At 63.7% G+C, this 57,671-nt stretch carries 54 protein-coding genes and 2 tRNA genes (1 of these 56 running past the window's edge); 39 read left to right on the plus strand and 17 right to left on the minus strand.

The genetic code is table 11. The features are described 5' to 3' along the window. The first annotated feature begins 300 nt into the window (after nt 1-300). Nucleotides 301-1,380, plus strand: a complete 1,080-nt coding sequence (locus VMF11_01870) for a methyltransferase domain-containing protein (protein HTU69041.1) — start codon at nt 301-303, stop codon at nt 1,378-1,380. 14 nt (nt 1,381-1,394) lie between these two features. Here the strand turns inward: VMF11_01870 and VMF11_01875 are convergent, their stop codons facing one another. After that, nucleotides 1,395-2,252, minus strand: a complete 858-nt coding sequence (locus tag VMF11_01875; GenBank protein ID HTU69042.1) for a DUF4915 domain-containing protein — start codon at nt 2,250-2,252, stop codon at nt 1,395-1,397. A 53-nt stretch (nt 2,253-2,305) separates the two neighbouring features. Here VMF11_01875 and VMF11_01880 point away from each other — a divergent pair, with 53 nt between their 5' ends. Then, nucleotides 2,306-2,989 (plus strand): sulfotransferase family 2 domain-containing protein, encoded by a 684-nt coding sequence (locus VMF11_01880; GenBank protein ID HTU69043.1) that lies wholly within the window; start codon nt 2,306-2,308, stop codon nt 2,987-2,989. Here the strand turns inward: VMF11_01880 and VMF11_01885 are convergent. The 6 genes from VMF11_01885 to VMF11_01910 are packed head-to-tail and all read right to left on the minus strand — an operon-like array spanning nt 2,977 to nt 8,105. After that, nucleotides 2,977-3,612 carry a sulfotransferase family 2 domain-containing protein gene (locus tag VMF11_01885; protein HTU69044.1) on the minus strand — a complete coding sequence of 212 codons (636 nt, stop codon included), beginning with the start codon at nt 3,610-3,612 and terminating at the stop codon, nt 2,977-2,979. The two genes, VMF11_01880 and VMF11_01885, sit on opposite strands and share 13 nt — an antisense overlap. Then, nucleotides 3,609-4,211, minus strand: a complete 603-nt coding sequence (locus tag VMF11_01890) for a phytanoyl-CoA dioxygenase family protein (GenBank protein HTU69045.1) — start codon at nt 4,209-4,211, stop codon at nt 3,609-3,611. Before VMF11_01890 ends, VMF11_01885 begins: the two co-directional genes overlap by 4 nt. A gap of 21 nt (nt 4,212-4,232) precedes the next feature. Then, entirely contained in the window at nt 4,233-5,813 is a 1,581-nt protein-coding gene (locus tag VMF11_01895) for a glycosyltransferase family 2 protein (GenBank protein HTU69046.1), read from the minus strand. After that, nucleotides 5,810-6,619, minus strand: a complete 810-nt coding sequence (locus VMF11_01900) for a hypothetical protein (protein HTU69047.1) — start codon at nt 6,617-6,619, stop codon at nt 5,810-5,812. The genes VMF11_01895 and VMF11_01900 overlap by 4 nt, the downstream gene beginning before the upstream one ends. Continuing rightward, nucleotides 6,616-6,852 (minus strand): acyl carrier protein, encoded by a 237-nt coding sequence (locus VMF11_01905; protein HTU69048.1) that lies wholly within the window; start codon nt 6,850-6,852, stop codon nt 6,616-6,618. Before VMF11_01905 ends, VMF11_01900 begins: the two co-directional genes overlap by 4 nt. Continuing rightward, nucleotides 6,849-8,105 (minus strand): 2OG-Fe(II) oxygenase, encoded by a 1,257-nt coding sequence (locus tag VMF11_01910; GenBank protein ID HTU69049.1) that lies wholly within the window; start codon nt 8,103-8,105, stop codon nt 6,849-6,851. Before VMF11_01910 ends, VMF11_01905 begins: the two co-directional genes overlap by 4 nt. A 98-nt stretch (nt 8,106-8,203) precedes the next feature. On the opposite strand from VMF11_01910, the gene VMF11_01915 reads away from it, so the two are divergent. The 4 genes from VMF11_01915 to VMF11_01930 all read left to right on the plus strand — a co-directional run bounded on the left by VMF11_01915 (nt 8,204) and on the right by VMF11_01930 (nt 10,503). After that, entirely contained in the window at nt 8,204-8,782 is a 579-nt protein-coding gene (locus VMF11_01915) for an aspartyl/asparaginyl beta-hydroxylase domain-containing protein (GenBank protein HTU69050.1), read from the plus strand. Continuing rightward, nucleotides 8,775-8,975 (plus strand): hypothetical protein, encoded by a 201-nt coding sequence (locus VMF11_01920; protein ID HTU69051.1) that lies wholly within the window; start codon nt 8,775-8,777, stop codon nt 8,973-8,975. The genes VMF11_01915 and VMF11_01920 overlap by 8 nt, the downstream gene beginning before the upstream one ends. Beyond that, a complete protein-coding gene (locus VMF11_01925; GenBank protein ID HTU69052.1) occupies nt 8,954-9,922 on the plus strand; it encodes a hypothetical protein in 969 nt (322 codons plus the stop codon). The genes VMF11_01920 and VMF11_01925 overlap by 22 nt, the downstream gene beginning before the upstream one ends. Before the next feature lie 65 nt (nt 9,923-9,987). Next, nucleotides 9,988-10,503 (plus strand): tail fiber protein, encoded by a 516-nt coding sequence (locus VMF11_01930; GenBank protein HTU69053.1) that lies wholly within the window; start codon nt 9,988-9,990, stop codon nt 10,501-10,503. Between the two features lie 63 nt (nt 10,504-10,566). Here VMF11_01930 and VMF11_01935 read toward each other — a convergent pair whose 3' ends face one another. The 4 genes from VMF11_01935 to VMF11_01950 all read right to left on the minus strand — a co-directional run bounded on the left by VMF11_01935 (nt 10,567) and on the right by VMF11_01950 (nt 12,474). Then, complete coding sequence (locus tag VMF11_01935) at nt 10,567-10,878, minus strand: hypothetical protein (protein ID HTU69054.1); 312 nt, start codon at nt 10,876-10,878, stop codon at nt 10,567-10,569. Between the two features lie 119 nt (nt 10,879-10,997). Next, the gene (locus tag VMF11_01940) at nt 10,998-11,213 is read right to left on the minus strand and encodes a hypothetical protein (protein HTU69055.1); all 216 of its coding nucleotides are present in this window, start codon (nt 11,211-11,213) and stop codon (nt 10,998-11,000) included. 237 nt (nt 11,214-11,450) lie between these two features. Continuing rightward, nucleotides 11,451-11,548, minus strand: a tRNA-Leu gene (locus VMF11_01945). 194 nt (nt 11,549-11,742) lie between these two features. After that, nucleotides 11,743-12,474, minus strand: a complete 732-nt coding sequence (locus VMF11_01950) for an IS1 family transposase (protein ID HTU69056.1) — start codon at nt 12,472-12,474, stop codon at nt 11,743-11,745. Between the two features lie 446 nt (nt 12,475-12,920). On the opposite strand from VMF11_01950, the gene VMF11_01955 reads away from it, so the two are divergent. After that, a complete protein-coding gene (locus VMF11_01955; GenBank protein ID HTU69057.1) occupies nt 12,921-13,520 on the plus strand; it encodes an NYN domain-containing protein in 600 nt (199 codons plus the stop codon). Nucleotides 13,521-13,782: 262 nt separating this feature from the next. On the opposite strand, the gene VMF11_01960 is transcribed toward VMF11_01955, so the two are convergent. Next, nucleotides 13,783-13,992 (minus strand): hypothetical protein, encoded by a 210-nt coding sequence (locus tag VMF11_01960; protein ID HTU69058.1) that lies wholly within the window; start codon nt 13,990-13,992, stop codon nt 13,783-13,785. A 399-nt stretch (nt 13,993-14,391) separates the two neighbouring features. Here VMF11_01960 and dnaA point away from each other — a divergent pair, with 399 nt between their 5' ends. The 26 genes from dnaA to VMF11_02090 all read left to right on the plus strand — a co-directional run bounded on the left by dnaA (nt 14,392) and on the right by VMF11_02090 (nt 45,357). Continuing rightward, nucleotides 14,392-15,762 (plus strand): chromosomal replication initiator protein DnaA, encoded by a 1,371-nt coding sequence (gene dnaA / locus VMF11_01965; GenBank protein ID HTU69059.1) that lies wholly within the window; start codon nt 14,392-14,394, stop codon nt 15,760-15,762. Between the two features lie 277 nt (nt 15,763-16,039). Further along, nucleotides 16,040-17,155 carry a DNA polymerase III subunit beta gene (gene dnaN / locus VMF11_01970; GenBank protein HTU69060.1) on the plus strand — a complete coding sequence of 372 codons (1,116 nt, stop codon included), beginning with the start codon at nt 16,040-16,042 and terminating at the stop codon, nt 17,153-17,155. Between the two features lie 77 nt (nt 17,156-17,232). Continuing rightward, the gene (recF, locus tag VMF11_01975; protein ID HTU69061.1) at nt 17,233-18,357 is read left to right on the plus strand and encodes a DNA replication/repair protein RecF; all 1,125 of its coding nucleotides are present in this window, start codon (nt 17,233-17,235) and stop codon (nt 18,355-18,357) included. Then, a complete protein-coding gene (locus VMF11_01980) occupies nt 18,351-19,184 on the plus strand; it encodes a DUF721 domain-containing protein (protein ID HTU69062.1) in 834 nt (277 codons plus the stop codon). Before recF ends, VMF11_01980 begins: the two co-directional genes overlap by 7 nt. Before the next feature lie 6 nt (nt 19,185-19,190). Then, nucleotides 19,191-21,092 (plus strand): DNA topoisomerase (ATP-hydrolyzing) subunit B, encoded by a 1,902-nt coding sequence (gene gyrB / locus VMF11_01985; protein HTU69063.1) that lies wholly within the window; start codon nt 19,191-19,193, stop codon nt 21,090-21,092. Between the two features lie 34 nt (nt 21,093-21,126). After that, a complete protein-coding gene (locus tag VMF11_01990; GenBank protein HTU69064.1) occupies nt 21,127-26,307 on the plus strand; it encodes a translocation/assembly module TamB domain-containing protein in 5,181 nt (1,726 codons plus the stop codon). Nucleotides 26,308-26,417: 110 nt separating this feature from the next. Beyond that, nucleotides 26,418-28,697, plus strand: coding sequence for a POTRA domain-containing protein (locus VMF11_01995; GenBank protein ID HTU69065.1), 2,280 nt, complete (start codon nt 26,418-26,420; stop codon nt 28,695-28,697). Between the two features lie 21 nt (nt 28,698-28,718). Beyond that, nucleotides 28,719-29,522 carry an OmpH family outer membrane protein gene (locus VMF11_02000; GenBank protein ID HTU69066.1) on the plus strand — a complete coding sequence of 268 codons (804 nt, stop codon included), beginning with the start codon at nt 28,719-28,721 and terminating at the stop codon, nt 29,520-29,522. Between the two features lie 100 nt (nt 29,523-29,622). Further along, complete coding sequence (locus VMF11_02005) at nt 29,623-30,837, plus strand: hypothetical protein (GenBank protein ID HTU69067.1); 1,215 nt, start codon at nt 29,623-29,625, stop codon at nt 30,835-30,837. Further along, nucleotides 30,834-31,235, plus strand: coding sequence for an OmpH family outer membrane protein (locus VMF11_02010; GenBank protein HTU69068.1), 402 nt, complete (start codon nt 30,834-30,836; stop codon nt 31,233-31,235). Before VMF11_02005 ends, VMF11_02010 begins: the two co-directional genes overlap by 4 nt. 13 nt (nt 31,236-31,248) lie before the next feature. Next, nucleotides 31,249-32,268, plus strand: coding sequence for a UDP-3-O-(3-hydroxymyristoyl)glucosamine N-acyltransferase (gene lpxD, locus VMF11_02015; protein HTU69069.1), 1,020 nt, complete (start codon nt 31,249-31,251; stop codon nt 32,266-32,268). After that, a complete protein-coding gene (gene lpxC, locus VMF11_02020; protein ID HTU69070.1) occupies nt 32,261-33,070 on the plus strand; it encodes a UDP-3-O-acyl-N-acetylglucosamine deacetylase in 810 nt (269 codons plus the stop codon). Before lpxD ends, lpxC begins: the two co-directional genes overlap by 8 nt. Further along, entirely contained in the window at nt 33,063-33,536 is a 474-nt protein-coding gene (gene fabZ, locus VMF11_02025; GenBank protein HTU69071.1) for a 3-hydroxyacyl-ACP dehydratase FabZ, read from the plus strand. The genes lpxC and fabZ overlap by 8 nt, the downstream gene beginning before the upstream one ends. Further along, the gene (gene lpxA / locus VMF11_02030; protein ID HTU69072.1) at nt 33,533-34,300 is read left to right on the plus strand and encodes an acyl-ACP--UDP-N-acetylglucosamine O-acyltransferase; all 768 of its coding nucleotides are present in this window, start codon (nt 33,533-33,535) and stop codon (nt 34,298-34,300) included. The genes fabZ and lpxA overlap by 4 nt, the downstream gene beginning before the upstream one ends. Before the next feature lie 131 nt (nt 34,301-34,431). Then, nucleotides 34,432-35,550 (plus strand): hypothetical protein, encoded by a 1,119-nt coding sequence (locus VMF11_02035; protein HTU69073.1) that lies wholly within the window; start codon nt 34,432-34,434, stop codon nt 35,548-35,550. Then, a complete protein-coding gene (locus VMF11_02040; GenBank protein ID HTU69074.1) occupies nt 35,547-36,275 on the plus strand; it encodes a metallophosphoesterase in 729 nt (242 codons plus the stop codon). Before VMF11_02035 ends, VMF11_02040 begins: the two co-directional genes overlap by 4 nt. Then, nucleotides 36,275-37,429, plus strand: a complete 1,155-nt coding sequence (locus VMF11_02045; GenBank protein ID HTU69075.1) for a hypothetical protein — start codon at nt 36,275-36,277, stop codon at nt 37,427-37,429. Before VMF11_02040 ends, VMF11_02045 begins: the two co-directional genes overlap by 1 nt. Then, nucleotides 37,426-38,637: an O-antigen ligase family protein gene (locus VMF11_02050; GenBank protein ID HTU69076.1), complete on the plus strand. Its 1,212-nt coding sequence runs from the start codon at nt 37,426-37,428 to the stop codon at nt 38,635-38,637. The genes VMF11_02045 and VMF11_02050 overlap by 4 nt, the downstream gene beginning before the upstream one ends. Next, the gene (lptC, locus tag VMF11_02055; GenBank protein ID HTU69077.1) at nt 38,634-39,176 is read left to right on the plus strand and encodes an LPS export ABC transporter periplasmic protein LptC; all 543 of its coding nucleotides are present in this window, start codon (nt 38,634-38,636) and stop codon (nt 39,174-39,176) included. Before VMF11_02050 ends, lptC begins: the two co-directional genes overlap by 4 nt. Continuing rightward, entirely contained in the window at nt 39,173-39,919 is a 747-nt protein-coding gene (gene lptB / locus VMF11_02060; GenBank protein HTU69078.1) for an LPS export ABC transporter ATP-binding protein, read from the plus strand. Before lptC ends, lptB begins: the two co-directional genes overlap by 4 nt. Beyond that, nucleotides 39,919-41,028, plus strand: coding sequence for an LptF/LptG family permease (locus VMF11_02065; GenBank protein HTU69079.1), 1,110 nt, complete (start codon nt 39,919-39,921; stop codon nt 41,026-41,028). The genes lptB and VMF11_02065 overlap by 1 nt, the downstream gene beginning before the upstream one ends. Beyond that, complete coding sequence (locus tag VMF11_02070; GenBank protein ID HTU69080.1) at nt 41,025-41,972, plus strand: DUF3084 domain-containing protein; 948 nt, start codon at nt 41,025-41,027, stop codon at nt 41,970-41,972. The genes VMF11_02065 and VMF11_02070 overlap by 4 nt, the downstream gene beginning before the upstream one ends. Then, a complete protein-coding gene (locus tag VMF11_02075; protein HTU69081.1) occupies nt 41,969-42,379 on the plus strand; it encodes a hypothetical protein in 411 nt (136 codons plus the stop codon). The genes VMF11_02070 and VMF11_02075 overlap by 4 nt, the downstream gene beginning before the upstream one ends. 79 nt (nt 42,380-42,458) lie before the next feature. Beyond that, the gene (locus VMF11_02080) at nt 42,459-43,511 is read left to right on the plus strand and encodes a hypothetical protein (GenBank protein ID HTU69082.1); all 1,053 of its coding nucleotides are present in this window, start codon (nt 42,459-42,461) and stop codon (nt 43,509-43,511) included. Beyond that, nucleotides 43,511-44,332, plus strand: a complete 822-nt coding sequence (locus tag VMF11_02085) for a hypothetical protein (GenBank protein HTU69083.1) — start codon at nt 43,511-43,513, stop codon at nt 44,330-44,332. Before VMF11_02080 ends, VMF11_02085 begins: the two co-directional genes overlap by 1 nt. Continuing rightward, nucleotides 44,329-45,357 carry a glycosyltransferase family 1 protein gene (locus tag VMF11_02090; protein HTU69084.1) on the plus strand — a complete coding sequence of 343 codons (1,029 nt, stop codon included), beginning with the start codon at nt 44,329-44,331 and terminating at the stop codon, nt 45,355-45,357. Before VMF11_02085 ends, VMF11_02090 begins: the two co-directional genes overlap by 4 nt. Here VMF11_02090 and VMF11_02095 read toward each other — a convergent pair. Further along, a complete protein-coding gene (locus tag VMF11_02095; GenBank protein ID HTU69085.1) occupies nt 45,354-46,097 on the minus strand; it encodes a LuxR C-terminal-related transcriptional regulator in 744 nt (247 codons plus the stop codon). The genes VMF11_02090 and VMF11_02095 overlap by 4 nt on opposite strands. A 1,075-nt stretch (nt 46,098-47,172) precedes the next feature. Between VMF11_02095 and VMF11_02100 the strand changes: the two genes are divergently transcribed. From VMF11_02100 to VMF11_02110, 3 genes are read left to right on the plus strand one after another with little or no spacing between them, the layout of a single operon-like run. Then, nucleotides 47,173-47,730, plus strand: a complete 558-nt coding sequence (locus tag VMF11_02100) for a hypothetical protein (GenBank protein ID HTU69086.1) — start codon at nt 47,173-47,175, stop codon at nt 47,728-47,730. Then, nucleotides 47,714-48,148 carry a hypothetical protein gene (locus tag VMF11_02105; protein HTU69087.1) on the plus strand — a complete coding sequence of 145 codons (435 nt, stop codon included), beginning with the start codon at nt 47,714-47,716 and terminating at the stop codon, nt 48,146-48,148. The genes VMF11_02100 and VMF11_02105 overlap by 17 nt, the downstream gene beginning before the upstream one ends. Before the next feature lie 54 nt (nt 48,149-48,202). Continuing rightward, a complete protein-coding gene (locus VMF11_02110; GenBank protein ID HTU69088.1) occupies nt 48,203-50,320 on the plus strand; it encodes a type II secretion system protein in 2,118 nt (705 codons plus the stop codon). On the opposite strand, the gene VMF11_02115 is transcribed toward VMF11_02110, so the two are convergent. The 3 genes from VMF11_02115 to VMF11_02125 form a co-directional block, all read right to left on the minus strand. Further along, nucleotides 50,321-51,295, minus strand: coding sequence for a hypothetical protein (locus VMF11_02115; GenBank protein HTU69089.1), 975 nt, complete (start codon nt 51,293-51,295; stop codon nt 50,321-50,323). Between the two features lie 69 nt (nt 51,296-51,364). Beyond that, complete coding sequence (locus VMF11_02120) at nt 51,365-53,014, minus strand: hypothetical protein (protein HTU69090.1); 1,650 nt, start codon at nt 53,012-53,014, stop codon at nt 51,365-51,367. Between the two features lie 2 nt (nt 53,015-53,016). Continuing rightward, nucleotides 53,017-54,666, minus strand: a complete 1,650-nt coding sequence (locus VMF11_02125) for an ATP-dependent DNA helicase RecQ (GenBank protein HTU69091.1) — start codon at nt 54,664-54,666, stop codon at nt 53,017-53,019. Between the two features lie 84 nt (nt 54,667-54,750). Here VMF11_02125 and dnaX point away from each other — a divergent pair, with 84 nt between their 5' ends. Then, on the plus strand, nt 54,751-56,340 hold the full coding sequence (dnaX, locus tag VMF11_02130) for a DNA polymerase III subunit gamma/tau (GenBank protein HTU69092.1): 1,590 nt from the start codon (nt 54,751-54,753) through the stop codon (nt 56,338-56,340). A gap of 127 nt (nt 56,341-56,467) precedes the next feature. Here the strand turns inward: dnaX and VMF11_02135 are convergent. Beyond that, nucleotides 56,468-56,539 (minus strand) — tRNA-OTHER (locus VMF11_02135). 129 nt (nt 56,540-56,668) lie between these two features. Between VMF11_02135 and VMF11_02140 the strand changes: the two genes are divergently transcribed. Together VMF11_02140 and recR are read left to right on the plus strand one after the other, a co-directional pair. Then, on the plus strand, nt 56,669-56,977 hold the full coding sequence (locus tag VMF11_02140) for a YbaB/EbfC family nucleoid-associated protein (GenBank protein ID HTU69093.1): 309 nt from the start codon (nt 56,669-56,671) through the stop codon (nt 56,975-56,977). A gap of 121 nt (nt 56,978-57,098) precedes the next feature. Then, nucleotides 57,099-57,671, plus strand: the 5' portion of a protein-coding gene (recR, locus tag VMF11_02145) for a recombination mediator RecR (protein HTU69094.1). Its footprint extends 6 nt past the window's final position; only the first 573 of its 579 coding nucleotides appear in the window; the start codon lies at nt 57,099-57,101; the stop codon falls past the right edge of the window.

The following is a 57,671-nucleotide window of genomic DNA, read 5'->3' on the forward strand; positions in this document are numbered from 1 at the left end:
CCCCCGCATCCGGGCCGCTCTCCAGCAGCCCTTCACACCGGGAGGGGCTCGCAGACATGCAGCCCAAGCCGCCGCCACGGTAAGAAGTAATGGGGCGCGATAATCAGCTCCCAGGTAAGAAGGCTTTATGGCGCGACTCGCAGCGCGGGGTGGAAGCAGAATATACGGAACCGGCGAATTAGAGATTCAAGGTGGGAAAAGCGAATGTTCGCCGACAGTTCGGCTAAACAGTACCCGGCGCACCACGAGATTTTGGGGGAGGCGCCCCCGCCGAACAATGCCCTGAGTATGATGCTCGAGATGGTCGGCGCCGGGAAGCGGGTCCTCGACGTCGGTTGCGCTAGCGGATATCTCGGCGAGGCCCTCGGCGGGCGGGGTTGCTCGGTCACCGGCATCGACGTCAACGCACATGCTCTCGAACGTGCGCGAGAGCGTTGCGACGAAGCGTTCGCCGCCGATCTGGACGTCACGCCGCTTTCGCGCATTCTCGGCGAGCGCCAATTCGACGTCATCGTATTCGGGGACGTCCTCGAGCATGTGCGCAACCCGCTCGAGATCCTCGAAAGCGCACGAGCCCATCTTGGCGCTCATGGTTACGTCGTCGCATCGTTCCCCAACATCGGTCACGGCGCCGTTCGCCTGGCTCTTCTTGCAGGCCGTTTCGAATATCGGGAGCTGGGGTTGCTCGACGAGACGCACCTCCGCTTCTTCACGCGCAAAACGATCGATGAGTTGCTGTTGCACGCCGGCTTCTCGATCGACGAAATGCGTCAAACAACGCTCCCGCTCTTCGAGGAATCTGACCTGGTCCCGAAGGTCCGCCGCGAGGAGTTTCCGGCCGAAACGATCCAGGCGATCCTCGGCGATCCCGATCATGAGATTTTGCAGTTCGTCGTTCGAGCATCGCCGATCTCGGACGCCGCTCGTGTGCGTGCGCTCGGGCGCCGTTTTGCCATCGCAAACGACGCATTAGCCGACGCAGTAGGTCGCGTAGCGCGGCTTGAGCGCACTCTCGAACGACTCGATCGCAAACGCAAGACCTTGGAGCAAGAGTTTGAGCAATGCGAGCGCGAGCGAAGACTGCATCTGGCGGCGTCTGATCGTGCCGATGCTCTCGTCTCCGAGCACGCGAAGAGGATTGCAGACTTGCAGCAGCGCTTCGACCTCCTTTCGGAGCGATTCAATGTGCTTCAGGTCGAAAGGGATCGGGAGCGTGACGCACGCGAAGCGCTCGAGCAGCAGGCGTGCGCCTTTGCCCTTGAAGTCGAGGAGCGTGCAAGAGCGGACGCGGACGCCCTCTCCAAGGAGATCGTCGGCATCCATTCCGGGATGGGCTGGCGCCTCAGAAACGTTGTTCGGCGGGTACTCGGGCGTCGCTGACATCGAGCGATACGCTACCCGATAGCGAGGATGTCGTAGATCTCGGCTCCTAGATGCTCCAGACTTTCGCGCGAGAACGCATAATCGCTCAGCGATCCGAAGTACACCGCACACGTTCCCGCACGCGCGCCGGGATCGGCGGGATTACTGTAGCCGGCGGCATGAACGCCGTCCCCGCGCCGAGCAACGCTGCACCCCGCGGCGTAGGAGTCGCCGCCGGTGAACACCAAACCGCGCGCATATCCGGCAACGAACTGCACGGCGCCGTACAACGAGCGGATGAATCCGCGCGGCGACTCACAGAAGTAGAGACTTCCTTCATGCGAAGCCGGCGAATGCGGCTGATAGATGCCGCGGGCGAGGTACACACCGCTCGAGAGATCGTAAATGTAGCCATCGACCGCGTCGGCCCACGATCGACCGAGGCGCGGACCGAATGCCGTGCTGAGGAGGCGGCCCTCGTGCATCAGCAACCCGCTGAGATGGTGCGTGTCCTTCGGCGCGGACCCGGCCCGCCACAGAATGTCACAGTCTCCGTCAGCGAGATTGACGCGAACGACCTCGTCACTGCCCGTCGACGCAACAATGACGTGCTCACCGTCGAGCACGAGCGCATGCACGTCGATTACCGTCGGCAACGGAATTGACTCGACGAAGCGCGGCGCGAACACGTCCCACACGGCAATATGTGACGCGTCGTCTTGCGTATAGGCGCAGTACACGTTCGTCCCGTCGGTCGCGAGCCCGCACGCGGAAGCTGGACTCGATCCCGGGGCGCGGATCGGCTGCCACTCGCCGGAGGGCGTGCGCACCGCGAGCATCGCATCGTCAGCGCCACGACCGTTGCAGAACGAAGCGACAAGAACGTTCACGAGGCTTCTCTACAAGCGCAGGACTCACGCTCCCTTGGCCTAAGCTCGGCGGCGTGCCGGCTTTTTTCGAACGCAACGCGGCATTCGTGCATCTGCCGAGGACCGGCGGGACGAGCGTCATGCGCGCGCTCGCGCCCTGCGGCTGCGCATCGTTCGCTGCCCCTGGACTGTGGGACGCTTTGGAGCAGTATACCGATCCCGGCACCGTTGTCCGCGCCGTACGGGAAAATTTCTACATCACGACGCTGAGCGACTTCCCACAGCAGCATCTGCCGGCAGCAGCGCTCCGGTTGCTCGTAGGGCCCGAGCGCTGGAACGATCTCTTTACCTTCGCGTTCGTCCGTAATCCGTGGGACCTCGTCGTATCCACCTACGAGTTTGCTCGCCGCGACGTCGAGATCGATCGGCTGCGCGGTGCTGATCCCGACCGCGTCGAACTGCTCGACCGAAGCCCCACGTTCGAGCGCTTCGTCGAGTTCTATCCCGCACTGCGCTCGGATATGAGTGCGATGCTTTGTGATCGCACGGGTGCATTGCTCGTCACGTTCGTCGGACGGTACGAGGCACTCGAGGAAGGGTTCGCAACCATCTGTGAGCACGTGGGCATCAGCGCCGCGCTCGAGGTGACGAACGCGTCGCAACGTCGCCACTACCGCAGCTACTACGACGACCGCACCCGAGCGCTGGTCGAGCACCATTTCGCGCGCGATATCGACCGTTTCGGCTACGCGTTCTGAACCTGCGGAAATGTATATCCGAAACGGTGCACATCCTGCGCGTACCATTCGGCAACGAGTTCCCGCGCTTCGTCGTCGTAATATGCCTGGAGTGACTCACGCTCGCCGGCGTTACGATGCGGCAGCGGACCCAAAACTCCGAGCCGATCGAATACCTGCGCGATAGAAGCGTCGAGTTGCTCGAATCGCAGCACGTCGTCGACCAGGATCCGGTCGTTTGTGTCATAGAGGAAGCGGTATTGTGGCTCCCACTGAACGTGCGCGCGCGCCCGGATCGCGCGCAGATACGCTTTGAACGTTGCATCCCCGTCGATGCCGAGGAACGCTTGCAAGTCGGGTCGGCGGCGCAAGAAGACGAACTGCGAGACCGCGCGGTCCCACGGGTTACGGACGACGGCGAAGCGGTAGTACCGCTCAAAGGTCTCCTCTCCGATCACCTTGCGAACGAGCGCCGCGGTGAGGTGCTGCAGTCCACCGGTCTGATATGGGTTGCAGTACGCGTCGACGAAACCGCCCCACAACTCGTTGGTCGTGCGCGGTCCCGGCCACAGTACGTCTTCGATGCTGGTCCCGCCGCATTTTGGAATGTGAATGAAGACGCAGCGTAGCGAATGCGAGATCACGGAGTCACCTCGATCGCCTCGTACGACGGAAAGAGCCGGGCGCGATCGATGCGCACTCCGGGAAGCGTAAAGCGAATCGCCAGTGCCATGCGGCCGTGCGCCGTCACGTTCGTACCGGAGCGGTGCACCGTGTCCTGATCGAAGAGAAAATACTCCCCCGGGGCAAGCTCCATCGCGATGTCCCGCGACTCCGGAGCCGGCAGCGTGCGGATCTCCACGCAACCGTTCTCACGCGTGGCCGGCTCGAGCGCCAACCATGCGGAGACGTTGATCATGGGATCGAGCATCGTCGTCCAGTGGTCACGATCGCGGTGCCAGTCGAAGATGCCCGCGCCTGCGGCTTTGGGAAAGAAGTTCGAACGCCAGAGCACGATCGAGGGTCCGAGGATGCCCCTGACGCGCTCGATGATCGCCGGCGTCAGGCACATCGTTCGTACCAGCTCTGAGTCTAGGTGTCGCGACTGCGCCGGCGAGCGAGGATCCGGGCCGGTCGTGCCCAAAAGACGGTATGCCTCGTCACAGAACGTGCGCGCCTGTGAGTGAGAGAACGCGGTGAACGGCCCGGCGAATCCGTTGAGCGCAAAATCGATTGCGGTCACGTCGTGAGGTTCCACATGCGATTAGCGAAAGACATTTCGAACCGATTCGGCGACACGCTCGACGTCGAGCGCCTCGTGGGCCGTCGGGACGAGATGAACGTTGGCGATCCCAAGGCCGCATAAGGCGTCGCGTTCCGGAAGCGTTGCGGTAATCACAACATCGGCGCGCCGTGCCGCAGCAAGGCCGGACGCCACCTCATCGCATTCGCGCGCGAAGTGCGAATCGGTCGCATCATAAATGAATTTCATGGCCTGGTTACGCCCGAGAATCGGGTAATACGCTTCGAAAAGCTCCGCTCGGGTGATCCACGCGTAGTCGAGGATCGGCAAGATTTCGTCGATGGCCGCTTCCTTTAGGGGGCCACCCTCGACATGACGGAGCACCTCGATGCCGAGCGCTTCCAGCTTGGACGCGTATGGGACGATCGCGGTGAAATTGTCAACTAAGAAGATCACGTGGAAGCCCTGATCGCGCATGATTTTGAGAAGCGTGAAGAGGCGCTCGGCTCCCACCTCTCGACCCTGCACAGGCACGTACGAATCGACGACGAGCACGACCTGTCCGCGGCGAATCCGGCGCGCCGCTTCGGCCGATCTCCCGGATTGGTGATGGCTGACGAGCGACTCACGCCAGCGTTCGGCGAATTTCGCCTGATTGGCCGCCTGGTACCGTTTCACGTCGCGGATCACGGCGGCGCCGCCGGCCACGTCCTCGTCATGAACGACCTGCGAGCGCGGTTGATACACGACGCGAAACCCAGCCGCGCGGGCGCCAAAGCAGAGATCGGCATCTTCGTAGTATGCCGGCGCGTATCGTGTATCGAAGCCGCCCAGCGACCGAAACACGTCGGCACGAACCAGTAGTGAAGCACCCGAGCAATAGTCGACGTCACGCACGTAGTTGTAGCGGGGATCGTTCGGATCGTCGCCGCGACCGTAGCTCGCGCCCGATCCGTCGCGATAGATGATGCTGCCGGCTTCTTGCAGCCTGCCGTTGGGATGGATCAGCTTGGATCCGACGATCGCGATCGAGCCGTCGCTTTCGGCCGTCGTAACGAGCTCGTCGAGCCATCCGTCGTGTACCGATGTGTCGTCCTTGAGAAAGCATAGGTACTTTCCCCTTGCGATCGATGCGCCGCGGTTGCATGCGCCGATGGGACCCTCTTCGTGCTCGTTGCGAGCGACGATGAGGCCGGGTAACGCGTCCGCGAGCAGCGTGATTTCGCCTCTGGATCCGTCGTCGACGACGATGATCTCCAATTCGAGTGTCTCGAACCATGAGCTCGCGATCGAAGCGAGGCAGCGCACGGTAAACTCGACGCGATTGGATGCCGGTATAATGATCGACGCAATCGGTTCGAACGAAAGTGGGCGCTCGGCCGTTCGGCGCAGCCATAGCTCGCGCAATCGCTCGAGCGCGGGGGGGTGGAAACGCTCCAGCGCAATCGCACCGTTGGCGGGCCGCGCGAGCGCCGTGTGCAAGCGATAGAAGCGGCTGGCCTTCAGCCGTTCGAGATCGGCCCGCAGTTCCTCGACTCGCTCGCGTGCCGATCGCGCGCGCCGTACCGCGGCTTCGAATCGCTGATGATTCGTTTCATTCATGACGTGCGCAATAGGCCTTCGACGATCAATGGAACGATCTTCGTGGAATGGTGGTCGCCGCTGCCGTAGAGCGACTGTTCCCGTACCCCGTTCGACCACGTCAGCGCCCATACGTCGATATATCCGATCCCTTCGGTGCGGGAAAATTCACGCAGAGCGCGGTCGGCGATCACGTACGTACGGAATCGGAGGTCAAGCGGTTTCCCACCCGGGCGCACCTCGCGTTGGGGCGGTCCGATGCCGAGAAGGTGTAATGCGGAAAAACCGCAGTCACGCAGGCGACACAATCCGGTAAAGAGCGGAGCAAGCCGTGCCTGATAATCGCGATAGACGTCCTCGTAGTCCAATTGCGTCGCCGGTTCGTACGGCTCCGCGTCCGGCGGAGTGCCTTCGAAAGGTGGATCGAGCTCGAACCAGGCTTGGCGGCGGTACAGCGACTCTTGGAGGTCCCACGCGTCAGCGCCACCGCAGGAAACGACGAGCGTTCGGTTTACGCGCGCCGGTGCAAGCACGATCTTGCTCTGTTCACCTTCGAACGCCTCGACATCATAGCTGAAGGCGGGATCACCGTCTTCGGCATGCACGAGAAAGCCGAGCTCCCAAAGCCAGCGGGACACCATACCGCCGAAGCGACCCTGCGCGAATAAGCGCGAAGACCGAAAATACGGCGCCGTTCTCGATCGCGTAACGACGAGCCGGTCGCCGATCGCCTCACCTGCCAGCGCGTGGCCGTCGAAGATTGCCGCGCGGCTGTCGCCGATGAACGAAATGAGCCGCTCGACCGGCGCCAGGCTCAGCGTGCTCACACGATGACTCCACGTTCGGCGAGAACCGCGCGAATCTCGCGCACCGAGGTCAGTCGCTCGGCGTCGGCCGCCGAAAGCTCGATGCCGTACTGGCGGTCGAGATTGGCGGCGATCGCCACCTCCGCGAACGAGTCCCATGTTCCGATCGTTTGCCACGTCGAATCGTCATCGATTTCGCTCTCGGGAGCATTCACGGCGCGAGCGATCAGGGTCCGAAGGGCCGGGTCCATCATCCTTGTCGGTGCTCGAAGATCGCGCACTCGAGAAAGAAACCGAGATCGCGCTCATCGGGTCCCAGCCCCAGTCGCTTCGGATTTGCGGTTTCGCTCGACGTGATGCGCACGTGCACGCTCGCCCCGGCCTCGATCGTTCCCGATCCCGTAACTTCGGCGTATCCGGGTGACACCAAGGGGGCGGCCCATTCCCGGCCGTCGACTTCGATTCGAATCCGTGTCCCTTGCACGCCGTCGGGGATGCGCAAGCGCAGCGTCAGAGCGCGCACCTCGCGTTCGGCATATACCCTGAAGCGCAGTTCGCCGCCCGCCCAACCGTCCGAATATTTCCCGCCGGCATCGCTCGCCCGCACATAACCCATAACCGGCACGCCCTGAGCCGATTCGAGCTGGGCGCACCTGATACGCAGTCGCGCTGCGAGCGCCGTGTCGCTCTCCCGTTTCGCGAGTTCGGATTGATAGAGCTGGATCAAATTGTCGCGGGCCTGCATCGACTCGCGCAGCTCGCGCTCGTCGTCCGCGGTCAGACGATAGCCCGCAGCGTAGCGATCGGCGAGCGCGCGGGGGACGAAGAAGGTCGTGTGCTCGGTCGCGATTTCCGCCTCAGGGCGCTCGAGCGTGTAGAGGTAGATCGAGAGCGATTTGCGCGTGCGGTGTCGCTCCTGCGGTGGAAGATCGATGCGGTCGAACCCGTGCCACGAACGTTCGCTGGTCTCGAAGATGATGCACCGATTGAACGCTGGGTCGTATTCAGCGGCCGGCCCCGCATCTTCGCGCGGGTCGGCGTAGAGGGAGATCGCGCCGCCCCACTCGCGACGCCAGCTTTCGTTGAGGTACACGATTAGGTTGACGCGTCGATGCAGTTTGGTTACGGGATGATAATTGAAGTCGACGTGCGGCTTTAAGTCGCGGCCGTAAAAATTTTCGTGTGTCCCACCGCCGTAATTGGTTGGATCATACAGCAAGCCGTCGATCCCGGTCACCAGCCCGGTCCAATCTAGAAACGCGGAAGAACGGAAGAACGCGTCTGCCGCCGCGTAGGCTTCCCCAAGCGCCGGGAGGTCGGGGCGAAAAACTTTTCGTCCGATGCCCGGTTGCTCGTTTTCGACGCGCGGGGGCGGGAACTGCTCGAGCAACCGCCGCGCAAACGAGGGTATGAAGAACCCGTCGATCACGACATGCCGGAACGGAGCCGCCCTCTCGAAGCGCTCGTGCAACGCTCGCGCAGTCGCCAGCACGGCGGGGTCGATCATCGTGTCCGTTTGCATCACGTTCGTGCGGCAAGCGCCTTCTCTGACGCACGCGCTTTCCCTTGCGGGAACCGACCGCCGGCGCGGCGCAGAACGAAGCGATGATCATTGGGAGGACGGGACGGGCACGTCTACCCATCACGTTCGACGCGCGCGCATTGCTACGCGACGCGCTTGCGCTGCCGCCTGACGCGTGGGAGCCGCACTTCAACCGCGCCCTGTACCGCAACGACTGGAGCGGTGTCGCCTTGCGCAGTAATGGCGGTGTGGGCCTGTATCCGAATCCGCATTCGTCGCAAGCATTCACCGATACGCCGTGGCTTGCTCGCTGTCCGGCCGTGCGCGAAGCGCTCGCGCGGTTCGCGTGCCCGACGAGCGCGGTGCGGTTCTTGCGCGTCGGCGCGGATTCGGAAATCTTCGAGCATCGTGATTACGACCTGACCGCCGAGGGCGGCGAAGCGCGCGTGCACGTTTGCGTACAGACCAGCAACGACGTAACCTTTCTGCTCGATAGCACGCCGGTCGTGATGCTCCCGGGCTCGTGCTGGTATCTCGACGTGAGCCGCCCGCATCGCGTGATCAATGCCGGCGCGACGGCGCGCGTGCACCTCGTCGTCGACTGCATGATCGACGGCTGGTTGCGCGAGCTGATCGCCGCGGGTGATCCAGGCGATGGATGATTTCGAGCGCTTGCGAGCGATCGTCGACGGCGACGAATCACTGCAAGCCGAGTTGTTCGCGCAGACCGATCCGACGGCGTTCATCGCAGCGCTGACGCGCATCGCCGATCGCCACGACCTGCTCGTGCCCGAAGCGCGCATTTGGCAGGCGCTCGAAGAAGGGCGCACCGTATGGTACGCGACATGGGCGTAAGTTCGTTTGCGACGTGGTTTCCAATTCGTGTCTACGGGCGTGGGCGTGAAGTGCGCGTGCAATGGTTTCGGCGCGATGCAGGGTTGTGTTTCGACGATCGCTTTTTTCACGACACGGTCTCGCGCGCCGCAAAACGCCCGTTCAACCTGGCCTTTTACCGCGACACCGGTGTCGACGTGCTTCACGAGGCCGCCGCAGAGATGCCCGGCCTGCGGCCGAACGGCTTGCTTTTTCACCTCTCGCGCTGTGGATCGACACTGGTTTCAAACGCGTTTGCCGCACGATTCGATGTGCTCGTGCTGGCCGAACCCGGTCCGCTCAACGACGTGCTGGTGATGCCCGGATTGGACGATGAGGAGCGCCTCGCGCTGCTGCGCAGCGTCGTTTCGGTCCTCGCGCGTCCGCAGCGCGCCGATCAGCGCGCCTGCGTGATCAAACTGGACGCCTGGCACGTGCGTTCGTTTGCGCCGTTGGAAGCCGCATTTCCGCGCGTGCCATGGTTTGTTTTACACCGCGATCCACGAGAGATATTGGTTTCGCACCTGTGCACGCCAAGCTTGATGATGTCCACGGTCAATGCTCCCGCGACGCTTGGGCTCTCGCTGGTGGAGGCGGCGCAAGTCCCGCGTGACGTCCATTGCGTGCGCGTGCTGAGCGAACTTATGCGCGCCGTGCACGAACGCGCGCCCGAACCGGATCGACTGGTGGATTACGCGGAATTGCCGCAGGCGATCTGGGAGCGGATCGGTCCGGGATTCGATCTGCCGTTTACGCCGAACGCCGTCGCTCGCTTGCATGCCGGTGCGAGCGCACATGCAAAAGATCCGCGCCGGCCGTTCACCCCGGACAGCGATGAGAAGCGCGCCGCAGCGGCGGCACTCCCTTCCGAGATCGTCTCACCGCTACTCACCGCCTACGCCTGGTTCAAACGGCCCATTACGCAGTAATCACCATCCCCAGCGCGGAAGCCGGTCGTCCTCACTGCACATGATGGGAGACGGGAGGCCATAACGTGGAAGTCTATATCGGAATGATCTTTCTTTTCGCCGGTGATTTTGCACCGAGAGGTTTTCAGCTCTGCAATGGGCAGCTGTTGTCGATTCAAAGTTATTCGGCACTCTTTTCGATTCTCGGAACCCACTTCGGCGGCGACGGAGTCAGAACGTTCGGATTGCCTAATTTGCAAGGGCAATTTCCAATCGGAACCGGGACCAGCGCAACGGGAACGTACATCATCGGCGAGACCGGCGGCGCCGCCGACGTGACGCTTCTGATCAACAACATGCCGCAGCATACGCACACGCTCAACGGCGACCAAGCCGCGGGCGGCAAAGTCTTCCCTGGACCGAATCACGTCTTGGGCGGCAACAGCGCTGCGCCGATTTATTCGGCGAACGCGCCGAACACGACGCTCAGCCCGAAATCCATCGGCCCAGCCGGGTCCAACCTACCCTTCTCGATTCTGCCGCCGTATCAGGCGTTTAGCTACATCATCGCAATCACGGGACTCTATCCGTCACGGAACTAGCTCCGGCGTTACAACGATGAATGGGAACGCCGCTGCCGGCGTTCCCCTGGTTTTCAGCCGGCTTTACGGCGGGCCCCAGCGGCCGCCGATCCAGATATAGATGCCGCCTCGGCGCGAGTAGTAGCCCGGATGCCAGATCCAGCCGTAGTGCGGCGGGCGTCTCCAGCCGCCAGCGACCCAGATGTAGCGATGGCCGCTCCAGCGTTGGTAGCCGCCGACCCAGACGTACCCGCGGCCGGGCGGGCGCCCGTGTCGCTCGTAGCGGGGAGGCGGCGGGGCATACCGCGGACCGCCGTACGGCTGTGCCGGGGCGGCCACGGTGCTGAGTCCGATGCACGCTGCCAGGCCGAGTAAGACGAGCAAACGACGAAACATGGGTTCTCTCCTCCGGAGCAAACGGTGCTCACGAATCGGTTACCCTGAGAAGCGCGGGTTGACTCGCCCCCTCACGCAATTTCAATCTGGGGCAAAATCGGTAGGATTTCGGTAGTGGGTCAGTTTGAATCGGCAGGCTCCTGCGGAGCTTGATCGGCCAAGCGCAACCGTCGCTTGCGGCGACGTTCCTCATGCTCTCGCGCGTATTCCGCAAGTGCATCTGCCGAGTGGTTTAGGCCGTAGAAAAAGAGCTTCTTCGCCAGTGGTCCCTTGGCGTCGTCACCTGCCAAGTCGAAGAAGTCGCAAACGTCGTCCCCGGTGATGGTGAACTGCACGGGATATTCCTCGGGCGGGTCCTTCTTAGCCATGGGCTGGCATTGTGACACAGAACCGGGCAGACTGCCAATAGTACGTATTGTCTGGCATTGAGAAATATTATCTGCCAATAGGAGTCAATAGCCGGGCGTAGAAATCGACTGCGAACAAGTGCTCGCGAGGACGCGATCAGCGCATCGTCCAAGCGATCAGGTCCGTCAAACCGAACGCCCCGGGTCGGAACCCAGGGCGTGTTATGGCGGAGAAGACAGGATTCGAACCTGCGGGGGCGCTTCTGAGGGCCATCCCCGCCCGAACCTAAGTCGGGTGCCTTAAGCCACTCGGCCACCTCTCCCGGAGAGAGAAGCCCCGCCAGCCTTGGCGGAAGACGGGGCTAGGAGCACCAGGAGCCTGCGGGGGCAACCGACCGCGGGCCTTCCGCTTTTCCCGGGGTGCCATTTTTGCGCTCGCTTGGGGATTCCTTGCGAACAACCCCAAGATGTTGTGGAAAGATAAGAACCAGACACTATAGGTTTGAGAGGAACCCTCTTAGGCTGCTAGTCCCGCGATGAAGTCCGGTAAGTTCGCCAGGTCATCAAGCCTCCAAAGGCGATCGGTCACGCCGTGCGCGATCGCGGGTGTCGTTTTCAGGGTGTGATGAATACGGCAGAAATTGTAGTACATGAAATGCAACGCGAGCGCTCGTTGTAGATTCTGCGCTTTCTTCGAGAACGCATTAGTTAGCCGTGTGAAACGACGCATCGACATACGCATCGTAAGATTATTGCGCTCGACAAACGCCGTTGAAATATGCTCGGGATCGGGAGCGCCAAATACGCGCGTGCGGACAACTTCCTTGACGATGAGCGGACTGTATTTCCGCTCGGGGTTGTCGTCGTCGAAGCCAAATACTTTCACTTCCGTGCCATGGTCGCCGCGTATACGAAAATAACGCTGAATTGGCTCTTTGTAGCGATTGAAGCCGTCCGTCGAAATTTGAACATGCGACGTGATTCGACGCGAGAGATCGCGCACGAAGTAATGAGCGTCGGCTAACGTGCGCTTTCCAAGATGCCACGAAACGATGAGCTTCGTATCAGCATCAATCACGGTCCAAGTCCAGAGGTCGCCATAACGATCATCACCGCGATACTCACGCGGCAAGTTCCGCTCTTTCGCATGGCAGAACGACCAAATCTCGTCGAGCTGGACGCGCACGCATGAGAGGTTCTGCATCGTTTCATCGTGATAGCGGTCGCACGCGTCGCCAACCTCGGCCAACAGTTTAAGGTCGTGCCCTTGGCGGCGCCCGTCAGCCGCGAGGTGCCCCGGATCGAATTGCCTTCGACCAGGGCAGCCAGGACACGGACGCGATCCTCAAGCGGGAGCCTATTCATGACCGCTCAAGCATAACACAATATGCGTAAGCGGTCAAGCATGGGCGCTCAGTTTGTTTTGAACGTTATATATTGCACCCGTGCCCCTCTGTGGTACATTATGTGCCCAGCCCCTTTACAGATACTGAGACTTTAGGGCCTTGACTCACCATGCCAGGCGCTCTATCATGTGCTCATGATGTTCCCGTCACGCGCTTTAGCGTGACGTATCCCGTTCCCGGTTGCACAGCGCCCATACCCGCGGCAACCGAATGATGTTCCCGGGGAGCCGAGAGGCTCCCCGTATTGATTTTTATTAGTCAACTTTAGAACACGCCGCGGGAGGGCAACTTGTCTACATCAGTCCGTCTTTTTATCGACTTTTGGAACTTCCAAATCCAATGGCGTGATCGCACAAACGACGCGCACCTGGATTGGGCAAAATTACCCGCGGCGCTGTCCAGCGCAGCGCAAGCGGCGGCGCCACAATTGGGTGCGCTTCGCATCGACGACACCCGTATCTACGCTTCGGTGAATCCCCACAAAGACGCAAAGCTGCGCGGATGGCTTGACACGTTCCTGGACAGGCAACCCGGGTTTCGAGTGTTCGTCCACGAACGACGCTCTCGCAGAAAACCCGTGCATTGCGGGGCCTGCAACACCGATTTACCGGACTGCCCAAATTGCCATACGCCCTACGAGCGCGCTGTTGAGAAGGGCGTCGATTCCGCAATTCTCACGGATATGTTTTCCCTCGCATGGGAAGACGCGTACGAAGTGGCTATACTCGTCAGCGGCGACGCTGATCTAATTCCGGCGGTCGAAAAAATCCAGGACCGTGGCCTGAAAGTCGTCAATGCGACTTGGCAGAGTTACGGAAACAATCTTGCCAAGGCATGTTGGGCATCATTTTTCGTTGATCCACTCGTCCAGCAACTGACGCGCCCCTAGGGCTTTTTCCCCCAGCGCGCCTCGGCTGCTTTCTTCGCGACCTCTTTGCGTTGCTCGGGCGTCATGGACGCGGCCCGCGCCTTCCCACCCTTAAGGCCACCTAGGCGCCCTAGCGCTTGCGCGGCGGGGTTCTTCTCGGGCTCGGGTGTGGCTTCACCAGCGATCCGGTCAAGGATCGACTTCGCGGCGAGGTTGGGGTCAAAGGGCGGCTTACTTGAGCGCTTAGGCATACCCCAAGCGTAGCACGAACCGCGCGACGCTTCTAGCGATTCTGAAAATAGCTCCATGCGGCGTACGCAAGCACGATGATCCCGAGCGACCAGGGAATAGTGTGCCACAGAAACTCCTGCAGATAGCCAGCACCGAAGCCGTCCGCCCACAGGCTGAGCGAAGTCGCGTCATGAGCGCACACAAAAATGATCAGCGCGACTGCCATCGCGGGGATCACGCGTTTCGCGGTTTCTTTGGTCATCCCGCATTTAATAATCGGGGACCAACCCTAGTCGCCTGCTTGGTGCCGCTTGGTCAGATTTCAAACTGACCCACTACCAGGATTTCCACACGTGTGAGTAACGCTGTGTACAACTCGTTTTGCGGTGCTTGCTTTGGGGGCCGCATTTGGGCGCTAGACCGGGCTATTTTCAAGCTGTCAAGGGGTCGTTTTATGACGTGCTCGATACGGCGAAAAGCCCCAAAAATGGGCCTTCGGCGGCCTGTGGATAAGTGGATAAAGTCGTGGAGGAAATCCGCAGGAGCCCCGCCCCATTAAGCCAACCGAAAGCGTCCTCACCGGGCCGCACGCAACTGCGACTACCAGTCGTTTAACGGGCGGAGCGGAGTTCGTCGCTCGTCAAGAGGGAGCTCGCATAGGATGGCGCTTGCGGTTGGCAGTTCCGACATCTCGAACCAACTCTGGCTCTCGGCACTGGAGGCGCTCGAGCGGAAATTCTCCAAGCCGATCTTCGAGATGTGGATCAAGCCGATCCGGCTGGTCTCCCTGGCCGGCGACGAGCTGACCCTTTCCGTGCAAAGCAATTTCGCCCGCGACTGGGTCGAACACCGGCTCAAGTCCCAGATCGCGGAAGTGCTCTCCGAGGTCTTCGCGGCCAGCCTCGATCTGCAGTTCACGGTCGCCGAGCCGGAGGCGGCATCGGCCGGCGGAAACGGCGCCGCGTCGCTCCCCGCCGCGGCGGTACGGCCGCCCGAAGACCTGCGCAGCTCTAACCTGAACGCACGGTACACGTTCGAAGAGTTCGTCATCGGCAATTCCAACCGGTTTGCCCATGCCGCGGCCCAAGCCGTGGCCTGCGCGCCCGCCCGCGCGTATAACCCGCTTTTTTTGTATGGCGGGGTCGGGTTGGGCAAGACGCACTTGATGCACGCGATCGGCCACCGGGTCCTGATCGACAATCCGAGCGCCAACGTCGTCTACGTCACCTGCGAGAAGTTCACCAACGAATTCATCATCGCGCTGCAAAACAACCGCACGCCCGAGTTCCGCAACCGCTATCGCCAAGTCGACGTGCTCCTGATCGACGACATTCAATTTCTGGCCGGCAAAGAAACGACGCAAGAAGAATTCTTCCACACCTTCAACGCATTGCACGAATCGGGACGGCAGCTGATCATCAGCTCCGACCGGCCGCCGAAAGAAATCCAAACGCTCGAGTCGCGCCTGCGTTCCCGATTCGAGTGGGGTTTGCTCACCGACATCCAAGCACCCGACATCGAAACGCGCGAAGCGATTCTGCGCAAGAAGGCCCAGAGCGAGAAGATCCCGGTGCCCGACGAGGTGACCTCGTTTATCGCCAAAGTCATCCCCTCGAACATTCGCGAACTCGAGGGCGCGCTGATACGCGTGGTGGCCTACGCCTCGCTGACCAAATCGCCGATCACGCTTGACCTCGCGGCCGAAGTGCTCAAAAGCGCGGTCGCGCAGGCGCCGCTGCAGCGCATCACGATCGGGAAGATCAAAGAAACCGTCGCGAGCGCGCACGGCCTCACGGTCAAAGAAATGGACAACGGCCGTCGCGATCAACGCCTTGCCGGTCCACGGCAGATCGCGATGTACATTGCGACCGAATTGACCAATTACTCGTTGCCGCAGATCGCGCGCGACTTCGGCAAGAAGGATCACACGACCGTGATGTACGCGCGCGACAAGATAAAAGACCAGATGCAGCGCGACGAAGCGTACCGGAACAAAATACGGCAGCTCATCGCCATGTGCCAGTCACCGTGAGCGCAGGGCCGGGAATGAAATCCCGGCCTTTCCTTATTTACGATGTTCACCGTTTCAGGCACAAGGGCACGCCTTTCCGGGTGGATAACTGCGCAGGTGCGCCAAGCGGTGAACATGTGTATCCGGCCGGGTCCGCGATGAACAGCTTATCCAAGGCGCAAACGGGCATGGCAACAAGCAAAAAGGCACTTATCCGCGAAATACACCGCCCTACTACTGTTACGACGGTAATGTAAACCTTACTACGACGTCAGAACGAGTCTCGAATCGGTGGAGTATGAAGTTCACCTGTAACACCAAAGATATCTCGGGCGCGGTCGGGGCCGCCAGCAAAGTGGTCAACGCGCACACGACCGTACCGATCCTCTCCAACGTGCTCTTGCAGGCCGAGGACGGAAAGATCGCGGTTCGGGCGACGGACCTCGAATTGACCCTCGAGCACGCCTTCCGAGCCGAAGTCGGAGAGGGCGGATCGGTGACGATCCCGGCCAAGCTCTTCTCTAGCTATCTCGCCAACCTGCCGGCGGGGCTGTTGGAACTCACCGGCACGCCGACGCGCGCCTCGGTCAAGTGCGAACGCAGCAACTACGACTTTCACGCGCTCCCGGCCGACGAGTATCCGCCGTTGCCGGCTGCGACCAAAGGCTCGCATTTCACGATCGGCTCGAAGCGTTTCCGCGAAGGGATCGAGGCGACGATCTTCGCAGCCTCCAGCGAAGAGGCGCGCGGCGCGGTCTTGATGGGAACGCTGCTCGAACTCGACGGCAATTCGCTGACGATGGTCGCGACCGACGGCTACCGCCTGGCACGCTACCAAACGACGCTCGACGACGGCATCACCGGATCCGAGAAGTACATCGTGCCCTCGCGCGCGCTGGCGGAAGCGGCGCGCAACCTCGGCGGTGCGGATCAGATCGCGGTCAGTGCCCTCGGTGCGCAAAACAACCAGCTCCAGATGACCGCGGGCGACACCTCGATCACCGTCCGTCTGGTCGACGGACAATATCCGAACTACCAGCAGGTGATTCCGGCCAAGTTCGATCGCAGCGTGACCGTCAACACACAAGCGCTGATCGGCAGCCTCCGCCGCGCGGAATTGGTCGCCGGCGATCGCGCCAGCATGGTTAAACTCGCGGTCTCCAATCAGACGCTGATCGTTACCGCCAGCAGCGACGTCTCGGGCAACGCCTACGAAGAGCTGGAAGTCGAGCAGACCGGTGAGGATCTCTCGATCGCTTTCAACGCGCGCTACTTGGTCGAGATTCTCAACCACGTCAAGAGCGCGCAGACGGTCATCGAATTTCTCGGCCCGCTCTCTCCCGCCGCGATCCGCCCGGTCGAACCACCGGAAGGCGCCCAGCAATTGTACGTGCTCATGCCGCTACGGCAATAGGATGCGCGATCGACGCTGCGCGAGCGAAGCCGCGCGACTTTAGCGAGCAAAGCTTCAGCTTTGATCGATAAAGTCTGGTGATTCTCCAGCGTCTCGCCCTTTCGAATTTTCGGAACTACGCGCAGCTCGATCTCGATCCGGCGCCGGGATTGAACGTGTTCATCGGCGCGAACGCGCAGGGCAAGAGCAATCTGCTCGAAGCGATCGCGATGCTCGGCACCGGCAAGTCCTTTCGCACCAGTCGCGACACCGATCTCGTGCGCGACGAGGTCGAGCTGGCGGTCGTCGGCGGCGACGCGAGCGTGCGCGCCGGCATCGTCCACCTCGGCTGCGCGATCGCGAAAAGCGGCAACCGCACGCGCAAAACCTACACGATCAACGGCCAAGGCGTCCGCTACGCGCGTTTTCTGGGAAGTATCCGAGTCGTGACCTTCGTTCCGGCCGATCTGCAGCTCGTCGCCGGTGCGCCGGCGTTACGCCGAGCGTTGATCAACATCGCCCTCGCGCAAGACGATCGCCGCTATTACCACGAGCTCGCCCGCTACGGCAAGGCGTTGCAGCAAAAGAACGCGATGCTGCGCGGCACCGTCGTCTTCGACGACGAGCTGCTCGCGGTGTACAACAACACGCTGATCGACGCCGGCACCAACCTCATGCTCGCGCGCAACCATTTCGTGCAGGAGCTGGCGCGCGAGGCCGAACGCATCCATGCCGAGTGGACGCACGGCGCGGAGCACCTCCAGGTGAGTTACGCCCCGAGCATCCGCTTCGAAGCGCCGACCGCCGAGGCGGTCGCGGGCGCGTTCGAAGCCCGGCTGCGGGAGGTGGCCGAGAGCGAGCGCGCGCGCAAGGCTTCGGTGGCGGGTCCGCATCGCGACGATCTCGCGCTGGTGCTCGACGGCCATCCGCTGGCATCGCACGGCTCCCAGGGTCAGGGCCGGACGGCGGTGCTCGCCCTGAAGGTCGGCGAATATACCGTCATGCGCGATCGATCCGGCGAAGCGCCGCTGCTCTTGCTCGACGACGTCCTCTCCGAGCTCGATGCCGAACGTGCGGCCGCGTTTCTCGCCGGCGTCGGCGCCCTTCGACAAGCTCAGGATGACAGGGTGCAAACCTTTGTGACCGCGACGCATCTGCCCGAGGGCTTGCCGGACGCCGCCCGTACCTATCGCATCGAACGCGCGCAGGTTGCGGCGTGCTGAAACTCTCGCAGGCGCTCGGCGCGTGGAGTCCCGGCGACGAGAGCGGTCCCTCCGATCCGGTCGTATTGCTCGGCGCGGCGTGGAGCGAGATCGTCGGCGTAGAGAACGCGCGCAATTCGCATCCGGCGCAACTCGCCGGCGACACGCTCACGATCGTTACCGCCTCGAGCGTGTGGAGTGCGCAGCTCAGCTACCTCTCGGAGCAGATCGTCACCGCGCTGCGCGCGCGCTTGCCGAGCGCCGCGATCGAAAAAGTGCGTTTTCGCGTCGGAAAGCTGCCCGCGGCCGGCAGCCATTCACGCCGCGCGCGGGTTATACATCAGGGAGGGTCGCAGCCCGCACAACGCGAGCCCGCGGCCGACGCGGCCGAAGCGCTCGCGCGTTTTCGCGGCAGCGTCACCGCGGCCGAGCGGGCGAAACGCGCTCGCGCGTGGAAAGAATGTAGCGGTTGCACTGCCTTGATCGCGCCCGGTTCCGGGCCGCTCTGCACCTCGTGCGGGATCGCCCGCGAGGCCGAGCGGGAGCGCCACATCTCGCGGCTACTCTTTGAAGCGCCGTGGCTGGGGTTCGCCGGAACGGCAAAGCTGATCGAGGACCTGCGTCAGGACGAATACGAGTCGATCCGCCGCCGCCTGCTCTCTCGCTGGTGGGACCGGCTCTGCCGTGTTCGTCGAAGCGGAACGCTCTCGCGCGACGGCGCCGAGCGGCTGGTTGCGAGTTCGTACGTCTTGCTCAAGACCGAACTCGCACCGGAGCGACTCACCCCGGCTATTGTGCGCAACACGCTCGGCGACGAGCTTCACGACCTGATCTATGAAACGAATTAAAAATACGTGATCAACAATAACTATACCGGCGAACAAATCGAAGTCCTCAAGGGCCTCGAAGCGGTTCGCAAGCGGCCCGGCATGTATATCGGCAACACGTCCGAGCGCGGGCTGCATCAACTCGTCTACGAAGCGGTCGACAACGGCGTCGACGAGGCGCTGGCCGGCTACGCCAAAACGCTGAAGGTCACGCTCTACAAAGACAATTCGGTCTCCGTCGAAGACGACGGCCGCGGCATTCCGGTCGACATGATCGCCGAAGAAAAGATGCCCGCCGTTGAAGTCGTGATGACGATTCTGCACGCCGGCGCCAAGTTCGGCAAGGGCGGTTACAAAGTTTCGGGCGGCCTGCACGGCGTCGGCATCTCGGTCGTGAACGCGCTCTCCGAATGGATGATCACGCGGGTTATGCGCGACGGAACCGTCTACGAGATGCGGTTCGAGCGCGGCATCACCGTGCAAAAGCTCAAGAAGATCGGCAAGACCGACGCGACCGGCACGTTCCAATGGTGGCGACCGGATCCCGAAGTCTTCGAGACGATGGAGCTGCACTGGGACATCTTGCAGAAGCGTCTGCGCGAGCTCGCGTTTCTCAATCGCGGCCTTTCGATCACGCTGCGCGACGAACGCGGCGACGAGCCGCGCGAGCGTACGTATAAATTCGACGGCGGCATCGTTTCGTTCGTCGAGTGGTTGAACGAGAAGAAAGATCCGCTGCACCCGATCATCTCGACGCACAACGAACGCGACGGCGTCGACGTCGAGGTCGCGATGCAATACACCGACACCTACAACGAACAGATCTTCAGCTACGCCAACAACATCAATACGATCGAAGGCGGCATGCATCTGCAAGGCTTCCGTCAAGCCGTCACGCAAGCCGTCAACTCGTACGCGAAAAAGAAGGGCATCCTCAAAGAGAGCGACGGATCGCTCTCGACCGACGACATCATGGAAGGGTTGACCGCCGTCGTTTCGGTGAAGCTGCAAGAGCCGCAGTTCGAAGGCCAAACCAAGACCAAGCTCGGCAACGCGCGCGTGCGCAGCATCGTCTACAACCTGGTAAACGAGCGGCTCGATTTCTTCTTCGAAGAGAACCCGAAGCCGGCGCGCGTCATCATCGAGAAGACCATGCAGGCGCAGCGTGCTCGCGAAGCGGCGAAGAAAGCCCGCGATCTCTCACGGCGCAAGAACGCGCTGGACGGCTCGGGCCTCCCCGGCAAGCTCGTCGACTGCAAGAACGGCGACCCCAAAGAGAGCGAAATCTTCCTGGTCGAAGGCGACTCCGCCGGCGGCACCGCCAAGGGCGGGCGCGATCCGAACACGCAAGCGATCCTGCCGCTGCGCGGCAAGATCCTCAACGTCGAAAAAGCCCGTCTCGACAAAGTGCTTTCCAACGAAGAGATCCGCACGATGATCACCGCGCTCGGCACCGGATTCGGCGACGAATTCGATCTGGAGAAGCTGCGCTACCACAAGATCATCATCATGACCGACGCCGACGTCGATGGTTCGCACATCCGCACGCTGTTGCTCACCTTTTTCTTCCGGCAGATGAAGCCGCTGGTCGAAGGCGGCCACGTCTTCATCGCGCAGCCGCCGCTCTACGGCATCCGTAAGGGCAAGAAGCAGTGGTGGGCGTTCAGCGAAGCCGACTACAAGACGGTCATCGGCGAAGAAGATCCCAAAGACTTCACGATCCAGCAGTACAAGGGTCTGGGCGAGATGGACGCCGAGCAGTTGGCGGAGACCACGATGGAGGTCGGACACCGCCGCCTCAAGCAGATCACCGTCGAGGACGCGGTCGAAGCCGAGCAGATCTTCACCGATCTGATGGGTGACAAAGTCGAGCCGCGCAAGCAGTACATCTTCGACTACGCGAAGTCGGTCAAGAACCTCGACCTGTAGGCTTCCCTAAGCCCGGATGGGTATGTACGTTCGCATGCGCAGGCGAGCAGCTCTGGCGGTGTTGGCGATCGTGCTTATCGCTATCGGCGTGCTCGCCGCCGATCGCGGTCCCGTGCTCGCTTGGGCGCTGCCGCGGGCGCTCTCGCTTGCCACCGGAGCGCAGGTCACGATCGGCCGTATCGCCATCGGCAGCGATCGCGCGATTCTGCAGGACGTCGACGCGCGCAAGAACGGGGCGTCACTCGCGCATGTCGCACGCGTTCAGATCGACTACAGCCTGCGCGATCTCTTGCCCGGCAGCCGTCACCGTTACGGACTGCACGCGATCGAACTCGACCGGCCGGTGTTCACGCTGATCCGCACCAACGGCGCATACAACCTCCCGCTCCCTTCCTCCACGGCGCCGCACGCGCCGGCCGCGCCGCACTGGCCCAACCGCGTCCCCATCGCCTTCACCGTGCGCGTGCGCGACGGCGCGATCGCGCTGCGCGAGCCGCGCGCGCTGGATCCGCAAGCGCGTGCGATCGACGTGCGCGATCTCAACCTCGACGCGACGATCGACGGCGCGGCGCGCACGCACTACCGCCTCACCGGCGCGTTCGCCGGTGCCGTGCGCCAACCGTTCACGCTCGCCGGCACGATCGACGAGACGCGCGGCTACGCGATGCACCACGTCACCGCCGCCGCAATCCCGCTGCGCGCGCTCACCGACTTTTTCGTCAATACGCCGGCCGCGCAGGTGCTCGCGGGTACCGCGACCGGCATCGACGCGCGGCTCTATGCGCTCGACGTCCAGCCGCACGAACCGATCGACTACCATGTGAGCGGGCGCGTCGCGATCGACGGCTTGAACATGCGTCTCGTCGGTCTGGCTCAACCGGTTACCGGATTGCACGGTGAAGTGCAGATGGTCGACGATCAAATCTTCTGGAACCGCATCGACGGCGAGGCGGCTGGGATTCCGCTGCGCATCACCGGCGGGGTCTTCGACTTTGCCCAGCCGCAGTTTCATATCGCGGTCGCGGCGCACGCGCAGCTCGCGAATCTGCGCAAGCTCTTCGCGTTCGCCGCGAACCAACCGCTCGCGGGTGACGCGCGCATCGCGGTGCGCGTCGAAGGCAGCGTCGACGCGCCTGCCATACTCGCGAGCGTCGATGTGCGCAACGCATCCTACCGCGGCATCCCCTTCGATCGGGTACGCGCCGACGTGGCCTATCGCAATTCGACGGTGCTCTTCATGCCGCTCGAAGCGCAAGCGCACGGCGCCGATCTGCGCGTCCGCGGTGCGTTGGAACTCGGACAACAACTCCATTCGCGGCTTGCGCTACGCGTCGATGCGCCGGCCGATGCACTGCCCTACGCGGGCGAACTGCTCGGGGCGGAACCGCTGGCCGCGGACTTCACGCTCGACGGTCTCGACACGAATTTCGCCGGCTACGGCGCGTTGCAATCGACGCGCGGCATCGCGCGTACCGCGGCGGTCGTTGAACTCGGCCGCGGGGGCCTGCTCGCGATCGCACCGTTGTGGGTCGATACCGAGCGCGGCAGTGCGGCCGGCGCGTATTATTTGAACCGCGCCGACGATACGAGCGCGTTTTGGGTGCATGCGCATGACTTCACGATGCGTCCGCCGCAGCGAAGCTCGTCGCTCGCGGCGAGTCTGCCCAAGATGCCGCCGATCCACGGAACGATCGACGACGTGGACGTCGAAGGCGGCGGCCCGAGCGGTTATCACGCGCTGATGGCCGGCGTCTTTCACGCCGCCGGGCTGACGATCGGCGGCGTCGGCATCGATGCGCTCGATGCGCGGTTCGCCGGTTTGCTGGCCGACGCCGCGATCGATCCGCTGCACGCGCGCGGGCCGTGGGGCTCGATGGACGGCAGCGGCGCGCTCTCGCTCGATTCGTTCGCCGTGCGCGGAATCTATCACGGCACGCTGGAAGGCTTGCGCGCGTTCCTTTCCGGAACGCCGGCGAGCGGCCGCATCGACGGAACCGCGGCGGTCGCGCTCAGCCCGCGCGGTATCGTCGTGCAAGCCGACGATCTCGTGTTGCGGGACGCGAGCGTGCGCGGAATTCCGATCTCACACGCGCGCGGCACGCTCACGATCGCGGGCAATGCGCTCGATATCGCGAGCGCGCGCGCACAGGTCGCCGGCGGAACGATCGTCGCCGCCGGCAATTACGATCGCGGCATCTCGCTGGTCGCTACGAATCTGAACGGCGCGCGCTTGCGCGCGCTCGGACTGCCGCTGGCACGCGGCAGCATCGACGCCGACGGCACCGTGCGCAGCGGCGCGCCGCTGCCGGCGTTCAGCGGCGGCGTCGCGCTCGCGAACGGCGCGGTGCAGAACTTCTCGGTCGCGGGCAGCGCGCTGCTCGCGCTGCATGCAAACGGCGCCCGGCTCGAGCACGTCGTCGGCGGCATCGACGGCATCTACGCAATGGCGAACGGCGATCTCGGGGCGCTTACCTCGGGTGCACCGCAATACGCCGTGACTGCGCACGTTCCGGCCGGGAGTTTGGGGCGCGCTATCGGGGCGATCGGAATCGGCGGCCCGCCCGCGGAAGGCACGTTCGATACCACGCTCGCCGTCAGCGGCGCCGGGTTGAATCCGCACGTGCGCGGGCCGATCGGCGTTCCGTCCGGCTCGATCAACGGATTGTATTTCACCGGCGCGGCCGGCTTGCTCGGCGCCGATCGCGGCGGCGTGATCCTCAATCACGGCGCGGTCGACGTTCACGGCACGCACCTACTCTTCGCCGCCGCCGAGAATCCGCACGTCAGCGGGCTGCGCGTGCGCGCCGCGCACACCAACCTCGCCGATTTCGACGACTTCTTCGATATGGGCGACGCGCTGCAGGGGACGGGCAGCATGCGCTTCGACGTGATCTCGCAAGGACACCGGCTCTCCAGCAACGGTGCGATCGCGATCGAGGGCTTCGGCTACCGGAACCTGCCGATCGGAAATACCAGCGCGGTCTGGTCGAGCCAGCACAATCTCGTGCGCGGCTCGCTCGATATCGGCGGCGCCGGAGGCTCGCTTTATTCGCACGGGAGCATCGCGGTCGTTCCGCACGCCGCGCTTCTGGACACGCTGCGCGATTCGAGCTACGCGCTCACCGCGCGGGTGAAAAGCGTCGACCTCTCCACCTGGATCGCAGCATCCGGCTATCCGCAGGTTCCGGTGACCGGGCGCTTCGACGCCAACGTCAACGTCAACGGGCGCTTCCCGCACTTGACGATGAACGGCAGCGCTGATCTGCAGCCCGGCGGAACGATTTGGCGATTGCCGATCGATCGCGCCGCGATCGCCTTCTCTTCGAAGGGCGAGCGCTTGCAGCTGGACTCCGCGACGCTTTTGGCACCGGGATTGACGGTTAGCGCGAGCGGCAACTTCGGTGTCGGGCTTACCTCGCCGGTCGCGATGACGCTTCGCGCGAGTTCGAACGACGTGCCGCAACTGGTTGCGACGCTGTGGCACAAACAGGTGCCGGTGAGCGGAGCGTACGAGACGACGGTGACGCTGGGCGGCACGTTTTTCCGTCCCTCGCTGCAGGCCGCGTTCCTGGCGCAGAACGCCGTGCTCTACGGGCTGAACGTTCCCTCGCTCTTCGGTTCGTTCGAACTGCACGGACGCAACGTCGTGCTGCGCGACGCCGGCGCGAAATTGCTCAAGGGTTCGGTTGCGATCGCGGGCACCGTTCCGCTGCAGCTCGTTCCGTTCGGAATCGCCCGCAACGCTCCGGTCAGTTTCAGTTTCACCGCGAGCGGCGTCGACCCGAGCGATTTCGACACGATCATCGGCAACGACACGAAACTCGGCGGAACGATCGACGGCGATCTCGGCGTGAGCGGAACGCTGGCGAAGCCGCACGTCTCCGGACGCTTCAGCGTCAAGAATGGTAGCTACGCGAGCAACTTCGAGCTCACCCCGATCACCGCGATCGACGCCGACCTCAACTTCACCCAGACCGCCGCGAGCCTGGAACAATTCAAGGCGCGCTTCGGCAGCGGTACGGTGAGCGGGACGGGACGGGTCGCGATCGATAAGGGCACGACGTTCGCAGCGCACGTGACCGCGCGCGGCGCGCAGCTCAATCTTCCCACCTACGGAAGCGGCACGTTCGACGCGGACCTGGTCCTCGAGCGCACGATCGCCCAGAAGACGCCCGATCTGCGCGGCACGGTCACGCTCCAGAGTGCCACGATTCCGTTCGCGGCCTTCCTGGCGGCGACGGCCAAGAGCGCGGGAAACGGCGCTGCGCCCCTGCCGCTCGACCTCGACATGCAGCTCAACGCCGGAAAGAACGTTCGCGTTCGCGGCTCCGGCTACGGCGCGGGGCTGGACCTGGGTGCCACCGGCGGCGTTCACCTGGCCGGCAGCTTGGCGAATCCGACCCTCGAGGGCAGCTTCACCGCCAAGAATGGCACGCTGACCTACTACGACCGCGCCTTTCGCGTCCAGGAGGCCAAGGTGGTCTTTCACGCCGCCGACGGGCTGATCCCGACCATCCACGCGACCGCCAGCACCCACGTGACCAACCCCGACCCCAACAGCCCCTTCAGCACCGTCGACGTCACCGCGACCGTCACCGGGCCGGTCACCAACCCGAAGATCGCCTTTACCTCGAATCCGCCGGGCTATACGAATGACCAAATTCTGGCACTGATCGCACCGTTCGGCGGCGTGATTCTGACCGGAGTCTCCTACGCGCCGAATCAGCCGGGGCGCGCCGGCGTGCCGAACAACGCCCTCTCGCCCGTTCCGGGCGCGCAGCCCATCGGCGGGACAAGCAACTCGATCACGGCCGGTCAGGAGGCATTCAACATCGTCAATGCGCAGTTTGCTGCGGGGCTGCTCTCGCCGGTCGAGGGAGCGCTCTCCCAGGGCCTCGGGCTGCAAAATGTCAACTTGACGCTCAACTACTATGGGAACGTCGGGTTCTCGGCGTCACGTTTCTTGGGCAAGACCGTGAACTTCTTATATGCGACGACCTTTGGGTTACCGACCACGACCTCATTCGGGCTGCAGCTCATCGGCGAGCGCACCTCGACCAGCGCCCAGCTTTCGTTTTACTTTACCAACGGTGCGCAGCGGCTGTTCGAGACGCCGGTGGCCAATGCGTCGCTCAGCGATTCGCGTCTCTCGGTCGGCGAGCCGCTGCAAGGCCAAAGCGGCTTCGCGTTCACGTTGCAGCGACTTTTTTGGTAGAAAGCCCAGCATTTATGGGGTGGCAAGGACCGCTCGGCACTAGCGCGAACCAGGGGCCGGAACTCCGAAACTCCTCGCGCTCTGCCGCGATGAAGGACAACAAGAATCGCATGATCCTCGATCTACGGCGCGCGCCTCGCGCATTCGTGCGCAGCGCGGGCGCCGTGCTCGCCCTCGTCGTCGTGTTCTCGCTGGTTGCGCCGCCGCTCGCCCGTTCGGCCGCCGCGAACGCACCCGAGATCGTCTCGGTCGACGTTACGGGCAACCTGCACGTGCCGACGGCGACGATCATGGCCGTCATCCAGGCACGTCCGGGCGAGGTGTACGATCCGAAGATCGTGCAGGGCGACCTGCAGCGCATCAGCGCACTCGGCTACTTCGCCGATATCGCCGCCCCGCTCATCCGGGCGCGGCCCAACGGCGTGGCGATCACCTATCGCGTGATCGAGAACCCGGTGATCACGAAGATCACGTTCACCGGCAACAAGAACGTCCCGACCGACACGCTGCTGGCCTTGATGGATCTTTCGGTCGGTCAGGTTTTCAATTCGAACACGTTCCACTCGGACGTGCTCAAGATCAACAACTATTACGAGCGCATCGGCTACGCCGGGCAAGTGCCCACGCACATCATCGGCGTCAAGCTCGATCCGGCGACCGGCGTACTGGCGCTGTCGATTCGCGAAGGACTCGTCGTTCGCAAGATCGTCATCGGCGGCGATCCGGTGCTTCCGCCGCCGGCGATCCTCAAAGAGATCGACCTCAAGCCGGGCATGGTGTTTTCCGAGGACATCGCGCGCAAAGACCAGGAGAAGCTCAAGAACTGGTACGACGACAAGTGGCACATCGAGCTGGGCAACTTCGAGCCGGGCATCGAGCCGTCGACGATCGATGAGAAGACCGGCACCGCCGACGTCAAGTACGATATCTACGTCGCGCGCGTCGCCGCCGTCCAAATCATCGGGAACACGCGCACCAAGGACCAAGTGATTCGCCGTCTCCTGCGCGTCACGCCCGGCATGGTCGTCGACACCGATTGGATCAAGTCGGACTACGAGCGCTTGAACTCCACCGGCTACTTCTCGAAGGTCACGCCGGATATCAAAGACGGCCCCGATCCGAAGAAGCCGCAAGACGTCACGCTCGTTTGGGACGTTGTCGAACAGCGCACCGCGGCGGCGTCGGTCGGCTTCGGTTACTCCGGCGGACTCACCGGCGAAGGCCTGTACGGGACGCTCGGTTTCCAGGACACGAATCTGCACGGCACCGGCAACTCCGCCTCGATTCAATTCGAACAGGGCGCGAACGTGACGTCGGATACGCTCTCGGGCTCGATTCCGTATCTCGGCGACACGCCGAAGCTCGAGAAGTACTCGCTCAACGCCAGCATCTTCTCGACCCGCAACACCTACTACTATCCGGTCTACTCGGTCGGCTCAAGCGTCATCGCGCCGCCGGCCGTCGTCGGCGGCACGCCCGCGCCGATTCCGGTCACGCTCTACGAGAACACCAACTCCTCGCTGATCAGCGGCGTCGTCTCGACCAGTTCGTCCTCGGCGCAAGGCTTCTCGATCGGCCTTGGGCGCCGGCTTTCCGATTATCTCACCGCGTCGATCACGCCGACGATTCAGCGGGTGAAATACTCGACCACCGTGCCCTCGCCGTATTATTTCGAGGGTTCCCAGCCCAACGTGCTGGTCGGGCCGACACCCAATCCGCTCGAGTCGAACGCGAACTACAACGGCAGCTTCGGCATCGCCGCGACCTCGATCGCGAATGTGAACACCGGGCTGCCCTACCAGCTCAACACGATCAACTTCGGCATCGGAACCTCGCCGATCACGACCGACGATCCGTACAATCCGCGGCGCGGCTGGAAAGCGGTGCTGAACGAGCAGATCTCCGCCCCGGCATTCCGGTCGAGCTTCAGCTACACCGAGACTACGCTCGACGTGTCGCACTTCATCCCGGTGCTCAAAGACGCGACCTTCGGTATTCACGGGGCCGGCTATTGGTCGACCGGGGTGATTCCGCCCAACGAGCTCTTCGAGTTCTCCGATCAACAGGTGCGCGGCTACGATACCGTCTTCTACGGGACCGACGCGTTCCTCGGACAGATGGAACTGCGTCAGCCGCTGACCTCGGACCGTAAGCTCTCGGTGGTGGCCTTCGTCGACGAGCTCGATTTCCGGATTCGAGGCGCCTATCCCGAACTCGATCCGTACACCGACCGCGTGATCGCCTATCCGGGCGATTGGGCGCTGCGCGGAGATCTCGGCATCGGGCTGCGCTTCGACGTGCCCCAGCTCGGACTGCACACGATCCGGATCGATTTCGCCAAGGGCGCCAACGGCGGACATACGAGTTTCGGCATCGGCCAGAGCTTCTAGGGAGTTTGTATAAGGAAAAGTATGAAACGACGCGCTCTAACGACCCTCGTGCTCCTCGTGAGCTTCTGTGCCTTGGTCGGTCCGGCGGCGATCGCCGCCGACCTGACCGACGTCGGCTACCTCGACCAGTCTGCGGTCGCGAACCTGCCGGCGTTCATCAGCGCGAACGCGCAGCTTACCGCGTACAAAAATCAGCTCGACGCGCAGTTCGCGAAGGCTATGCGCGGCGCCAAAACCGACGCGGATAAACAGCGCATCTCGCTGCAGTTCCAGCAAGAGTTCTCGGATAAGCAAAACGAGATCGTGGGCCCGCTCTTTGCGCGCGCGCAGGGCGCCATCGCCGACGTGGCGGCGAGCAAGAAGCTGGCGATCGTGGTCGATAAGCGCATCGTGATCTACGGCGGTCAAGATATCACCAGCGACGTCGTCAACCTCGTGCGCGGCTCGGCCGCCATCGCACCACCGCAGACGAGTCCGCCGCCCTCGCCGATAGGGTTCGTCGATCAATCCGCGCTGGCCAACTCGGCCGACGTCAAGACCGCAAGCGATCAACTGCAGAAATTCGAGTCGGCGCAGCAGCCGGTCTACGCCGCGCGTTTCAAGAACGCGCGCGACGACGTGAGCAAACAACAGGTGATGGCTGACTACAACAAAGCGATCCAAGACGAGCAGAACAAACTGCTCAAGCCCCTGATCGACCAAACGAAGAACGCGACCGCGACCGTCGCGCGCAGCAAGAACCTCCTGCTGGTCATCGATCGCGCGGACGTCGTTTTCGGAGGCACGGACATCACGCAAGATGTCCAAAATGCACTCAATAACTAGACTCTATCCCGACAAAGCTAAAGCTTTGCGGGCTAGAGTCCCGCTCGCTCTGCTCGCTCTTTCGTTAGCGATCGCCGTATGTAGCTGTTCGCACGTTGACGTGCACTCGGCCAATATACGCGGCATCGCGTACGTGCGCGTCGACGACGTGATCCGGCACGATCCGCTCTACCCGCAGCTGCAACAGCTCAACGACGCGATCGCCGCGATCAATTTCGAGGCGGCGCTGCCGCACGCGCCGCTGAGCCCCGCCCAGATCGCAGTGCAGACCAAGGATCTCAACGAGCAACTGCAGGCGGCGCAAAATCGCGCCAACGCGATCATTGCGAGCAAACAGCAGACCTACGAGCAGCAGGAGCACGACGCCGACGTCGCGGCGGTCAAGGCCGCGGGCATCGATCCCGCTGCCGCCGGTTTGGGTGCGCAAATGAACGTGACGTCGCAAGCGCAGGCGCAGGCGGCCGCGCAAGCCGCGCAGCAGGGCTACGCGCAATATCAGCGCGGCGTGATCGCGCAGGACAACGCGGCAATGCAATCGATCGCGAATCAATTGAACCAAGAAGCCAACGACAAATTGCGCGCGCGCGCGCAGCAGTATCAGCAGAGCGAGAGCGATCTCTCGCTGAAGGTGGCGCAACAGGACGCGCCGCAGCGGATGTCGCTGCAGACGCAGTTGAACACGCTTGCCTTGACGGCCGATCAGCGCAAGAGCATCGACGCGCAGTTGAGCGCCCTCAACGCGAAGGAAGCGAGTCAGGTCAACGCCCTGCGTGCCGTGGACGCGGCCGCGCTCGCGGCCTACCGCAAGCAGGTCGGCGCGCAGACGCAAGCCGCGATCCGGGCGCAGCAGAGCGCGATCTCGGCCCAGACCACCGCGAAACTCACCCAGCGCCGCGACCAGGTCGGTGCGCAGCTCCGTGGCCTGGGAGCGCCGCCCGTGCCGACCGTCAAGCTTCCCCCCGACCTGCAGCAGCGTCTGGCGCAGATTCACCGGCAATACGCGGCGAAGTTCCAGGCCGACGCGCAGCAGGCGGTCGAAGAGTACCAGGCGACCAAGAGCGACCTCGACGCCCAATTCGCCGCCTTACACGGCGAGGGCGTCAGTGCGACCGGGGCCGCGGCGGTCCAACTGCGCGCCCTGCAGAAGCGTCACGACGACCTGCAGGCGCAAATCAATGCCCAGATCCGGCGCGACGCCGTGCGTCTCGCGACGAAGATGGGGTTCAGCATCGTTTTCGATAACGTCGCGGCCGCCAGCGGCGGTTACGATTTGACCAATGATCTCATCACCGACATCGAAAGCCAACACGAGTGAAAAAACAGCTACTTCTCATCTCTCTCGCCGCCGCGATCCTCGCGGGCTGCGCCAACGCAAGTCCCGTCGGGCTGGTGGACGTCAACCGCATCGTTGCGAATTGGCCGGTCTATCAACAATTCCAACAGCAACTGCTGCTCGACGAGCAGGCCATTACGCAGAGCAAGGGTTCGAACGCGCAAAAGCAGCGTGAAGCGGCCGCGCTTCAGAAGAAATACGCGGGCATCACGCAAGAGCTCACCAGCCAAATCCGCGACGCGGCAACCAAAGTTGCGCAGGAGAAGAAACTCACGCTGGTCGTGACCAAAGAGGGCGTCGGCTACGGCGGCGTCGACATCACTCCGGACGTCGAGAAGGTGATGAACATCACCGACAAGGCCTCTCCCTCGCCGGGATAATGACCGCGACGTCATGTTAGGCACGCTCGCGGATCTGCAGGCGCGCGTCGGCGGACGCGTGATCGGCGACGGAACGGTCGCGATCGCGCGCGTGAGCGCGGTCGCGGACGCGAGCGCCGATGCCTTGACCTTCGCCACCGACGAAAAATTCTACGCCGCGGCGCTGGCGAGCAATGCCGCGGCCGTGCTGGTCGACGCGAGCGTCGCGATCGACACGAGTGCCGCGAGCAAACCGTTGCTGATCGTCGAGAACGCGCGCGCGGCGCTCGCGGCGTTGCTGGCCGCGCTCAAACCGCCGCGTCCGCGCGGCCCCTATCGCGACCCGAGCGCGGTGGTCGACGCGAGCGCGCAGATCGGCGAGAACGTGTACCTCGGCGCGCACAGCTACGTGGGTGCGCGCGCGCGCATCGGGGCCGGCAGTACGCTCTCGCCCGGCGCCTTCGTCGGCGACGACGCGGCGATCGGCGAAGAGACGTGGCTGCAGCCGCGGGCGGTCGTGCACGAACGCTGCGAGGTCGGTTCGCGCGTCGTGCTGCACTCGGGTTGCGTGATCGGCAGCGAGGGTTTCGGCTGGGCCTTCATCGAGGGCCGGCTCGAACGCATTCCGCAGATCGGCAACGTGGTGCTCGAAGACGAAGTCGAGATCGGCGCCAACACCTGCATCGACCGCGCGCAGACCGGCAGCACGCTGATCGGTCTGGGTACGAAGATCGACAACCTGGTGCAGATCGGCCACAACTGCCGCATCGGCAAGCATTGCGCGATCGCGGCGCAAACCGGCTTTGCCGGTTCGACCACGGTCGGTGATTTCGTGAAGATCGCCGGTCAGGTCGGCACGCGCGGGCACATGCACATCGGTTCGGGTTCGACCGTCGCCGGGCAGTCGGGCGTGTGGGGCGACGTGCCCGAGGGCGCGATGATCTCGGGCAATCCCGCGCGCGATCATCGCGAAACGCTGCGCACCGAAGTCAATCTGCGCAAGCTTCCGAAGTTGATCGCGCGGATCGAGGCGCTGGAGAAGAAAGGTGACTAACGCGGCGACGCTGACCGCGCCGCTGCGCTTCGAAGGCGTCGGCCTGCACACCGGCGCCGCCGCGTCGATGGAGATTCACCCGGCGGCGCCCGGCGCGGGCATCGCGTTCGCCGCCGGCGCCGTGCGCATTCCGGCGCTCGTCGACTACGCATCGGAATCGCCCCTCGCAACCGTCATCGGCCGCAACGGAACGACGATCTCGACCACCGAGCACGTGCTCTCGGCCCTGCTCGCACAGGGCGTGAGCGACGCCGAGATCGTCCTCGACGGTCCCGAGGTGCCGATCCTCGACGGCAGCGCGCTGCCGTACGTCGAAGCGCTCGAACGCATCGGCCTGCGCGAGTCGGACGTGCCGCGCCCCCTCTTCGCACCGCACGAGGTGTTCGAGTTTCGCGAGGACGACAAAGCGGTGATCATTTTACCGTCGTCCGCGTTTCGCGTGCGTTTCGTCGGCGACTATCCGCCGCCGATCGGCACGCACTACGTCGACGTGACGGTGACGCCGGCCGTCTACCGCAACGAGATCGCGGCCGCGCGGACGTTCGCGTTTCTGCGCGACGTCGAGGCGATGCGCGCCCAAGGCCTGGCGCGCGGAGGGAGTTTGGAGAACGCATTGGTCTACGACGACGAGGGTCCGATGCAGCCGCTGCAATGGCCCGACGAAGTCGTGCGCCACAAGGTGCTCGATCTGATCGGCGACTTCGCGCTGCTGGGTGCTTGGCCGCAGTGCGAGGTAATTGCGATCAAGAGCGGGCATGCTATGCATGCGCGCGTGATACGCGAATTGAGGAACCGTGGCTGAAATCGACATCCGGCAGATCATGGAGATTTTGCCGCATCGCTATCCGATGTTGCTGGTGGACCGGGTGACCGAGTACACACCCGGAAAGCGGGTCGTCGGATATAAGAACATCACGTTCAATGAGCCGGTCTTCACCGGGCACTTTCCCGGGAACCCGCTCTTTCCCGGCGTGTACATGGTCGAAGCCTTGGCGCAATTGGGCGGAACGGTCGTGCTGGAACCGGGCGAATTCGCGCGCAAGGTTCCGTTTCTCGCCGGCATCGACGGCGCGAAATTCCGCCGCCCGGTCATACCCGGCGATCGCTTGATGATGGAGGTCGTCCTCAAAAATCACAAGCGGAACATTTTTTGGGTTCACGCCGAAGCCAAGGTCGACGATCAGCTCGCGTGCGCCGCCGAGCTGACGTTCTCGATCGCGCCGGATCCGCGCGGCTTCAGCCTCGACGCGGCGGTACTCCATCCATGATTCATCCAACGGCGATCGTTCATCCGAACGCGAAAGTGGTGCGCGGCATCGAGATCGGCCCGTACTGCGTGGTCGGCGAGAACGTCTCGATCGGCAAGGGCACGGTGCTGCAGGCGCACGTCGTGGTCAACGGTTGGACGGAGATCGGCGAAGATTGTGAGATCTATCCGTTCGCAACGATCGGTGCATCCTCGCAAGACCGCAAGTACACCGGCGAGCGCTCCTTCACCAAGATCGGCAACCGGACGGTGCTGCGCGAATATTGTTCGATTCAGCGCGCAACCGGTGAAGATCAGGTAACGGCCGTCGGCGACGATTGCTTGCTGCTCGCCTACACGCACATCGCGCACAATTGCATCCTGGGCAACGGCGTCACCATGTCCAACCTCGCGCAACTCGCGGGCCACGTGGAGGTGGGCGATTTCGTGACGATCGGCGGTCAAGCGGGCGTGCACCAGTTTACGCGCATCGGACGCTACGCGATGGTGGGCGGGGCGAGCAAGATCACCAAAGACGTGCCGCCGTTCTTTCTGATCGAAGGAAATCCGGCCGAGCCGTACGGACTCAACTCGGTCGGACTGCGGCGCGCCGGCTTCACCGTCGAAGAGCGCAACGAGATCAAGAAGTTCTACAAGATCCTCTACAACCCCAAACTCAACGTTTCGCAGGCCGTCGAGTCGATGAAGGCCGAAGCCTCGAGCGAGCCGGGTCGCGAGTTGGTCGCGTTTCTCGAAGGCCCCTCGCAACGCGGCATTTTGAAATAACTGACGTGCAATGATGAGCATAGTGATTCGTCATCCCGAGCGTAGTGAGCGCAGCGAGCGGAGTCGAAGGACCGCCGCAACGCCGATCCCTCGACTTCGCTCGCTGCGTTTGCGACGCTCGGGATGACGAGGTGCGGTACTTTTTTTCAACCGGTGAAGCCTCGGGCGAACTAAACGCCGTGCTGCTGGCGCGGGCGATTCGCGCCCACGATCCGCAGGCGCGCTTCGAAGGCATCGGTGGCGAGCGGATGCGCGCCGACGGATTTACGCTTTGGCGCGATCACACCGGCTGGGCGAGCATGGGGCCGCTGGCGGCGGTTCCCCGCATTCCCAAACTCTTGCTCACGATGTGGCGCACGGCGCGGCACCTGGCCGCGGTGAAACCCGATCTGATCGTGCTGGTCGATTTCGGCGCGTTCAACATGCGCCTGGCCAAGACGCTGCGCACCCGGCTGCGGTACGGCGGCCCGATCATGTACCTCTTTCCTCCCGCAACCTGGCTGGACAAGGTCAGCGTCGCGACCGCGGTGAGCACGATGACGGTGCCGGTGACGGCCTTCGCGCATCAGTATGAATTCTACAAATCGCACCGGATGCCGATCATGTTCTTCGGTCATCCGCTCACCTCGCAGTACGAACCGCGCCCGCCGCGTCCGGCCCCGCCACGCGACGGCGGCACGATCGCGCTCCTGCCGGGCAGCCGCGCCGGCGAGCTGCGCCATCACGTGCCCGCGCTGCTCGGCGCGCTCAAAATTCTGCGCACGGCGCGCCCGAATCTGCACGCGGTCTTCGGTGCGGCCGACGCGCCGGGCGAGCGCGCCCTGCGGCGCGCGATCGAGCGCGCGCGGCTGCGCAACGTGACGGTCACCCGCGGCGTAGCCGGCGCGGTCGCCGATGCGGACGCGGCGTTCGTCGCGTCGGGAACCGCGGTGCTGGAAACCGTGCTGATCGGCGTGCCGTCGATCGCGCTCTACGTCATCGATCGCGTGCTGGTCAAACACGCGCGCAGCATCTACGCGGGCCGCTTTATCACGCTGCCCAATCTCGTGCTCGAGCGCGAGCTCGTTCCGGAGCTGCTTCAGGACGATGCGACGCCGCAGCGTCTCGCCGACACGATGGAAGCGCTGCTGCGCGACCCCGGCGCGCAGTACGCGCAGTTCGCGCAGGTACGCGAACGGCTCGGCCCGCGCAGCGCACTCGACGATTGCGGCAAGTTCGCGATCGCGCTGGCAAAAGCCGGTGCGCGATGATCCGGCTCTACCACACCTCGGATCTGCACGATCATCGCGGCTTCGCACCGCGCCTGCGCGCCTTGCGCGACGAACGGCCGGGCTTGCTCTTCGATTGCGGCGATTCGCTGCGCGGCAGCCAGACCGTGTACCACCGGCGCGAACCGATCATCGAAGAGATCGACGAGGCCGGTTACGACGCGCAAGCGATCGGCAATCGCGAGTTCCACTACCTCTTTGCGCTGCTGCGCGCGCGCGCGGACTCGATGCGTCATCCGCTGGTGTGCAGCAACCTGCTCGATGCCAAGGAGCGGCAGCTGCCGTTCGCGCGCTCGATGGTTATGCGGGTCAACGACGTCACCGTCCACATCGCGGGCTTGCTCATCATGCAGTATCCGCAGGGGAGTCCGTGGCAGCGCGTTTTCGGCTGGCGCTTTCTCGATCCGTGGGACGCGGTTGCGCCGATTGCCGAGCGCGTTCCCGACGGCGAGCTCTTGCTCGTGCTCTCGCACGTGGGGTTGCGCCTCGACCGCGAGCTGGCGCGGCGCGTGCCGCGGATCGATCTGATTCTGGGCGGGCATAGCCACGACACGCTCTTCGCACCGGAGGTGGTGAACGGCGTGCCGATCGTGCACGCGGGGCCGTACGGCCAATTCGTCTCGCGCACCGAACTCGCGTACGATCAGGCGCGCCGGCGCTTCGCGATCGCCGATTTCGCGCTCGTGCCGCTGCTCGGCGCCCCCTAATGGCGCGCATTCTGTTCGTGACCAACGGGCACGGCGAGATCGCGATCGCCGACCGGATCGCGCGCGACGTGCGTTCGCTCGCGCCGGAGATCGAGATCGATCACCTGCCGCTGGTGGGAGAGAGCCGCGCGTACTTCATGAACGAAGTGGGCCCGCGGCAGGCGATGCCCAGCGGCGGGCTCATCGCGATGGGGAACCTGTCGAACATTCTGCGCGATCTGCGCGGCGGGCTGCTTGCGCTCACGCTCGCGCAGCGGAAATTTTTGGTACGCGTGCGCGGACGCTACGCCCTCGCGGTGGCGATCGGAGATGCCTTCGCGCTGCTGATGACGCTCGCGACGCGGGTGCCGGCGGTCTACGTGGGAACGGCGAAAAGCGTGCGCGTTGCGCCGTACGGAGCGTTCGAACGGCGCGTGCTGCGCCGTGCGGACGTCGTCTTCGTGCGCGACGAGCCCACCGCGGAACGTTTGCGCGCGCAGGGCGTCGATGCGCGCGCACCCGGCAACGTGATCGTCGATCTCTTCGGCGAACGCGACGATCCCCGCGCGGATGCGGTGACGGAGGGCTTCGATCCGCTGCTGGCCGTCTTTCCCGGCAGCCGCCAGAGCGCGTACCGCGACGCGCAATTCTTGCTCGACGTCGTGCGGCGCGTCGCCGCCGATCGTCCGGGCCTGGGCGCCGTGCTCTCGATCGCGCCGCTGCTCGATGCCGCGCGATTCGCGCGGCACCTCGCGCAGGACGGATGGGAAGTCGAAGACTCCGCCGACGTGCGCATGCCGTTCGTACTGCGCGATCGCGGACGCGCGCTCGCACGCGCGTGGCGCGGCGAGATCGGACCGTTGCTCGCGCGCGCGGCACTGGTGATCGGGCAGGCCGGCACCGCCAACGAAGCAGCGGCCGCGGCGGGCGTGCCGGTGATCGCGTTCGAACGCGACCGCGATCGGAAAACGGCGTGGTACCGCATGCGCCAGCATGGTTTGCTTGGCGATGCGTTGTTGGTGTTGCCCGGCGATCCGGTGCGCGCTGCCGCCGGCGTTGCGGCATTGCTCGACGACGCGCCGCGGCGCGCGCGCATGGGTGCGCTCGGGCGCGAGCGCATGGGTCCCGCGGGCGGCGCGCAGGCGATCGCGCGAACGATCGTGGAGCTAACGTGAGCGCTTTCGATCGGCTGCAAGCGAGCGCGAACGCGATTGCCTTTGCGTGCATTCCGTTCTTTCCGAGCTTCATCACCCTCACCAACGTCGCGTTTCCCGGCATCTCGATCGTGCCGGTGCCGCTGGCGCTGGTGCTGCTCGGGGCGATGCTCGCTCTGGCGGTCGTGGCCTCGTTCGCGCTCGCGAGCCCGCCGCGGCGAAAACCCGCGCTGTTCTATCCACTGCTCGTCTGGTTGGGGACGTGCGTGCTCGCGCTGGTGCTCGGTTTGAATCAGCGCGACGGCAGCGTCTTCGTTGCGATCTTGGCGCTCTCGATGATCTGGCACGCGCACATCGATCGTTTTTACGAACGGCCGGCGGTCGCGCGCGCGATCTGGTGGTCGTATCTGCTCTCCGGTACGGCGGCGGCGCTGGCCGCGATCGCGATGGTGGTGCTGCGCGTGCCCGCCGCGCAGTACACGATCGCCAACGGCCGCGCGGTGGGAACCTTCGTGCTTCCGGGAGAGCTGGCAGGCTATTTGATCTTCTTTCTGCCGATCGCTTATGCGCTGGCGCGAATCGCGCAGGGCGCGGCGCTGCGCGTGCTGGGGTGGATTGCATGCGGCGCCGGTTTGCTCGCGATGATCTTGACGTTCTCGCGCACGGGTTGGGTAGGGTTGGCGGCCGGAATCGCATTTCTGATCGTGATGCGTTCGCGCACCGGACGAGCGCGGTTCGTCCAGGGCGCGGCGATTCTGGCGGCGACGCTCGCGATCGTGCTGATGCTCTTCAACGAGCATCACAATCCGAGCGAAAATTACACGCGGCTTTCGATTTGGCAGGCGGCGATCGGCGTGATCGAGCGGTTTCCGCTCACCGGCGTCGGCCCGTTCGGCTTCTCGAAGATCTATCCGCTGGTGCGTTTGCCCGACGGCGACGTAACCGCGTTTCACGCGCACAGCATGTATCTGACTTTTCTCGCAGAGCTGGGGATCGTGGGATTCCTGGCCTTTGGCTGGGTGATGTGGAGCTTTGCGCGCGAATGGTTCCGGCGTTTACGCGCTGCGCCGGCGCACGCCGAGCTGCTCACCACCGCGATTGCGGCGGGAGTTGCCGGTGCGCTCGTGCAAGGGCTGATCGACACCGTGAGCGTCGTGATCTTCGGCCTGCTGCTTCCCATGCTCGCGCTCGCACTCGCGAGCGCGCGCAGCGGCACGGCCGGCGCATGACGCGGCGCATCGTTGCGGCTCTCGCGCTCGCGCTGCTCGCCGGATGCAATCCGAGCGTGCAAAACAACGCGACGCCCACTCCCAGCCCGAACCCAACATCGAGCGCGCTCTCGCTCAAGATCAGCGGCCACGGCACCGCGAAGCAGCCGGTGCGCATCGTCGAGCAAACGGCTAAGAGCGACCGGGTACAATACGATCTGCTGGCGACTTCGTACGTGACCATCGGGTCCGAGGGCAATACGCGTGCCGACTTCAAGCACGTCCACATCACCTTTCACGGAAAGGACGGCTCGATGCTGATCGCCGACGCGCCGCAAGCGATTCTCGACCAGGTGTCGAATACGATCGAACTGGTCGGGGGCGTGCACGCCCACAATAACGCCGGCTCGACGCTGGCGTGCGATACCCTGCGCTACGACCACCGCACGGAGATGATCTACGGCTCGGGACACGTCGCGATTACCGGCCCGGGCGGATTCCATGCGACCGGGAATCGCTTCGAATCGAATATTTCGCTGACTCACACAGTAATGCAATGAACGAAAACGGCAGTCGAATCAAACTTCGCGGGCTGGTGAAGACGTACGGTGAGCGCACGGTCGTGAGCGGCGTGAGCGCCGAGGTGCATCAAAGCGAAGTGGTCGGGTTGCTCGGGCCCAACGGCGCGGGTAAGACGACGACGTTCTACATGGTGGTGGGGTTGGTCAAACCCGACGGCGGCAGCGTGGTGCTCGAACGGGACGGGAGCGAGCTCGAGCTCTCGAGCGAACCGATGTATCAACGCGCGCGCAACGGTATCGGCTACCTCGCCCAGGAGAATTCGATCTTCCGCAAGCTCTCGGTCGCCGACAACATCCGGTTGATCTGGGAACAGAACGGCGTCTCGCGCGCCGACCAAAACCGCCGCCTGCCGATCCTGCTCGAAGAATTCGGCCTGCGCAAGCTCACCCACGCTCGCGGGGACTCGCTTTCGGGCGGCGAACGGCGGCGCGTCGAGATCGCGCGCGCGATCGCGATGGAGCCCGCGTTTCTCTTGCTCGACGAACCGTTCACCGGCATCGATCCGATCGCGGTGGCCGACATTCAAGCGATGATCCGCCAGCTGCGCGACCGCGGCATCGGAATTTTGATCACCGATCACCAGGTGCGCGAGACGTTGGCGATCGTGGACCGCGCGTACATCATGAACAACGGCCGCATCGAAGTCTCGGGAACCGCGCACGAAGTGCTCGAGTCGCCGATCGCGCGCACCTTCTACTTGGGCGAGGGTTTCCGGCTGTAGTGTTGCGGCTCTCGATTCTCGATCGCTACATGCTCACGGAACTCGGCGGACCGTTCGTCTTCGGGCTCTCGGCGTTCACGCTGATCTTCGCGGCGACGCAGTTGCTCGCGATCGGGCGCCTGGTTTCGAACGATCACGTGCCGCTCTGGCCGGCGATCGAGATCTTCGTCTGGAGCCTGCCCGCCTACATGGGACTGGTGTTTCCGATGGCGCTGTTGCTCGGAACGCTGCTCGCGATTCAGCGCCTCTCGGGCGACAGCGAGCTGACGCCGATCAAGGCGGGCGGCATCAGCTTCACGCGCGTCACGATTCCGCTGCTCGCGGCGGGCGTGGTGATGTCGTTCGTGACGTTTTGGGTGCAAGAGATCGTGACGCCGTACGCCGCCGACCAGGTCTCGCAGATCGAAGACGCGGTGATCAGCGGGGCAAGTCCGTTTAATCGCGACCTCACCGTACAAGCGCCCTTACCGGGCGGCGGCAAGCAGATTACGATTGCCACGTCCTACGAGAAACATTCGCAGGCGCTCTTGGGCGTCACGTTGATTCAATACGACCGCAACAACGTTCCGACGCAGATCGTCTTTGCCGATCGTGCCGACTTTACGGCCGACAAATGGCAGCTCGAAAATGCGAGCCTGTATCGCTTCAATCCCGACGGGACGCTGATCTCCGAGCCGCGCGTCGCGCAGCAGCAGGTCGAACTGGGCGAGAAGCCAACGGACATCGTCAAACGCTTGAGCCAGGACGATCCTGAGAACATGAGCCGTGCGGAGATCGCCGACATCGTGCACTCCGGTCAGCTGACGCCGGTCGAGTTGCGCAAGTATGTGACGACCTATCAAGAAAAGCTCGCGCAGCCTTTCGCGTGCTTCGTGTTCGTGCTGATCGCGATCCCCTACGGCGTGCGCGCCGCGCGCAGCGGCGGCGGCACCAGCGTCGGCTTCGGCCTGGCGCTCTTGATCGCGTTCGTGTACTACATCGTACTCACGGTATTCTCGTTCGTCTCGGAAGCGAACGTCTCGCTTGCGTGGCTGTGGGCGTGGATGCCGAACATCATCTTCACCGTGATCGGCGTGCTGCGCTTGCGCCGTGCGGCCGTGTCGGTATGACCTGGGTCGATTTCACCCGCGGCACCGGAACCGTGCTGCTGATCATGGCGGTCGCGGGCGCAATTGCCTACGTCGGGGATCGCGTCGGGCATCAGGTCGGGCGGCGCCGGCTCACGCTCTTCGGCATTCGTCCGCGCTACACGTCGACGATCGTGGCGATCGGAACCGGCATGCTGATCGCGCTGGTCGTGACGATCGTTGCGCTTTTGGCTTCGCGCGAAGTGCGCACGGCGTTCTTCCGGATGAATCAGATCAGCACGCAGATCGCGCAGCTGCAGGCGCAGCAGCGCGACCTCGAAGCCAAGGTCAACACCGGCGAACTGGTGGTGCCGGTGAACGCGCTGATGGTTCCGTTCTTCACCAAGATCAAGCAGGGCGAGCCGATCGATCAACGCCTGGCGCAGATCAAGGCGTTCTATACCGGCGCGGTCGCGTGGATCAACCAAAACTGGGCGACGCGCGGCTTGCGCCGCTACGTCCCGCCGCCGGGCATCGACAAGACGCTGACGCAAGAATTCGGCGCGCCGCGCGTGACCACCGCGTCGCTCGCAGGCGATCTGCTGATGTTCGTGACCGCGCCGCAGAATCTGTATCGCAATGACACGATCCACTTCGAGTTGAACCTGATTCCCGATTCGCTGCGGGTGAAAAAGGGCGGCGTCATCCAGTCGCTGGTGATTCCGGGCAACGCGCACGCCGATCCCCAACTCGCGATCAACGAACTCGAGCAGGCTGTGGCGAGCGTCGCGCGCACGCAGTTGAAGCTGCCGCCGTTCCTTTCCGACAACGTGCAGGTCGTGCAGGGCTATCCCTCGCTCGACGTGATGGCCAAAGAGCTCGCGAGCGGAAGCGGTAACTACGTGATGACCGCGTTCGCCGCCGAGGACATCTACCCGCACGTGGGCGGGATTCCCATCGTCGTCACGCTGACGTCGGCCAAGTGAAGGTTCTCGGCGTCGATCCCGGCACGCGCAAGATCGGTTTCGCCGTCGTGGACGCCGACGGGCAGACCGTCGATCTGGGCATCGAGGCGATCGAGGGGTTCGCGCAGCGCGCCCGCGACCTGATAAAACGCTGGGAATTCACTGCGGTCGCGGTGGGAACCGGCACGAACGCGCACGCGCTGATGGGGGATTTGGCCGGGCTCGGGGTTCCGGTGATTTCCGTCGACGAACGGGAAACGACGCTGCGGGCGCGCTCGTTATACTTCGCGGACCATCCACCACGGGGCTGGCGGCGGCTGATACCGCTGGGGATGCAGCTGCCCCCGCGGCCGATCGACGACTACGCGGCGGTGCTCATCGCTCGCCGCTTCTTAGCTGACGGAGGCAACCCCGGGTTTCGGGTATAACTGAAACGTCCGCCCTTTTCAGACGATATTAATAGTCGCCTGCGGCAAATGGGTGGACGCCGCAGCTGACGGAGGGATCATGCGCCGCTGGCTCTGCACGCTGCAGATCGGGGTACTCATCGCGGTACTCTGGCCGGGCGTTGCCTCCGCGTCGTTGAACGGCTTCGACCCGCAGCCCGTCGATCTCTCGGCGCAACTCTTCGCACGCTGTTTCGGCGAATCGACCGATCGCCTCGCATCATACGATGCGGTCGACGGCGATACGCTCGCGGAAACGCCGCTGCGCGAGTTGGCCTTCCGCGTTGAAGACATCGTGCCGGCCGCGCCGCCCGCTGCCGCGGTGCAACTGCCGACGCCGGCGATCGGCATCGCCGATGCCGCCTTCGCGGCGCCCGTGCAAACTGCATCGATCCCCGCGATCAGCACCCAGTTGCGCGTTCCGGCGGTTGCGTACTATCAAGACGTTGCCCCGGTGCCGACCGACGCGCCGGCCACACACCGCTTCGATCTCTCGGGCCTGCACGTGGACGCGACGCAGGCGTTCACGGCGGCCAGCTTCGGTGCGGCGACCCCGAGCACACTGTCTGAGGGCTTGCAGATTCCGCTGCGCGTTGGACACGTGCAGTTTGCGCCGCACGCCGAAGCCGGAACGACGACGCTCGGCGCCGGAGCGACGCTCGACGTGCGCGCCGGTAAGCGCGATCTGGGCGTCGATCTCTCGAGCGCCCTCACCCACTCCACGCTGAGCGCACCGGAATTTTCGGCGACGAGCACGAGCGGAACTTCGCCGTTGCTCGGCCTGACCGGCAGCAATCTTCCGGTCTTCGTGCCGGCGTATGCGGACGTGAGCACGCACACGCTTTCGACCGGCCTCACCGTTCCGGTGACGCGCTCGCTAACCGCGAATCTGCAGTACGATCAACAGCATTTGCTCGGCGCGTACGGCGCTCCGGGTATTTCGAATCTCGATGCGAACAACACGATCTACGGCGCGCAGCTCACGTTCAATCTGCCGCGCAGCTCGAGCGCGATCTCGCTCTCGACGCGCCAGTATCGCTATCAGGACAACATCGTTCCGGCGAATGCGCTGACGCAAACCAACACGAACCTCAACTTCACGATCAAGTTCTAGTGCCGCTGCTGCCGCGCGCGATCGTCGGCGCCGTCGTTCTGTGCGTCGCGATCGCTCTCGCGCTGATTCAATTCGCCTCGGATGCGCTCTATGCGCGCGCGGCGCCGCATGCGCCGGTTGCGCACATTCCGGTCGGCTTCGGAGTGCGCGTCTATCGCGCGCTCGACGCGATCGCGCCGCAAGGCTTCGTGGAGGACGCGCTCGGAATGAACGCGCTCGAGCAGGGCGACGCGGCGGCGGCGCAGCGCTATGCGCTGCGGATGCCGCCTGGGCCGCGCCGCGACGAATTGCTGGCGCAGATCGCGCAGGCGCAAGGTCAGGACGCGCTGGCACGGCAGTATTATTTTGCCGCCGCGGACGTTGAGGCGATGCAGCGCGAGATCATGGCGCTGGCGCAGACCGACCAGCCGGCTGCGCTGAAATTGGAAAGCGCGTTTCGCGAGCGCCTGATTGCGCTCGGAACCCATCCCGATGCGGTGGCGCAGTCATATGCGATCAGCGGAGGGATCGAGGGGTGGCGGCATCACTACGCCGCGGCCTTCGCGCTGAACGAGCGCGCGCTCGCGCTCGCACCGCTGAACGTGGGATATGTTTTGTTGGCGGCTAACAGTGCCTACGATGGACATGACGACGCTACCGCACGCCGCCTCTTCCGGCGCGGCATCGTGATCGATCCGCGCTGCGGCAATTGCTACGCCGGTTTGGGATTGCTGGCGATCCGCGAAGGGAATCGCGCGCAAGCGCAGGCCGATTTGGCGCGCGCGCTGACGGTCGATCCGCACGCGCAGGAGATTGCCGCGCTGGAGCGCGCGGTGCGGTGAAAGTAGCGATCGATGCGCAGTTGGCCGTCGGTACGGCCACCGGCATCGGCGAGTATGTGCGCGGCTTGGTCGATGCGCTGCGCGCCGGCGGGCTGGACGTGGTCGAACTCTCCGATCCCAAACTCGATCCGTGGCGCTTCGACCGGCGCGTGGTGTGGGATCAGATCGTGCTGCCGCAGCGCGTGCGTCAGGTTCAGGCCGACGTCATGCACTGCGCTTCCGGAACGGTTCCGCTGGGCCTTGCGATTCCGTACGTCGTGACCGTGCACGACGTGGCTTGGCTGCGCGTGCAGGCGCACGCGCGTCCGTACGCGCGCTACTATTTTGGCCGGTTTTCGATGGATCGCTACCGGCACGCCAGCGCGATCGCGGTCGACTCGGCCTTCTCGCGCGACGAACTGCTGGAAGCGGCGCGGCAACTCGATCCAAATCTGGTTCGCGTCGTCTACCCCGGCGTCGCACGCGATTACTGCGAGCTGGAGCGGCGCGGCGGCGACGGCGTGACGATTCTCGCGATCGGCACGGTTGAGCGGCGCAAGAATCTCGAGGTGCTGATCGAGGCGCTAGCGTTTCTGCCGAAGGCGCGTCTGGTGTCGGTGGGGCCGTATACGCCGTACCAGGACGAATGCGAAGGCATCGCGCGCGTGCTCGGCGTGCGCGAGCGGGTGGAATTTCGCGGTTACATCCCGCGCGAGGAATTGCTGGAACTGTGCGCCCGTGCCGCGGTGGTGGCGGTTCCCTCGACGTACGAAGGCTTCGGCTATGCGGCGGCGCAGGCACTGTGCGCCGGCATTCCGGCGGTCGTGTCGGATCAGGCATCGCTGCCCGAGATCGTGGGCGCCGACGCGCAGGTGGTGCCGGTCGGGAGCATTCAGGGATGGGTGGAGGCGCTGGGCGCGGCGCTGCGCGGTGAGGATGATGCGCGCGCGGCAGCCGGACGCGAAGGGGCGATCGCGCGCTTTACGTGGAGCAAGAGCGCGCGCGACATGCGCGCGGCGTACGAGTTGGCCTTCGCCTCGCGTTAGGCGGCGCTGTTCGACTCGAGGAAGAGGCGGACGAGTTCCGAGCGGTTCCCGATATTCAGGATCTTGTTGATGTGCTTGATGTGGACGCGAACCGTGCCCTCGGCCATCCCGAGCGTCTCGCCGATCTCGCGCGCGGTCTTGCTGCTGGAGACGAGCAGGTCGGCGACTTCGCGCATGCGTCCGCGGATGCGCGAAATCGGCGCGGTAAGCCGCTCGTACTGACGCGCCGCCAGCGAACGCGGATACACGGCGGTCAAACGCTCCACCCGTTCGCGCCAGCGCGCACCGCCGCCGAGCTCGACCGCGCGCAACGCGCAGCTCGTCGCCCGGTGGATGTATTTCATTTCTTTGAATATCTTGTAGGCGGCCTGCGCATGCCGCAACGCTTCTTCGCCCTCGGTCAGATGCGAGAGTGCAAACAGCTTGAACGCCTCAGGACGCCGACCATGACCCATAGCTGCCATCCGCGAAACGCTGTTACTTGCAGCGTGCTCGAATAACACGAGAGCGCGTTCGCGATCGGCGCCGAGGACATCCATGGCGCCAAAGACGCCTGTCGCCTCTTCGCCGCGTGCCCGAGCCCAATCGACCTCCGAAAAGCTGTCGAATGCGTTCGTGCACGACGACGCAGCGGACACCGGCTCCCCGATCGCGGCACTTATCCGCGCGCGATCCGCAAAAATCAGACCCCGCCGCATCTCGTCTGGCGCGAGCGCAAAAGTGGCGTCCAAGAGTTGCATAGCGGGAATCCAATCGCCGCGAGTAGCCTTCCGCCATGCAAGTGCGCGCTGCGTGTAAAAGCGGTAAGTGCTCGCCTCGTCGGGCCACTCAATCTCTCCGAGAAGTACTTCTCCGCGTAGGCCCAATTCGCCAAGCTCCACCTCGCGGACGAGGGGCGCGAGGGACTCAGCGATGCGGGCTAGCAGCCCTCGGTCGACATTCTCTTTGAGGGCTAAAGAAAGCGCGTGAAGCTGGTACAGCGCTTGCCTTTCGAACTGCTCACGAAGGCCATCGATCCATGCTCGGGTCATCGCGTAACGGATTCGTTGCTCTGGTGTCTGTGGCAGCGCCTTCGATAGTTCCTCACGAACCGTGTCGGGCGCGTCGTCAATAAAAGCAATGAGCGCGCGCGCGTATGCGACCTCCGCTAATGCCCACTTTGAAGTCGAGGGAAACCACTCTTTACGCGGAAGGTCCAAGGCCGCGAGCGCCGCGTTTTCATGTGCGCGACCGACGGCCGCAAGCTTTTCATTGCCATGCTGCGCAAGCCACGCGCCGAGATTTCGCTTCGCTTCCTGATCACCGCGACGCAGCGCGACCCAAAGACGAACATGTATTGCGTCGGGGTCATCGGGGAACGGCGCCAGCAAAGAATCCACCTCGGCGAAAGCGCCGAGGTGAAAGAGATCCCACGCCCGCGTGACCTCAGCCCTCGAACCCATCAGGGTCGATTTTACGGCTTGGCAGCGCCACCCCTCTGGCATCTGCCAAGTTTGGGCCAAAAAGACTGGTTAGTCCGGCGGTCCTCCCGCGGAGTCAAAGGAGTGCATGTGGCCCGTCACGGGGGTGGCCGGCGCTTGGACGGCGGCATGCGTGGCGGCTCCAGCGGTGCCCCCTAGGAAATGAATCAAAAGGGCCAGGAAAATCGACAGCATCAGGGCTCCTTCCGGAAGAGGGGAGAAGTCGAACTACCCGCACCCGGGTAATGTTTCAGCACTTTTTGCCGATTACTCCTGATCCTGCCATAAAAATCCGAAACGGGCTACTTAAATCTCCGCATGGCGGTGCGTAGGGCCCTTGGCCTACGCTCGTCCCATGGACGAAGAACTGACCCTCCACGAGCTTACTCGTCTGGAGGCCGATCGCAAACTCAAGTCATTGCCGACGGCGGTTCTCGAGACCGCCTGGGTGCGCGAGGCCCAGGTTGAGGCCGTGATCGACGCCGTGCTGGTCGTCGCCCTGAGCAATACCCAGGCGATCGCCCGGGCGAGGCACGCCGGAGAATGGTGCGCCCGCATTGCCGGTGCCCTGCCGTGCGGACCCGATCCGGCCTTTGCCCGCCGCGTGGGGGCTCTGAGCGAGGTCGACCCCGCCGCGCTCGAGCGGATCCCCGAACTACGGCATCTCGCGCCGTACGTGCGTGACTATCAGGCCTACGCGATCGAGGGCGGAGGGAATCCGCGCGCGATGTCGCTGGTGACCTGCGTGGCGCGCGAGTTCGACGAGCGCATCACGCTCGACGAGGACGGCCGCGCACCGTCGCCGCAAGCCGTGCTGGGGATGATGATCGCGCACGCCGACGAGATCACGCGCCCGATCGTCGAAGCTTTGCAAACTGCCGTGCATCCGGTCAGCCATGTCCGAGTCGCTTGATCACGTTGCCGACGAGGCCGAGGATTCCGTCGTGCAGATCGCGCTTGCCAAAGAACTCAAACAGATGGAGTTCGATCGCGTCGATCGCGCGATTCGCACGCAAATCGCCGCCATCGTCAAAGCGGTCACCGTGTACGCGCGTGCCGGACGCCAGCGCGGCGTCACCGACTACGCCGGCTTTCGCGAGGCGATCGATCAGTTGAACGCGCACCTGTTGGGCTGGGAAGTTTCGGCGGCGCTCAAAGACTACCAGGTCGAAGCGCTCTACGACGCGTCGTTTGCACTCAACGCCGCGTGTAAGGCCGGGGCCGCGAAGGCGGCTGCCGAGCCGGATGCGGCGGCGATCAAAGAGTCGTTCGAACGCGGCTGCGAATCATTGCGTAAGTTTTGGGTGAGCATGGGAGAATCCACGACGTAGTCAACGTCGATCCATCGTGGTCGCATTATACGCTGCGCGGGTACTGACCCGAGCATGCGCCGAGGCGAAGCGGGATTCACCTTGCCCGAACTGGTCGTGGCGGTGGCGATCACACTGATCCTGCTCGCAGCCGGCGGCTACTGGATGCTCGCGATGCGCCCGGGCGCACTTCGCAACGCGGTCGACGATTTCGATTCGAACCTCGCCGGCGCCAAGGCGCTGGCGGCCAGCAGCGGCAACGGCGCGACGCTCGTCTTCGCGCCGCAGCCGAACGGACTGACGGGCTTTACGCTGCGCGTCTATTCCGGCCGGCCGAATGCGGCGAATGCGGTGAGCGCAACCAACACGATGGCGGTGAACAGCGGTGCAAGCGTGAGCGAAGCGCACTTCGGCAGTCCGCCGTTTGCGATCTTCTTGAACAGCGCGGGCTATCCGACCGGAACGGCAAATTATCCGGCGCTCGATGCGCACGAGAATCCGACGTTCAATGTGATTGCGCAGCAGCCGCCATGTCCGAGCGGCGGCATCGTGCTCACGTTCACGAGCGCGCAAGGCGTCACGGCGACCCGCACGCTGCCGTGCAATACGACGCTCGACACGGTCGGTGGCACCGATCCGACGCCGACCCCGAACGCACCGCACATCTCGCCGACGTATCTGCTGGCGCACGATACCAGCGATGCGGGCCCGCTGCGCTTCAAAGCGGCCGAGTACGGCTACTACCATTGGTACGCCTCGACGGTAAACGGCGCGCCGTGTCAGACAATCGCCTCGGATACGGGTGCTGCGCCGGCGACGTTCGCGAGCCCGTGGCCGTACGCGCAGCCAAGTCCCGCAAGCCAAGGCGGCGCTGCGCCTTCGCCGCCGGAGTTTGCGCCGTACACGTGGCCGATCGGCGACCCGAACGATCCGCCCGCGTGGTTCTCGCTCTCGCCGGTGTTGCACAACGGCGGCATGTGCACGGTAAGCGTCGCCGATGATTACAGCCAATCGGGAACCGTAACGGTGCAAGTGATGGGCGATCTTACCGCTTCAACGACGTCGGTGCCGGCGATGACGGTGGGCGGCGGCGCGCAGACAATCGGATTCACGAAAACGTTCGACTCGCAGCAGCTGCTGCTCTCGGCCGGCGGACCGTGCCTCGGTGTCGTCAGCGCGACTACGGCGTCGGGCTCGTTTCCGAGCTCGCCGTCGCACACGCCGGCCAATGCGAGCGTGACGATCACACCGGTCGGCGCGGGCAGCTGCACGCTGATCGTGCAGGATCAATACGGCGAACAGATCGCGATCGGTGCGACGGTAAAGAAACCCGATCAGCCCTTCGCAACTTGGCCGGCCTCGCTCGTCGTCGCGACCGGCGGCGGCGCCGTCGCGATGACGTCGAGCGGCGCGCTAGCCTATGAAGGCGGCGATTACGCGCTTGCGCGGGTTGCACCGGCGATCAACGCGCTGTTCGGCGGCGGCATTGCTCGCGCGCAAAGCAGCGTATATACCGGGCCATGTTACGCGCAGGCATTTGCGTCGGGAACGAGCGGCGCCGTTGATACGTCTTTGCCGTCGAGCGTCGCGGGCGCGCTCGGCGTAAGCGTGACAACCGACGGATGCATTTTGAATGGCGCTGCAAGCGCACCATACGGCGGCGCGTCACCAACCGGCGCGATCGTTGCATACGAACCAATCGGAAGCGGACAGACTGGGAATTTCTCCACGACGAACGTGGGCGCTTGCGTTCAACTAGGCTCCTGGAATCCGCCGAGCGCGAGCGGCGAACAGGCTTCGCTTTCGGCGACCGGGCGCACCGCGGGAAGCTGCATCGTTGACCTGTCGGATGGAGTATCGACGCAAACGCCAAAGCCCGATGCTGGACAGGTTTCCCTATCAGTTGTTAATGCATTGTCGTTTACAACAGTGACGTGCACAGGCTTCGTCGATCAAGAAGGCGACCGCGGATGCAGCGTGTCTTGTGAAGGAACGAGCGGAGGCTGCCAGAGCTCGGGTCAGTCAGTCATTTTTCCTTGCAACGGCTTGAATGGCGTTGGTCTATTCGATGTTACTACGGGCGAAGGGACCGATACGACCGGGCTGCAGATCAATCCGGGCCAAAGCATCTCGGTGACCACATCAAGCGACGGAACGGCATTTGTCTCCGCGAGCTCATGCGCGAGCTCCTGATTATGGCCAAGTCGGATGGTTCGGATCGGTGTACGAGCGCGGGTCGATCGTGAGCTCCGCGAATCCCATCGCGCTGACGCTGACGTTTCCATTGTAGCCGAACGGGAGGTATTGCCCGGCGAACCATATCGCCCGCGGATCGGCCGCGTAGTTCATTTGCGAGAGCGTTGTCGAATTGATGTAGCCTGCACAGGATGTTCCCCCGGAACTGTTTATCGCGCCTGTTGAGATCGGATAGGTGCTTGCGCCCACTGTTGCCACTTGCGCGTAGGCATTATTCGCGCGCACATTTTCGAGTAGCCACTCATCGATACTCGATCCAGCCAAATCGTTCTGTGTTCGTTCATATTGCCATGCGATATAGCATGGCATTTCCGTCGTCGCGTCCAGGGTTGCGAGGCGATAATCGCCGTTCGTCTCCCACGATGGCGCGGTATAGCCGGACGGCACGGTTGGCAGCGTAGGCGCCGCCAGCGTTTGATTGCCGCCCGTGAGCGTCACATTATCGTGCACGGTAGCTTGCACCGTGAAACTCACCGGCGATGGCGATGGGCATGGTCCGCCGCAGCTCCCGGGAGGCGTTGTATAGCCCGGTGGAACCGAGGCAACGGCATCGGCCCCGATCACGAGCAGATAGTGCCCGTTCGGAACGTTGTTCAGGGCGAATGTGCCGTTCGGCGCGGTGGTCACTTGCGGCGAGGGCAGCGGCGTCGGGCAGCCGTCGTTTTCGGGCGTGATCGACGTTGCCGGTGAGGGTGTTGGGCCGCACGGCGCCCACGGCATCAACTTCACCGTGACGCCTGCCAGCGGCGAGCCGTTCGCGTCGTTCACCAGCGTGCCGCTCGCGTTGGTCACACCTGGGGTTGCCGACGGCGTGCCGATAGGCGGCGGCACGGTTCCGCCATTGCCACCGCCGCCGCACGCGGCAAGCGCTGCTGCGATGCCAATCGTGCCTGCGATCAAACGCACGTTCATCGGGCCCACACCCCCGTGGGTGCCCAACTTTACGAGGTGCGGTCGCGATCCCTGGAATCTTTACCGAGGTTAATAAATCGGCGAACCGGGCGCGCCCGGTGCGACCGATCCATCGTCGGGCGCGAAGACGAGCCGCAGCGGGTAGCTCGAACCGGCCTCCGGCATCGTGACGATCGTCACCCGCACGAACCCCTTCGCCGGCACGACGTACTGGCGCAGCTTGTAGCGCGAGAACGGCGGCACTTGATGCGACTGCAAAAGCACGCCGTCGATTAAATATGTGCCGGTTGCGTAGCCGCCGCGCGGATTTTCGTAGATCGCGATGTTCTGCGGCGTCGGCAGCGGGTTCTGCACGTTCACCACAAACGATTCGAGCACGCCGTAATCGCCGGAGAGCGCTTGACCTGCAAGCGTATTCGGCAGCGGAATCTGCCCGATCGGCAGTTCGAGATATGGATCGTTCACGTTCCACTGCGTCGAGAAATGAAACTCCGGAATCGTATAGATGCCGCGCGCGTGCTTCACCGTGCTGGTGAGCAGTTGGCCGGTCGTCAGCGCGGTCGAAGGATCGTCGCTCGCGTTCTGCGCGACCAGCGTGAGGTGCACGCTGCTGCCTTCCAAAATGCGCAGCTGCATCAGATTGGTCACGATCGATTTCGCCGGCATGTCTTGCGCGGCGATGACCTGCGTCGCATCGCCCGGAATCTGAATCAACCGCCCCTGATTCTGCACGACGTCGGCGAGAAAATCTTTGGTCGCGAGATGCCCGGCTTCCATCTCGTACCGGCTCGAACCGATGCCGCTGATGAATTGCAGCGTCGCCGGCTCAGGCGAGCGATTCTGCGCGACCAGCACGATGCGCCGGTCGGGTTGCCCCGGCGGATTGTAATGGAAGTAGAGAAAGCGAGAAGGCACTTCCCAGCGCAGATCGGCTTCGAACAGGATGCCGTTTTGCGTCAGCTTCTCGGGGAAGTCGCTGACCATCAGAATATCGGGTGAAATGCGCGGCACCGCGATGTTTTGAATGTTTGCGTGCACCGTGCCGTTGACGCTGAAGTAGTTCACGCCTTGGATCAGCACCGGCACGTCGACGCCGGCGCTCTCGTCTTGCGCGAGATCTCCGCTGAGCGGAACGTCGCTCGGCGAGATGACCACCTGCGCGCCCGGCCGCGTCGTGGTGTCATGAATGATTGCGTTCGCGACCAGCGTTTGCAGATAATCGCGCGTCGCTGCCGGATCGCCGGTGACGCGCAGATCGACTTCGCTCGGCAGCGTGCCGGCGTAATACGCGACGCGCACGCCGACTTGCGTGCTGATGCCGCGCGAATCGGTCACCGTGATGACGCCCGCGCCGGGCGTGGCGCCGGTAAGCGTGATCGTGCGCGCATCTTGATCGACGCTCATCGTGTACGCGCTGCTCGTCGCCGGCGTGACCGTGAGCGGCGCGACGGCACCGTTGACCGTCAGCGTTTGCGACGCGCCGACCGCCACGTAGGCGACGTTGGGCGAAACGGTGATCGGCGGCGGCGTGGGCGTGGGTGTCGGGGTCGGTGTGGGCGTCGCCGATGCGGATGCGTTCGGCGAGGGCGAGAGCATCGGCTGCGCGAAGGGCGTGGGCGTAATCGCCGGCGTGGGCGTGGTTTGTGCGCCTACGGAAACAGCGCCGCACACGACGGCGCCGCTCCAGAGCGCAACGATGAGCAGGGTACGTCGATGCAAAGCTAGGCGATTTTCGCCGCTTCGGCCCTCGATACTGCCTTTGCGAGAAGCGTCTTATAGCCGACGCTCGGGAAGAGCACGGTCACCAGGTCTTTTTCCGCGCGCTCGACCGTGCCGGTGCCGAACTTCGGGTGCACCACCACATCGGCAATCTTGTAGCCGCCGGTCGACGCGCCGATCGCCGGCAGATCGGCCGCGCGCGTGACCGTGCGCAGACAATTATCGCACGTGCCGCAATTGGTGACCTCGAAGTCCTCGCCGAAGTAATTCAGGATAAAACGCCGGCGGCACGAGGTCACTTCGGCGTACTGCAGCATCATCGCGAGCTTGGACTGATCGTACGATTTCTTGGTCTCGTAGTTCGCCAAGCTCAGCACCAAATCGCGGTTCTTGCGCACCGCTTCGGTGAGGCCGTAGGCCGATTTCCCGCTCGCTTCGATGAAGCCCGATTTCTTGAGCAGCGCGAGGATCACTTTGAGCTTGGTGAGCGGCAGTTGCAGAATCTTGCGCAGGTCGGTCATCGAGACGCCGCCCTCTTGATCGCCGAAGACTTCGATCGTGCCGAAGACGCGCTGCACTTCCTCGATGTCCGGATACTTGCCGGTGAGGAAGTAATTCTGCACCCGCGTATCGCTCATGCGGTAGATGAGGATGCAGCGCGAGAGGAGGCCGTCGCGTCCAGCGCGACCCGCTTCTTGGGTGTAGGCTTCCAGCGAACCCGGTAGATCGTAGTGCACCACGAAGCGGATGTTCGACTTGTCGATGCCCAGGCCAAAGGCATTGGTCGCGACCACGGCGCGAATCGTCTCGTTCATGAAGCATTCATGCACGAGCGTGCGATCTTCTTTGTGCAGTTTGGAGTGATAGACCGCAGCCGGAATGCCGAGCGTGTCGGTGAGGAAGCGCTGCACCTCGAGCGCGTTCTTGATCGTCGCGGTGTAGATGATGCCGGTGCCTTCCAACGCATCGCGGCCGGTGAAGAGCGAGGAGAGGATCTTGAGCTTGTCGGCTTCTTTGTCGGCCTTGCGCGCTTCGTACTGCAGGTTCGGGCGATCGAACCCTTTGACGATCGGTTTGACGTCGTCGATGCCGAGCTGATGCAGGATGTCTTCGCGCACCGCCGGCGTCGCGGTGGCGGTGAGCGCGAGCACGGTCGGGCGGTTCAGGCGCCGGATCACCGCGCCGAGCGCGAGATAGGCGGGCCGGAAATCGTGGCCCCACTGCGAGATACAGTGGGCTTCATCGACCACGAACAGCGGCACTTTGATCGACTGTAAAAGCTCGAGAAAACTGCGGTCTTCCAGCTTTTCGGGCGTGGTATAGGCGATGCGGATCGTGCCGCTAGCGATGCGCGCTCGCGCGCGCAGCTCCTGATCTTCGGAGAGGGTGGAATTCAGTGCAACGACGTCGGTGATGCCGCGTTCGCGCAGCATGTCGAGCTGATCTTTCATGAGAGCGATCAGCGGCGAGACGACGACCGTTGTCCCTTCGAGCATCAGGGCCGGCAGTTGATAGGTGAGACTTTTGCCGGCGCCCGTCGCGAGAATGGCGAGCGTATCGTGCCCCGCCATAACGCGAGTCACGACTTCTTCCTGGCCCGGATAAAAGCGCTTGAATCCGAACTTCTCTTGAAGGGCGGAATGGAAATCCACGACGAGTTTTGAGGCCTCCCCTGTGTCAAGGATAACATACCCGCCGGCAGGCGGTACCAAACGGGCGCCGCGAACCTTCCCGGCGTGTCCCTCTATCGCACCTGGCGCCCGAAGTCGTTCGCCGATCTCGTCGGGCAAGATTCCGTCGTTCGCACGCTCACTCACGCCATCGAGGGCGGCAAGCTCGCTCACGCCTACCTGTTTTCCGGGCCCCGCGGCTCGGGCAAGACGTCGGCGGCGAAGATCTTGGCGCGCTGCATCAATTGCGTTAGCGGTCCAACGGCTCATCCCGATAATACCTGCGAAAATTGCATCGCGATGCTCAACGGCACGGCGCTCGACGTGTTGGAAATCGACGCCGCGAGTAATCGCGGCATCGACGAAATTCGCGCGCTGCGCGATGCGGTAAAATTCGCACCGTCAGTGATGCGAATGAAAGTATATATCATTGATGAAGCGCACATGCTTACTAAAGAGGGTGCCAACGCGTTCTTAAAGACGCTTGAGGAACCGCCCGCGCACGCCGTTTTTATCCTGGCGACCACGGAACCTGAGAAATTGCCGGTAACGATTCTCTCACGATGTCAGCGCTACGCCTTCAGACGTATCTCGATTCCGGTGATGATCGAACGGATGCGCGAAATCGCGACCTATGAAGGGATCGCGATCGACGAGGCGGCGTTGGCGGCGATTGCGTACCGCGCCGACGGCGGGTTGCGCGACGCGCTCACGATGTTGGAACAGGCCGCGGCCTTTGCCGACGGGCCAATCACGACCGCGGTCATTGAGTTGGCCTTTGGCGCCACCGGTCGCAATTATGCCAACACCCTTTTGGACGCGGTGGTTGCACGCGATGCCGCCGTGACGCTGCGCACGATCGAGGAGGCCAGCGACGCCGGCGCCGACATGGTGGTGCTCACGCGCGCGCTGATCGCGGATTTCCGCAATCTGCTGGTGGCGCACATCGATCCCGAATTGCTCGCGCGCGACCTCGCGCCCGAAGACGCCGAGCGCGCCCGCGTGCGCGCGGTAGACGTGCCGCAGGGCACGATCGTGCGCGCGCTGCGCGTGCTGGCCGACGCCGCCAGCCTGGCCCGAACCGGCGCCAACCCCCGCCTGGAGCTGGAAACCGCCCTGCTCCGCTTCTTATTGGAAGAGGAAACTGTCACCCCGAGCGTAGCGGCGAAGCCGCGTAGTCGAGGGGCCGACGTGACCCCGAGCATCGGTAGCGCCGCTCCCTCCGGTCGCGCCGCTTCGGTTGAAAAGGCGCCTCCGGCGCCCCCTGTCACCCCGAGCGTAGCGGCGGAGCCGCGTAGTCGAGGGGCCGCCTCCGACGCTCCAGTGACGCTGCAACAACTCCGGGCTGCCTGGACCACCATTCGCGGCAAGGTTGAAGCCGAGCGCCCGCCGCTGCGCGCCCCACTCTCCGGCGCCATGGTCGACGCGCTCGACGGCAATGTCCTCGTCCTCAAACTCCGCAACGCCTTCGAAACCGACATCCTCAAAACGCACACCAAACTCGTCGAATCGGCGATCGCCGACGTCCTCGGCGTGTCACTGCACGTCCGCCTCGAAGCCGGTGCGGCTCCGGCACACTCAGCAGAGCCTACGCCCGTCAACGAAGAAGAAAGCGCCGACGAATTATTCGGTTACGCCAACGAACGGATTAAGTAAAGAACGAAGCGCCGCATTACTGCGGCGCCTCGTGCGCTTTGATGTGTGTCGGCAGATTGATACCCTGAACAACCCGACGATAACACACCTATGACGACTTCGCAACAGCGGGTGGAGCTGCCGCGGCTGGAGCGCCCGGGAATCGAACCCGGAGCCGGCCAGGGTATCAATCTGCCAGTCGACACCATCGATGCGCCCCAGCCGCCTCCTATCCCACCGTGCCTGGACGGCATCTAGCCCTTGTCATCCCGAGCCCCTCGACTGCGCTCGGGATAAACTCCGCGAAGCGTAGTCGAGGGACCACCTCAAACCCAACGAAGAGAACAGCATGAACCAAGCGCAACTGATGCAGCAGGTCAAGAAGATGCAAGCCGAGATGGTGAAAGCGCAAGAAGAACTTGCCAACACCACCGTGCAAGGCAGCGCCGCCAACGGAATCGTGACCGTCGAGATGACGTGCGATCAGCGAATGAAATCAATCAAGATCGGAAAGGATGCGGTCGACCCCGACGACATCGAAACACTCGAAGATCTCGTGACGGTCGCGGTTAACGACGCGCTCACCAAAGCCAATGAAAAAGCCCAATCCCGCATGGGCGGCCTCACCGGCGGCATGCGCATCCCCGGCGTGATGTGATCAGACCCCTTGTCATCCCGAGCGTAGCGAAGCGTAGTCGAGGGACCGCCGCAACGTGTCACCCTGAGCCTGTCGAAGGGTGCCACTAATGCCCACAAAAAGTGGAAGCATCACGGGACCGGTGCAAGCCCTCATCAACGAGTTCTCGAAACTCCCAACCGTCGGCGCTAAGACCGCCGCACGGTTAGTGTTCCATTTACTGAACCGTCCGCGCAACGAAGCGCAAGCGCTGGCCGAAGCAATCCTCGCCGTGAAGGACAAGGTGCGTTTCTGTTCGGTGTGTTTTTCGCTGACCGAAGACGACCCGTGCGATCTCTGCACCGATGAAGAACGCGATCGCTCGATCATCTGCGTCGTCGCAGAAGCAAAAGACATCTACGCGATCGAACGCACCGGTGCATTCAAGGGCCGCTACCACGTGCTCGGCGGATTGATCTCCCCGATGGACGGCATCGGGACCGCGCAACTGCGGGTGAAGGAGCTTGTCGAGCGCATTGGCGTTGAAAATCCAACTGAGATCATTCTCGCAACGAATCCAAACGCCGAGGGCGAGGCAACGGCACTCTATCTTGCGCGGTTATTGCAGCCGCTATGCTTAGTCGTGAGCCGTTTGGCCTATGGGCTGCCTATAGGCGCGGACCTCGACTATGCTGATGAAATGACTCTAGGGAGAGCATTGCAGGGCCGACGAGCG

The organism is Candidatus Baltobacteraceae bacterium, from assembly GCA_035502855.1.
Taxonomy (GTDB): domain Bacteria; phylum Vulcanimicrobiota; class Vulcanimicrobiia; order Vulcanimicrobiales; family Vulcanimicrobiaceae; genus Aquilonibacter.

Excerpts from the sequence above, each read along its gene's own strand:
- VMF11_02100 (HTU69086.1), top strand. The coding sequence starts at position 47,173 with ATGGACGAAGAACTGACCCTCCACGAGCTTACTCGTCTGGAGGCCGAT.
- VMF11_02000 (HTU69066.1), top strand. The coding sequence starts at position 28,719 with ATGAAACGACGCGCTCTAACGACCCTCGTGCTCCTCGTGAGCTTCTGT.
- VMF11_01905 (HTU69048.1), bottom strand. The coding sequence starts at position 6,852 with ATGATGGACCCGGCCCTTCGGACCCTGATCGCTCGCGCCGTGAATGCT.
- VMF11_01920 (HTU69051.1), top strand. The coding sequence starts at position 8,775 with ATGGATGATTTCGAGCGCTTGCGAGCGATCGTCGACGGCGACGAATCA.
- VMF11_02095 (HTU69085.1), bottom strand. The coding sequence starts at position 46,097 with ATGCAACTCTTGGACGCCACTTTTGCGCTCGCGCCAGACGAGATGCGG.
- lptC (HTU69077.1), top strand. The coding sequence starts at position 38,634 with ATGACGCGGCGCATCGTTGCGGCTCTCGCGCTCGCGCTGCTCGCCGGA.
- VMF11_02040 (HTU69074.1), top strand. The coding sequence starts at position 35,547 with ATGATCCGGCTCTACCACACCTCGGATCTGCACGATCATCGCGGCTTC.
- VMF11_02105 (HTU69087.1), top strand. The coding sequence starts at position 47,714 with ATGTCCGAGTCGCTTGATCACGTTGCCGACGAGGCCGAGGATTCCGTC.
- VMF11_01910 (HTU69049.1), bottom strand. The coding sequence starts at position 8,105 with ATGATCGACCCCGCCGTGCTGGCGACTGCGCGAGCGTTGCACGAGCGC.
- VMF11_01960 (HTU69058.1), bottom strand. The coding sequence starts at position 13,992 with ATGACCAAAGAAACCGCGAAACGCGTGATCCCCGCGATGGCAGTCGCG.
- lpxD (HTU69069.1), top strand. The coding sequence starts at position 31,249 with ATGTTAGGCACGCTCGCGGATCTGCAGGCGCGCGTCGGCGGACGCGTG.
- VMF11_02080 (HTU69082.1), top strand. The coding sequence starts at position 42,459 with ATGCGCCGCTGGCTCTGCACGCTGCAGATCGGGGTACTCATCGCGGTA.
- VMF11_02070 (HTU69080.1), top strand. The coding sequence starts at position 41,025 with ATGACCTGGGTCGATTTCACCCGCGGCACCGGAACCGTGCTGCTGATC.
- VMF11_02045 (HTU69075.1), top strand. The coding sequence starts at position 36,275 with ATGGCGCGCATTCTGTTCGTGACCAACGGGCACGGCGAGATCGCGATC.
- lpxA (HTU69072.1), top strand. The coding sequence starts at position 33,533 with ATGATTCATCCAACGGCGATCGTTCATCCGAACGCGAAAGTGGTGCGC.
- VMF11_02115 (HTU69089.1), bottom strand. The coding sequence starts at position 51,295 with ATGAACGTGCGTTTGATCGCAGGCACGATTGGCATCGCAGCAGCGCTT.
- VMF11_01870 (HTU69041.1), top strand. The coding sequence starts at position 301 with ATGGTCGGCGCCGGGAAGCGGGTCCTCGACGTCGGTTGCGCTAGCGGA.
- VMF11_01915 (HTU69050.1), top strand. The coding sequence starts at position 8,204 with ATGATCATTGGGAGGACGGGACGGGCACGTCTACCCATCACGTTCGAC.
- dnaA (HTU69059.1), top strand. The coding sequence starts at position 14,392 with ATGGCGCTTGCGGTTGGCAGTTCCGACATCTCGAACCAACTCTGGCTC.
- dnaN (HTU69060.1), top strand. The coding sequence starts at position 16,040 with ATGAAGTTCACCTGTAACACCAAAGATATCTCGGGCGCGGTCGGGGCC.
- VMF11_02110 (HTU69088.1), top strand. The coding sequence starts at position 48,203 with ATGCGCCGAGGCGAAGCGGGATTCACCTTGCCCGAACTGGTCGTGGCG.
- VMF11_01925 (HTU69052.1), top strand. The coding sequence starts at position 8,954 with ATGGTACGCGACATGGGCGTAAGTTCGTTTGCGACGTGGTTTCCAATT.
- VMF11_01935 (HTU69054.1), bottom strand. The coding sequence starts at position 10,878 with ATGTTTCGTCGTTTGCTCGTCTTACTCGGCCTGGCAGCGTGCATCGGA.
- VMF11_01895 (HTU69046.1), bottom strand. The coding sequence starts at position 5,813 with ATGAATGAAACGAATCATCAGCGATTCGAAGCCGCGGTACGGCGCGCG.
- VMF11_02140 (HTU69093.1), top strand. The coding sequence starts at position 56,669 with ATGAACCAAGCGCAACTGATGCAGCAGGTCAAGAAGATGCAAGCCGAG.
- VMF11_01990 (HTU69064.1), top strand. The coding sequence starts at position 21,127 with ATGCGCAGGCGAGCAGCTCTGGCGGTGTTGGCGATCGTGCTTATCGCT.
- lptB (HTU69078.1), top strand. The coding sequence starts at position 39,173 with ATGAACGAAAACGGCAGTCGAATCAAACTTCGCGGGCTGGTGAAGACG.
- VMF11_01995 (HTU69065.1), top strand. The coding sequence starts at position 26,418 with ATGATCCTCGATCTACGGCGCGCGCCTCGCGCATTCGTGCGCAGCGCG.